This is a genomic window from Mesorhizobium norvegicum, assembly GCF_004919685.1.
In the GTDB taxonomy this organism is placed as follows: Bacteria; Pseudomonadota; Alphaproteobacteria; order Rhizobiales; family Rhizobiaceae; genus Mesorhizobium; species Mesorhizobium norvegicum.
This window is the reverse complement of record NZ_SMYZ01000021.1, coordinates 110,388-165,746: the sequence shown is the minus strand read 5'-3', so window position 1 is coordinate 165,746 and position 55,359 is coordinate 110,388. Positions and strand designations below refer to the sequence as shown.

The 55,359-nt window shown below is 63.5% G+C and carries 55 protein-coding genes and 1 pseudogene (2 of these 56 running past the window's edge); 21 read left to right on the top strand and 35 right to left on the bottom strand.

The annotated features are described in order from the left end of the window. The 3 genes from FCU66_RS08695 to FCU66_RS08685 form a co-directional block, all read right to left on the bottom strand. Nucleotides 1-708 carry the 5' portion of an EamA family transporter gene (locus FCU66_RS08695; protein WP_136616686.1) on the bottom strand. 138 nt of this gene lie to the left of the window's left edge, so only the first 708 of its 846 coding nucleotides appear in the window; the start codon lies at nucleotides 706-708; the stop codon falls past the left edge of the window. A 7-nt stretch (nucleotides 709-715) separates the two neighbouring features. Next, nucleotides 716-1,618, bottom strand: a complete 903-nt coding sequence (locus FCU66_RS08690; protein WP_136616685.1) for an endonuclease/exonuclease/phosphatase family protein — start codon at nucleotides 1,616-1,618, stop codon at nucleotides 716-718. A gap of 88 nt (nucleotides 1,619-1,706) precedes the next feature. Next, nucleotides 1,707-3,260, bottom strand: a complete 1,554-nt coding sequence (locus FCU66_RS08685; protein ID WP_136616684.1) for a cation:proton antiporter — start codon at nucleotides 3,258-3,260, stop codon at nucleotides 1,707-1,709. A gap of 125 nt (nucleotides 3,261-3,385) precedes the next feature. On the opposite strand from FCU66_RS08685, the gene FCU66_RS08680 reads away from it, so the two are divergent. Further along, on the top strand, nucleotides 3,386-4,012 hold the full coding sequence (locus FCU66_RS08680) for a glutathione S-transferase family protein (RefSeq protein ID WP_136616683.1): 627 nt from the start codon (nucleotides 3,386-3,388) through the stop codon (nucleotides 4,010-4,012). Nucleotides 4,013-4,029: 17 nt separating this feature from the next. Here FCU66_RS08680 and FCU66_RS08675 read toward each other — a convergent pair whose 3' ends face one another. The 9 genes from FCU66_RS08675 to FCU66_RS08635 all read right to left on the bottom strand — a co-directional run bounded on the left by FCU66_RS08675 (nucleotide 4,030) and on the right by FCU66_RS08635 (nucleotide 14,903). Further along, nucleotides 4,030-5,094 carry an ABC transporter ATP-binding protein gene (locus FCU66_RS08675; protein WP_136616682.1) on the bottom strand — a complete coding sequence of 355 codons (1,065 nt, stop codon included), beginning with the start codon at nucleotides 5,092-5,094 and terminating at the stop codon, nucleotides 4,030-4,032. An 11-nt stretch (nucleotides 5,095-5,105) separates the two neighbouring features. Further along, the gene (locus tag FCU66_RS08670; protein ID WP_136616681.1) at nucleotides 5,106-5,897 is read right to left on the bottom strand and encodes an ABC transporter permease; all 792 of its coding nucleotides are present in this window, start codon (nucleotides 5,895-5,897) and stop codon (nucleotides 5,106-5,108) included. Next, nucleotides 5,894-6,808 (bottom strand): ABC transporter permease, encoded by a 915-nt coding sequence (locus FCU66_RS08665; RefSeq protein WP_136616680.1) that lies wholly within the window; start codon nucleotides 6,806-6,808, stop codon nucleotides 5,894-5,896. The genes FCU66_RS08670 and FCU66_RS08665 overlap by 4 nt, the downstream gene beginning before the upstream one ends. A gap of 65 nt (nucleotides 6,809-6,873) precedes the next feature. Beyond that, nucleotides 6,874-7,980 (bottom strand): ABC transporter substrate-binding protein, encoded by a 1,107-nt coding sequence (locus FCU66_RS08660; RefSeq protein WP_136616679.1) that lies wholly within the window; start codon nucleotides 7,978-7,980, stop codon nucleotides 6,874-6,876. A gap of 242 nt (nucleotides 7,981-8,222) precedes the next feature. Further along, nucleotides 8,223-9,395, bottom strand: coding sequence for an iron-containing alcohol dehydrogenase (locus FCU66_RS08655; RefSeq protein WP_136616678.1), 1,173 nt, complete (start codon nucleotides 9,393-9,395; stop codon nucleotides 8,223-8,225). Between the two features lie 17 nt (nucleotides 9,396-9,412). Beyond that, the gene (locus FCU66_RS08650) at nucleotides 9,413-10,801 is read right to left on the bottom strand and encodes an aldehyde dehydrogenase family protein (RefSeq protein ID WP_136616677.1); all 1,389 of its coding nucleotides are present in this window, start codon (nucleotides 10,799-10,801) and stop codon (nucleotides 9,413-9,415) included. 244 nt (nucleotides 10,802-11,045) lie between these two features. Continuing rightward, nucleotides 11,046-12,416, bottom strand: a complete 1,371-nt coding sequence (locus FCU66_RS08645) for a glutamine synthetase family protein (RefSeq protein WP_136616676.1) — start codon at nucleotides 12,414-12,416, stop codon at nucleotides 11,046-11,048. 84 nt (nucleotides 12,417-12,500) lie between these two features. Further along, nucleotides 12,501-14,063, bottom strand: a complete 1,563-nt coding sequence (locus FCU66_RS08640) for an amino acid permease (protein ID WP_136616675.1) — start codon at nucleotides 14,061-14,063, stop codon at nucleotides 12,501-12,503. Between the two features lie 21 nt (nucleotides 14,064-14,084). Next, nucleotides 14,085-14,903 (bottom strand): N-formylglutamate amidohydrolase, encoded by an 819-nt coding sequence (locus FCU66_RS08635; protein WP_136616674.1) that lies wholly within the window; start codon nucleotides 14,901-14,903, stop codon nucleotides 14,085-14,087. A gap of 143 nt (nucleotides 14,904-15,046) precedes the next feature. On the opposite strand from FCU66_RS08635, the gene FCU66_RS08630 reads away from it, so the two are divergent. The 3 genes from FCU66_RS08630 to FCU66_RS08620 all read left to right on the top strand — a co-directional run bounded on the left by FCU66_RS08630 (nucleotide 15,047) and on the right by FCU66_RS08620 (nucleotide 20,360). Further along, complete coding sequence (locus FCU66_RS08630; protein WP_128303149.1) at nucleotides 15,047-15,874, top strand: MurR/RpiR family transcriptional regulator; 828 nt, start codon at nucleotides 15,047-15,049, stop codon at nucleotides 15,872-15,874. 194 nt (nucleotides 15,875-16,068) lie between these two features. Then, on the top strand, nucleotides 16,069-17,232 hold the full coding sequence (locus FCU66_RS08625) for an efflux RND transporter periplasmic adaptor subunit (protein ID WP_136616673.1): 1,164 nt from the start codon (nucleotides 16,069-16,071) through the stop codon (nucleotides 17,230-17,232). Further along, nucleotides 17,229-20,360 carry an efflux RND transporter permease subunit gene (locus tag FCU66_RS08620; protein WP_136616672.1) on the top strand — a complete coding sequence of 1,044 codons (3,132 nt, stop codon included), beginning with the start codon at nucleotides 17,229-17,231 and terminating at the stop codon, nucleotides 20,358-20,360. Before FCU66_RS08625 ends, FCU66_RS08620 begins: the two co-directional genes overlap by 4 nt. Before the next feature lie 67 nt (nucleotides 20,361-20,427). On the opposite strand, the gene FCU66_RS08615 is transcribed toward FCU66_RS08620, so the two are convergent. From FCU66_RS08615 to FCU66_RS08600, 4 genes are read right to left on the bottom strand one after another with little or no spacing between them, the layout of a single operon-like run. Then, nucleotides 20,428-20,838, bottom strand: a complete 411-nt coding sequence (locus FCU66_RS08615; protein ID WP_136616671.1) for a GtrA family protein — start codon at nucleotides 20,836-20,838, stop codon at nucleotides 20,428-20,430. After that, complete coding sequence (locus FCU66_RS08610) at nucleotides 20,835-21,656, bottom strand: ChbG/HpnK family deacetylase (RefSeq protein WP_136616670.1); 822 nt, start codon at nucleotides 21,654-21,656, stop codon at nucleotides 20,835-20,837. The genes FCU66_RS08615 and FCU66_RS08610 overlap by 4 nt, the downstream gene beginning before the upstream one ends. Continuing rightward, nucleotides 21,653-22,642: a glycosyltransferase family 2 protein gene (locus FCU66_RS08605; RefSeq protein ID WP_136616669.1), complete on the bottom strand. Its 990-nt coding sequence runs from the start codon at nucleotides 22,640-22,642 to the stop codon at nucleotides 21,653-21,655. The genes FCU66_RS08610 and FCU66_RS08605 overlap by 4 nt, the downstream gene beginning before the upstream one ends. Then, nucleotides 22,635-23,798, bottom strand: coding sequence for a glycosyltransferase family 87 protein (locus FCU66_RS08600; protein WP_136616668.1), 1,164 nt, complete (start codon nucleotides 23,796-23,798; stop codon nucleotides 22,635-22,637). The genes FCU66_RS08605 and FCU66_RS08600 overlap by 8 nt, the downstream gene beginning before the upstream one ends. Here FCU66_RS08600 and FCU66_RS08595 point away from each other — a divergent pair. After that, complete coding sequence (locus FCU66_RS08595) at nucleotides 23,785-24,006, top strand: hypothetical protein (protein WP_136616667.1); 222 nt, start codon at nucleotides 23,785-23,787, stop codon at nucleotides 24,004-24,006. The genes FCU66_RS08600 and FCU66_RS08595 overlap by 14 nt on opposite strands. Here FCU66_RS08595 and FCU66_RS08590 read toward each other — a convergent pair. Continuing rightward, entirely contained in the window at nucleotides 23,996-24,283 is a 288-nt protein-coding gene (locus FCU66_RS08590; protein WP_425462844.1) for an autotransporter domain-containing protein, read from the bottom strand. The genes FCU66_RS08595 and FCU66_RS08590 overlap by 11 nt on opposite strands. On the opposite strand from FCU66_RS08590, the gene FCU66_RS08585 reads away from it, so the two are divergent. Next, nucleotides 24,282-24,542 carry a helix-turn-helix transcriptional regulator gene (locus FCU66_RS08585; RefSeq protein ID WP_246093833.1) on the top strand — a complete coding sequence of 87 codons (261 nt, stop codon included), beginning with the start codon at nucleotides 24,282-24,284 and terminating at the stop codon, nucleotides 24,540-24,542. The two genes, FCU66_RS08590 and FCU66_RS08585, sit on opposite strands and share 2 nt — an antisense overlap. A 195-nt stretch (nucleotides 24,543-24,737) precedes the next feature. On the opposite strand, the gene FCU66_RS08580 is transcribed toward FCU66_RS08585, so the two are convergent. Further along, nucleotides 24,738-25,775, bottom strand: a complete 1,038-nt coding sequence (locus FCU66_RS08580; protein ID WP_136616666.1) for a zinc-binding dehydrogenase — start codon at nucleotides 25,773-25,775, stop codon at nucleotides 24,738-24,740. Between the two features lie 53 nt (nucleotides 25,776-25,828). After that, entirely contained in the window at nucleotides 25,829-27,070 is a 1,242-nt protein-coding gene (locus FCU66_RS08575) for an acyl-CoA dehydrogenase family protein (protein WP_136616665.1), read from the bottom strand. Between the two features lie 115 nt (nucleotides 27,071-27,185). On the opposite strand from FCU66_RS08575, the gene FCU66_RS08570 reads away from it, so the two are divergent. From FCU66_RS08570 to FCU66_RS08545, 6 genes are all read left to right on the top strand, one after another. Continuing rightward, on the top strand, nucleotides 27,186-28,001 hold the full coding sequence (locus tag FCU66_RS08570; RefSeq protein WP_136616664.1) for an SDR family oxidoreductase: 816 nt from the start codon (nucleotides 27,186-27,188) through the stop codon (nucleotides 27,999-28,001). 39 nt (nucleotides 28,002-28,040) lie between these two features. Continuing rightward, nucleotides 28,041-28,526: a MaoC family dehydratase gene (locus FCU66_RS08565; protein ID WP_263495443.1), complete on the top strand. Its 486-nt coding sequence runs from the start codon at nucleotides 28,041-28,043 to the stop codon at nucleotides 28,524-28,526. Continuing rightward, nucleotides 28,523-29,557 carry a phosphotransferase family protein gene (locus tag FCU66_RS08560; RefSeq protein ID WP_136616663.1) on the top strand — a complete coding sequence of 345 codons (1,035 nt, stop codon included), beginning with the start codon at nucleotides 28,523-28,525 and terminating at the stop codon, nucleotides 29,555-29,557. Before FCU66_RS08565 ends, FCU66_RS08560 begins: the two co-directional genes overlap by 4 nt. Further along, nucleotides 29,557-30,333 (top strand): SDR family NAD(P)-dependent oxidoreductase, encoded by a 777-nt coding sequence (locus FCU66_RS08555; RefSeq protein WP_136616662.1) that lies wholly within the window; start codon nucleotides 29,557-29,559, stop codon nucleotides 30,331-30,333. The genes FCU66_RS08560 and FCU66_RS08555 overlap by 1 nt, the downstream gene beginning before the upstream one ends. An 88-nt stretch (nucleotides 30,334-30,421) precedes the next feature. Further along, on the top strand, nucleotides 30,422-31,066 hold the full coding sequence (locus FCU66_RS08550) for a TetR/AcrR family transcriptional regulator (RefSeq protein ID WP_136616661.1): 645 nt from the start codon (nucleotides 30,422-30,424) through the stop codon (nucleotides 31,064-31,066). A 185-nt stretch (nucleotides 31,067-31,251) separates the two neighbouring features. Continuing rightward, on the top strand, nucleotides 31,252-31,500 hold the full coding sequence (locus tag FCU66_RS08545; protein WP_136616660.1) for a DUF680 domain-containing protein: 249 nt from the start codon (nucleotides 31,252-31,254) through the stop codon (nucleotides 31,498-31,500). A 42-nt stretch (nucleotides 31,501-31,542) separates the two neighbouring features. On the opposite strand, the gene FCU66_RS08540 is transcribed toward FCU66_RS08545, so the two are convergent. The 8 genes from FCU66_RS08540 to FCU66_RS08505 form a co-directional block, all read right to left on the bottom strand. After that, nucleotides 31,543-32,592: a Gfo/Idh/MocA family protein gene (locus FCU66_RS08540; RefSeq protein WP_136616659.1), complete on the bottom strand. Its 1,050-nt coding sequence runs from the start codon at nucleotides 32,590-32,592 to the stop codon at nucleotides 31,543-31,545. A gap of 47 nt (nucleotides 32,593-32,639) precedes the next feature. After that, the gene (locus FCU66_RS08535) at nucleotides 32,640-33,425 is read right to left on the bottom strand and encodes a ThuA domain-containing protein (RefSeq protein WP_136616658.1); all 786 of its coding nucleotides are present in this window, start codon (nucleotides 33,423-33,425) and stop codon (nucleotides 32,640-32,642) included. A gap of 76 nt (nucleotides 33,426-33,501) precedes the next feature. Further along, nucleotides 33,502-33,729, bottom strand: coding sequence for a hypothetical protein (locus FCU66_RS08530; protein WP_136616657.1), 228 nt, complete (start codon nucleotides 33,727-33,729; stop codon nucleotides 33,502-33,504). 59 nt (nucleotides 33,730-33,788) lie between these two features. Continuing rightward, nucleotides 33,789-34,373, bottom strand: coding sequence for a sarcosine oxidase subunit gamma (locus FCU66_RS08525; RefSeq protein WP_136616656.1), 585 nt, complete (start codon nucleotides 34,371-34,373; stop codon nucleotides 33,789-33,791). Beyond that, nucleotides 34,366-37,359, bottom strand: a complete 2,994-nt coding sequence (locus FCU66_RS08520; protein WP_136616655.1) for a sarcosine oxidase subunit alpha — start codon at nucleotides 37,357-37,359, stop codon at nucleotides 34,366-34,368. The genes FCU66_RS08525 and FCU66_RS08520 overlap by 8 nt, the downstream gene beginning before the upstream one ends. Then, a complete protein-coding gene (locus tag FCU66_RS08515) occupies nucleotides 37,356-37,652 on the bottom strand; it encodes a sarcosine oxidase subunit delta (protein WP_136616654.1) in 297 nt (98 codons plus the stop codon). The genes FCU66_RS08520 and FCU66_RS08515 overlap by 4 nt, the downstream gene beginning before the upstream one ends. Before the next feature lie 12 nt (nucleotides 37,653-37,664). Then, nucleotides 37,665-38,105, bottom strand: coding sequence for a hypothetical protein (locus tag FCU66_RS08510; RefSeq protein WP_136616653.1), 441 nt, complete (start codon nucleotides 38,103-38,105; stop codon nucleotides 37,665-37,667). After that, nucleotides 38,105-39,358, bottom strand: a complete 1,254-nt coding sequence (locus tag FCU66_RS08505; protein WP_136616652.1) for a sarcosine oxidase subunit beta — start codon at nucleotides 39,356-39,358, stop codon at nucleotides 38,105-38,107. Before FCU66_RS08505 ends, FCU66_RS08510 begins: the two co-directional genes overlap by 1 nt. A 201-nt stretch (nucleotides 39,359-39,559) precedes the next feature. Between FCU66_RS08505 and FCU66_RS08500 the strand changes: the two genes are divergently transcribed. The 8 genes and pseudogenes from FCU66_RS08500 to FCU66_RS08465 all read left to right on the top strand — a co-directional run bounded on the left by FCU66_RS08500 (nucleotide 39,560) and on the right by FCU66_RS08465 (nucleotide 45,629). Continuing rightward, the gene (locus FCU66_RS08500; protein ID WP_136616651.1) at nucleotides 39,560-39,928 is read left to right on the top strand and encodes a DUF2568 domain-containing protein; all 369 of its coding nucleotides are present in this window, start codon (nucleotides 39,560-39,562) and stop codon (nucleotides 39,926-39,928) included. A 107-nt stretch (nucleotides 39,929-40,035) separates the two neighbouring features. Beyond that, nucleotides 40,036-40,793, top strand: a pseudogene (locus FCU66_RS08495) (SDR family oxidoreductase). A gap of 129 nt (nucleotides 40,794-40,922) precedes the next feature. Further along, nucleotides 40,923-41,309, top strand: coding sequence for an SET domain-containing protein (locus FCU66_RS08490; RefSeq protein WP_136616650.1), 387 nt, complete (start codon nucleotides 40,923-40,925; stop codon nucleotides 41,307-41,309). Between the two features lie 179 nt (nucleotides 41,310-41,488). Continuing rightward, nucleotides 41,489-41,767: a 30S ribosomal protein S21 gene (gene rpsU / locus FCU66_RS08485; RefSeq protein ID WP_023671138.1), complete on the top strand. Its 279-nt coding sequence runs from the start codon at nucleotides 41,489-41,491 to the stop codon at nucleotides 41,765-41,767. Nucleotides 41,768-41,908: 141 nt separating this feature from the next. Beyond that, the gene (locus FCU66_RS08480) at nucleotides 41,909-42,760 is read left to right on the top strand and encodes a tetratricopeptide repeat protein (RefSeq protein WP_136616649.1); all 852 of its coding nucleotides are present in this window, start codon (nucleotides 41,909-41,911) and stop codon (nucleotides 42,758-42,760) included. A gap of 176 nt (nucleotides 42,761-42,936) precedes the next feature. Further along, entirely contained in the window at nucleotides 42,937-43,413 is a 477-nt protein-coding gene (locus FCU66_RS08475) for a DUF992 domain-containing protein (protein WP_136616648.1), read from the top strand. A gap of 96 nt (nucleotides 43,414-43,509) precedes the next feature. Beyond that, the gene (locus FCU66_RS08470; RefSeq protein WP_136616647.1) at nucleotides 43,510-43,992 is read left to right on the top strand and encodes a DUF992 domain-containing protein; all 483 of its coding nucleotides are present in this window, start codon (nucleotides 43,510-43,512) and stop codon (nucleotides 43,990-43,992) included. 200 nt (nucleotides 43,993-44,192) lie between these two features. After that, on the top strand, nucleotides 44,193-45,629 hold the full coding sequence (locus FCU66_RS08465) for an MFS transporter (protein ID WP_136616646.1): 1,437 nt from the start codon (nucleotides 44,193-44,195) through the stop codon (nucleotides 45,627-45,629). 14 nt (nucleotides 45,630-45,643) lie between these two features. Here the strand turns inward: FCU66_RS08465 and FCU66_RS08460 are convergent, their stop codons facing one another. Together FCU66_RS08460 and FCU66_RS08455 are read right to left on the bottom strand one after the other, a co-directional pair. Continuing rightward, the gene (locus FCU66_RS08460) at nucleotides 45,644-46,357 is read right to left on the bottom strand and encodes a haloacid dehalogenase type II (protein ID WP_206077106.1); all 714 of its coding nucleotides are present in this window, start codon (nucleotides 46,355-46,357) and stop codon (nucleotides 45,644-45,646) included. A gap of 28 nt (nucleotides 46,358-46,385) precedes the next feature. Next, entirely contained in the window at nucleotides 46,386-47,147 is a 762-nt protein-coding gene (locus FCU66_RS08455) for a class II aldolase/adducin family protein (RefSeq protein WP_136616645.1), read from the bottom strand. A 131-nt stretch (nucleotides 47,148-47,278) separates the two neighbouring features. On the opposite strand from FCU66_RS08455, the gene FCU66_RS08450 reads away from it, so the two are divergent. Further along, on the top strand, nucleotides 47,279-48,166 hold the full coding sequence (locus FCU66_RS08450; RefSeq protein ID WP_168991763.1) for a LysR substrate-binding domain-containing protein: 888 nt from the start codon (nucleotides 47,279-47,281) through the stop codon (nucleotides 48,164-48,166). Nucleotides 48,167-48,251: 85 nt separating this feature from the next. Here FCU66_RS08450 and FCU66_RS08445 read toward each other — a convergent pair whose 3' ends face one another. From FCU66_RS08445 to kdpA, 6 genes are all read right to left on the bottom strand, one after another. Continuing rightward, on the bottom strand, nucleotides 48,252-48,944 hold the full coding sequence (locus FCU66_RS08445) for a response regulator transcription factor (RefSeq protein ID WP_136616643.1): 693 nt from the start codon (nucleotides 48,942-48,944) through the stop codon (nucleotides 48,252-48,254). Next, nucleotides 48,941-51,670, bottom strand: a complete 2,730-nt coding sequence (locus FCU66_RS08440; protein ID WP_136625402.1) for a sensor histidine kinase — start codon at nucleotides 51,668-51,670, stop codon at nucleotides 48,941-48,943. Before FCU66_RS08440 ends, FCU66_RS08445 begins: the two co-directional genes overlap by 4 nt. Nucleotides 51,671-51,724: 54 nt before the next feature. After that, the gene (kdpC, locus tag FCU66_RS08435) at nucleotides 51,725-52,291 is read right to left on the bottom strand and encodes a potassium-transporting ATPase subunit KdpC (protein ID WP_136618590.1); all 567 of its coding nucleotides are present in this window, start codon (nucleotides 52,289-52,291) and stop codon (nucleotides 51,725-51,727) included. A gap of 74 nt (nucleotides 52,292-52,365) precedes the next feature. Continuing rightward, nucleotides 52,366-54,459 carry a potassium-transporting ATPase subunit KdpB gene (gene kdpB, locus FCU66_RS08430; protein WP_136618589.1) on the bottom strand — a complete coding sequence of 698 codons (2,094 nt, stop codon included), beginning with the start codon at nucleotides 54,457-54,459 and terminating at the stop codon, nucleotides 52,366-52,368. Then, the gene (locus FCU66_RS08425) at nucleotides 54,456-54,671 is read right to left on the bottom strand and encodes a hypothetical protein (RefSeq protein WP_136618588.1); all 216 of its coding nucleotides are present in this window, start codon (nucleotides 54,669-54,671) and stop codon (nucleotides 54,456-54,458) included. Before FCU66_RS08425 ends, kdpB begins: the two co-directional genes overlap by 4 nt. Before the next feature lie 7 nt (nucleotides 54,672-54,678). Next, nucleotides 54,679-55,359, bottom strand: the 3' portion of a protein-coding gene (gene kdpA / locus FCU66_RS08420; protein ID WP_136618587.1) for a potassium-transporting ATPase subunit KdpA. 1,023 nt of this gene lie beyond the right edge of the window; only the last 681 of its 1,704 coding nucleotides appear in the window; its start codon lies off the right edge, out of view — the gene reads right to left on this strand; it ends in the stop codon at nucleotides 54,679-54,681.

Genomic DNA, 55,359 nt, shown 5'->3' with positions numbered 1-55,359 from the left:
TGAGGCGATCGGCGCGTTGGTCATCGCCCACATCACGATCCAGTAGGCCGCACCGCTGAGCACGCCGGTGAACAGCCCCGTCTTCCAGTCGCGCGCCAGCACCGGCAGCGCCTTCGGCCCACGGAAGATGAGGCACAGCACCAAGGCGCCAAAAGCGTCGCAGATGAACAGCCAGGCGGCATAGCTCTGCGCCGTGGCGGCCAGCCGCGCGCCGCTGCCGTCGGACAGCGTGTAGCTGGCGATGAAGATCGAGGTGCCCAGCGCAAAGCCGACCGCGCGCAGGTTCAGCTTTTCCAGATGCGCGCCGCCGCGAAACGACATCACCAGCGTGCCGGCCGACAGCAGAAAAATGCCGAGAATGGCGAACGGCCCCGGTATCTCGGCAACGACGAACATGCCGCCAAAGGCCGCCAGCAGCGGTGCGGTGCCGCGCGCCAGCGGATAGGTCTGGGCGAAGTCGCCGGCCTTGTAGGCGCCGATCAAGAAGGTCCGGTAGCCCATGTGGAAAATGACCGAGGCGATGATGTAGGGCCACACTTCCGCCTTCGGCACTTCGACGAAGGGCAGCACCACCAGTGCTGCGGCGCCCATGCCGAGCGTCATCAGCGTGATCGACAGGAAGCGGTCGAGATGGACCTTGACCAGCGCGTTCCAGATCGCGTGCATGGCGGCGGCGGCAAGCACTGCGAAGAAGACGAAAAGTGTCATGCGCGGCTCATGGGGCGATGCCGGGCGTTTCGAGATCGATGTCAACCCGCAGCGGGAAATGGTCCGAGGCAATCTCACCGATGTCGGCACTGATCGAGCGCACGCGCCCGGCAAACATACCACCGACGAAGCAATGATCGAGCCGGCGTTTTGTAACCTTGCCGTCGATGGTCTTCACATGGGTGTGGAAATCCGCGGCCGGCTCGCTGGCGACAGCGGCGGCATCAACGAAGCCGTCAAGGTAGGCCGCGCCGCGATGGTAGGGCGTGCTGCCGACGATGCGGCGGTATTCGGCACTGCCCGGCTCCATGTTGAAATCACCCATCCAGATCGCCGCCAGCGGGTTTTCCGGCTCCGCTTCGCCGCTGGTCCAATTGCGCGTGGGCTCGTCGTCGACACCGCTCCACGGCCCGCCATCGGACGGTGCCCGGCGGTGCTCGGCCATGAGATAGTCGATCTGCTCCAGCCGCTCCTCGACCGCGATATGAGCGAGATGCAGCGATAACACCCGCACCGGGCCGGCCGGCGTGCGGATCATGCATTCGAGCGCCGCATTGCGCGTGTTGAGCGGCCGCAGCGTGCGGCGCATCGGCAGCGCATGCAGCCGGGACCAGACGATCGGCAGCTTCGACAGCACCATGGTGCCGAACTGGCGGCGCCGGTTGACCAGACGACCGTCGCGCTGCTCGCTGGCATCCATGTCGAAGGCTGGGCCATAGACCCAGTGATAGTCCGGCAGCAGGCTGGAAAGCTGCTCCGGCTGGTCGTCGAAATTGCTGCGCTGCCAGTGTCGTTCGACTTCCTGCAAAGCAATGATATCAGCGCCGGCAACGATCCGCGCTGCACGCGAAAGATCGTAGCGGCCGTCGCCGCCGAACCCGTACTGGATGTTGTAGCTGACCAGCTTCATTGCTTATCCGGCTCAATTTTGTGATGGCAGTAGCCGTTCGGCGATAGCGTTGCAATGTACCGAGCGAGCGACGGGGATGGGCCAGCGGTCAGGAGGTCGTCAGCGGCTGGAAACTTCCAGCCGGCGATGCCGCCAGTTCCGCCCAGTCGATCTCTTCCTCCAGCCGGTGATAGGCCTCGTCACCGATCGTGCCGTTGCGGCGCAGTTCCTCCAGCGTGTCGCGCTGGCGGTTGATGGCATAGAGGCGCAGCCGGTCATATTCGGTCGCCGCCTGTGCGTCGTCCGGATTTTCCGCGACCAGGCGCTGGGCCTCGTATTGCTCGCGCACAACAGCTGCCGCCGCGGACGTCTTGCGGCTCAACACATCGAGCGCGGCCTGCATGATGGCAACGCGCGCCTGCGCCACCTCGTTGTCGACGGTTCTGTCGGGATCGAAGTTGAGTATCCGCAGCAAAGGCTTCAGGGTCATGCCTTGCAGCACCAGCGTGCCCAGAACCACCGCGAAGGCGGCAAGCACGATCGGATCGCGGCCGGGAAAATTGGCCGGCAGGGCAATGGCCACCACCAGCGTCACCAGCCCCCGCATGCCGCACCAACCGACCAGCACGGCGCCGCCAAACGTCGGCACATCTCGCCTCCTCTCTTCGCTGCCGAAGCGGGCAAACCATCTTATGATCGCAACGTAACTCGCCACCCAGACGAGGCGCGCCACGATGACGACGGCCAGCACCGTCGCGGCGAAGAGAAAGGCTTCGCCTTGCCCTTCTCCGGAGAGCCGGCCGACGATCGACCGTGCCTGCAGGCCCATCAGCACGAAAGCCAGCACATTGAGCACGAAGACGGCCGTCTCCCAGACCGAATAGGTGCTGACGCGGCGTCTCGCCGACATGCGGCGCGGCGCCCTGCGCGCGATGGTCATGGCGTAGACGACGATGGTGATGATGGCCGAAAGGCCGAGCCTGTCGGCCAGGATCCAGACGCCGAAAGTGCCTGCGAATTGCACCACCGTGCTGCTCGCCGCATCCTCGATCCGGGTGAGCGTCATGAGCGAGAAGCGGCCAAACAGATAACCCGCAACCAGGCTGCCTATGGTTGACAACAAGATCGTCGGAATGGCGTTGCTCAGCATAATCGAGCCGAGCGCTGCCGAAACCGCCAGCCGATAGATCAGCAGTGCCGTGGCATCGTTGAGCAGGCTCTCGCCCTGCAGGATGGCGGTGATGCGGTGCGGCACCTTGAATTGTCCGAGCACAGCAGATGCCGCCACCGCATCCGGAGGTGCTACGATGGCGCCGAGCGCGATCGCCGCCGCGATCGGCAGACCGGCCATCTTCCAGCCAACGAACGCAACCACCACAGTGGTGAAGACAACGGCGCCAAGCGCCAGCAGTGCCAGCGACAGCCGGTAGCGCTTCAGGTCGCGCAACGAGGTGTCATAGGCGGCGTCGAGAAGCACCGGAGCGATGAACAGGGCAAGCGCCAGTTCCGGATCGATCTCGATCATTGGCGCGCCAGGCACGAACGCAATCCCGACCCCGGCCAAAGCCAGCAGCGACGGATAGGGGATCTCCAGCCGTCGCGACAGCGCCGTCAGCGCGACGGCAGTCAAAAGCAGGACAAGGGTGAGTTCAAAAAGAGCCATGTGGCTTTAGATCCGTGAGACGGGATTGCCGGCGCAGACATCCATGCAGGATGCGGCGGATTGGCCATCAAACTCAAGCCCTCTGGCAGTACGCCTCAAACAGGCTCCTGCCGTACAAGACCGATATGATCCTCATCGGCCAATATGACTCCCCCTTCGTTCGCCGCGTCGGCATCGCGCTGACGCTCTACGGGATATCCTACGAACATCATCCCTGGTCGGCCTTCGGCGATGCCGACAAGATCCGGTCTTACAACCCGCTGACACGGGTGCCGACGTTGGTGCTCGACAATGACGAGGTGCTGATCGAGAGCCATTTGATGCTCGACTATCTGGACAGCCTCGTTCCGGCCGACCAACGGATGTTTCCGACGACCGAACCGGCCCGCCATCAGGCGTTGAAGGTCTCGGCCCTGGCCACCGGGCTCGGTGACAAGGCGGTCAGCCTGTTTTACGAGATGCGCTTGCACGAGAAAGTCTCGGATCTCTGGATCGGACGCTGCCGCACACAAATCGCAACCGTCCTTGCCGCGCTTGAAGCTGACCGTCAGGGAAGGTCGACGCCCTATTGGTTCGGCGACCGCATCAGCCATGCCGACATCGCGGTTGCCGCGGTGCTCCGCTTCATCGACGAGGCGCATCCAGAGCTGGTTTCGCTCACGGACTTCCCAGCGCTCAGCGCGCATTCTGAGCGGATGGAAGCACTGCCGGTCTTTCAAACGGTCTCACAACCGTTCATCGCGCCCGCCTAAGCGAGCGCTGTCGCTGCCTAGTGCAGCACCAGCATGTCATCCGACGAGAACGAAATCTCGGCCTTTTCACCGACCGCGGGGGGCGGGGTTGCCGGGCTGTTGAACGTGTCGAGCGAGACCATGTTGCCGCCGATGCCGACGCGAACCCGGATGACCGAACCGAGGAAGTGCACCTCGGAGATCTCGCCGGAAAGGCTGGAGTCGCGGCCGGGCTGGCGGCCAAGCGAAATCGCCTCCGGCCGCAGCGCCAGTGACAACGTATCACCGGACTTCGAGCCGTTGAGCTTGCCCTTCAGCGAGACCTGTTCGGAATTGACCCGCACCGTGCCAGCAGCGGCATCGGTGACGGTGCCTTCCAGCACGTTCAGCGTGCCGACGAAATTGGCGACGAACTTGGTTGCCGGGCGGTTGTAGATCTCGAACGGCGTGCCGACCTGCTCGGCCTTGCCGCCATACATGACTGCGATGCGGTCCGAGATCGACAGCGCTTCTTCCTGGTCGTGCGTCACGAAGATGGTGGTGATGCCGAGCTTCTTCTGGATCGAGCGGATTTCCTCGCGCAACGACACGCGCACCTTGGCGTCGAGCGCCGACAGCGGCTCGTCGAGCAGCAGCAGCTTCGGCTTCGGTGCGATGGCGCGGGCCAGCGCGATGCGCTGCTGCTGGCCGCCCGAGAGCTGGTAGGGATAGCGATCCGCCATCTGCGGCAGCTTGATGATGCCAAGCATCTCGGCGACACGAGCATCGATGTCCGCCCTGGGCATGCCTGCGACCTTCAGGCCGAAGCCGATATTCTGCGCCACGGTCAGGTTCGGAAACAGCGCATAGGCCTGGAACACCATGCCGACATTGCGCTGGTTGGGCTTCAGCCTCGTAATGTCCTTGCCGCCGACGACGATCGTGCCGGCGCTCGGCTCCTCGAAGCCCGCCACCATGCGCAGCACGGTGGTCTTGCCGCAACCGGACGGGCCGAGGAAGGAGACGAATTCGCCGCGCTCGACGTCGAGATTGAAATCCTCCACGACCGTGGTGGCGCCGAAGGATTTTCGAACGTGCTGGATGGAGAGGAACGGATCGGCCATGGCTTTGACTTTCAGTTCGGACGGTTCGCCGATCTCGGCGCGAAGCGGGACAGGATCTGGATCAGCGACATGCAGCCCCAGGTGATGGCGAAGGCGATGATGGCAAGTGCCGCCGGCTCATAGGCGCGGTTGGCGCCAATATTCTGCAGATACGGGCCGAAAGCAGGCCGGTTGAGCAGGCTCGCCATGGTGAACTCGCCAATGACAATGGCGAAGGTGAGGAAGGCGCCCGAGAGCACCGCGATCAGCACATTGGGCAGGATGACACGGGTGATGATCGTCCCCCAACCAGCCCCGAGGATCTGTGCCGCTTCCGTCAAGGTACGCACGTCGATGGTGCGAAGCCCGGTGTCGACGGCGCGATACATATAGGGCAGCGCCAGTGTCGCATAGCCGATGACCAGCAAGGCATTGGTGCCTGTGTCGGTCGCCAGGAACGGCAGCGGCGAATTCGACCCGTACATTCTGATGTAGCCGAAGACGATGACGATGGCCGGGATGACCAGCGGCAGCAGCGTAATGAACTCGACGATCGGCCGCAACTGCGGCAGGCGAAGCCGGATCCAGTAGGCAGCCGGCACCACGATCAGCACACCGAGAATGATGGTGAAGACGGCGGCAAGCACCGAATAGCCGAACGTCGCCTGGAAGCGGGCATCGCCGAGCACGACCTTGTAGGCGTCGAAGGAGTACTCGCCACGCCGCATGCGCATGGAAAACTCCACGGTCGCGATCAGCGGAATGAAGAAATAGGCCGCGCCAAGCGCGAAAACGACCCAGGCCCAGAACTTTCCCGACTTCATTTCAGCCACCTCTCGGAACGGGTCCGGAACCAGATGTAGAAGACATTGGCCAGGCCGGTGATGAAGATCATGCCGAAGGCGATCGCATAGCCGAGATGGGCATTGTGCAGCACATCACCGCGGATCTGCGCATAGAGCAGGATCGGCACGATATTGAGCGACGAGCCGGTCAACGCATAGGCGGTGGCGATGGCGCCGAAGGCGTTGGCGAACAAGAGGATGACGGTGCCGAGGAAGCTCGGCCAGATCACCGGGATGACCACCATGCGCCAGTATTGCGCCATGGTCGCACCAAGCGTTGCGGCGGCCTCGCCCCATTCCTTCTTCAGACCATCGATTGCCGGCACGATGATCACCACCATCAGCGGAATCTGGAAGTAGACATAGGTCAGCGTCAGCCCCCAGAACGAAAGGATGTTGAAGCCGTGAGCGTAGATGTTGAGGCCGAACAAGGTGTTCAGGATCACCGTGGCAAGGCCCAGCCGGCCGAGCGTTGCGATAAAGGCGAAGGCCAGCGGCACGCCGGCGAAATTGGAAGCAACGCCGGAGAAGGTCAGCGTCGCCGAGCGTATCCACTCCGGCAGGCCGCCGCGCACGATGGCGATGGCGATGGCGAGACCCGCGAAGGCGCCGATCAGCGATGAGGCGAGGCTGACCTTGATCGAAATCCAGTAGGCGGCAACGATCGACGGCTGCGCCAGCGCGGCAATATTTTCGAAGGTGAATTCACCCGCATCATTCTGGAATGCGCCCAGCATCAGATAGAGCGTCGGCAGGATCAGGAACATGATGGCGAAGATGAAGAAAGGCGCGACACCAAGCCACTGCGTCGGCAGCCTCATGCTGCGTGCCTCGGCGGGAGGCGCGGTCTTCCCGGTAACAGCATGGTCGGACATTGAGATATCGGTCATGCGCCGGCTACCGTCTTCGAGAGAAAGACCGGGCGGCCGTGAAGCCGCCCGGTGGATTTCAAGTCTTACTTGACGTTGGCGCCGACAACGGCGTCCCAGTTCTTGGTGATGGCTTCCTTGGCTTTGCCCTGCTCGTCGAGCGTCGGGAACACCGCAGCCGCATAGGACTCAGCCGGCGGCAGCTTGGCCAGGACGTCAGCCGGGATCTTGCCGTTCTTGGCGAGATCGTTGAAGCGGATCGGGTGGCAATAACCCTTCAGCCAGGCGACCTGGCCTTCGTCCGAGTAGAGGTATTCCAGCCAGAGCTTGGCGGCGTTCGGATGCGGCGCGTAAGCGCTGATCGCCTGCACGTAGACACCGGCGACGACACCGGTCTTCGGCACGACGACGTCGACGGGCGGGTTGCCCTTCAGCGTGTCGCGGCCGGCGAGCGCGTTGTAGTCCCAGGTGATCAGGATCGGGGTCTGGCCCTGGGCAAGCGTCGCGGCCTTGCCGATGACCGGCACGAAATTGCCGGCGGCGTTGAGCTTCTTGAAGAAGTCGAGGCCAGCGGTACCGGCGGCTTCACCAGCGGCGGCGCCCGACGACAGGCCGGCGGCATAAACGCCCTGGATGGCCTGGTTCGAAGCGCGCGGATCACCGGCGAGTGCGACCGTGTTGGCGAATTCCGGCTTCAGAAGATCGGCCCAGTCGGCCGGAGCTTCCTTGACGATGTCCTTGTTCACCTGGAAGGACAGCACGCCGTAATAGTCGCCAGTCCAATAGCCTTCCGCATCCTTGGCGCTGTCGGGGATCGAGTCCCAGGTCGACACCTTGTAAGGCTGGATCAGACCATCCTTCTTAGCGGACGGGCCGAAGGACAGGCCGACGTCGATGACGTCGGGCGCCTGCGGGCCCTTGTTGTCCTTGTTGGCCTTGATCGCCTCGACCTCGTCGCCGGAACCGGCATCGGGATTGAGTTCGTTGATGGTGATTTCCGGATACTTCGCCTTGAAGCCGGCGATGACGTCGCCGTAGCCGCACCAGTCATGCGGCAGCGCGATGGTTGTGAGCTGGCCTTCTGCCTTCGCGGCCTTGACGAGATCGTCCAGCGAAGCCGCGGACGAAATCACCGACGACACCATCAGGGTCGCGGCCGAAAGGGAAAGCACTTTCCCCGTGAATTTGAACATGTGTTCTCTCCGTTGAACTGACGCCGTTGGACGCCTGCGATCCGGTATCGTTTTCATGTGACAGCCAGATGAAAGCTTTATGAAACCGGCTGCTCGCAGTGCGAAAAAGTAAACTCTTTTTAACCTGATGTAGCAATCGCCTCGCGATTCTTTTTCCGGCTAACTAGTTTGTGCCTTGCCCGTCGCCCCTCCCCTTGTTTTTGTAGCCCCTTTTCAGATCAATTCCCTGCGCGGAAAACGCCTCAGATCGTGCCGGCGATGGCGTTTTCGAGCAAGGTCAGCGCCGCCTTCTTGGTCAGCTTGACCGGGTTGCCGCCAGCGGTCGGATCGACCACCGCCATGTCGGCGATCAGCGCCTTGCACTTCTTGTCCATGTCGAGCCCCTTGATCAGGCCCGGCAGGGTGTGCGGCACCTTCAATTCCTTGCGCAACTTGATGATCGCCTTGGCGAAGCCGTCGAAGCCGCCCTTGATGCCGCAATAGGCGGCGAGCCGGCCAATACGCTCCTCGATGGAGTCCCGGTTGAAGGCCAGCACATAAGGCATGAACACCGCATTGGTCATGCCGTGATGGGTGTCGTAGAGCGCGCCGACCGGATGCGACAGCGAATGGATGGCGCCGAGCCCTTTCTGGAAGGCGGTGGCGCCCATGGCGGCGGCGCTCATCATATGGGCGCGCGCGACGAGGTCCTTGCCGTTGGCATAGGCCTTCGGCAGGTTCTCGAAGACCAGCCTCACACCTTCGACAGCGATGCCGTCGGCCATCGGATGATAGCCCGGCGCGCAATAGGCTTCGAGACAGTGGGCAAGCGCATCCATGCCGGTGCCGGCGGTGATGAAGCCGGGCATGCCGACCGACAGTTCCGGATCCGCAATGACGATGGCCGGCAACAATTTGGGATGGAAGATGACCTTCTTGGTATGCGTCGCCTCGTTGGTGATGACGCCGGCGCGGCCGACTTCCGATCCGGTGCCGGCGGTGGTCGGCACCGCAATGATCGGCGCGATGGCATCCGAATTGGCACGCGTCCACCAATCGTCGACATCCTCGAAGTCCCACACCGGCCGCGTCTGCCCGGCCTGGAAGGCGATCAGCTTGCCGAGATCGAGCGCCGAGCCGCCTCCGAAGGCGATGACGCCATCATGCTTGCCCTTCTTGAACACGGCGATGCCGGCGGTGAGGTTGGATTCGACCGGGTTCGGCCTGACCTCGGAGAAGACGCCGTAGGGAACCTTGGCGTCGTCGAGGATCTTCAGTGTCGAGGCGACGACCGGCAGTTTCGCCAAGCCAGGATCGGTGACGAACAGCGGCCTCTTGATGCCGGTGGCCGCCAGCACCTCAGGCAATTCCTTGATGCGCCCGGCGCCGAAGCGGACGGTGGTGGGGTAGTTCCATTTGGAGATCAGCTTGGACATTTTTGTCTTTCAATAAATCAGATGGCTTCGCGCAGATGGAATGATTTCGGCCTGGTCAGATTGTCGTAGCCGATGGCCGACAAGCCCGCGCCCTTGCCGGTGTCCTTGACACCGGTCCAGACCAAGGCCGGGTCGAGGTAGTCGCAGCGGTTCATGAACACCGTGCCGGTCTCGACGCGGTTGCCGATCGCCACCGCATGCTCGGTATCGCGCGTCCAGATCGAAGCGGTCAGTCCGTAGGGGCTGTCGTTCATCAGAGCGATCGCCTCTTCGTCGTTGCGCACCTTCATGATGCCGACGATCGGGCCAAAGCTTTCCTCGCGCATGACGCTCATCTGATGATCGACATTGGTCAGCACTTCCGGTGCCAGATAGGGCGAACCGGCCTTGTCGTTAGCCACCTTCATGTTGATGTGCGCCTTGGCACCCTTGCGCAGTGCCTCGGCCTTCTGTTCGCGGATCAGGTCGGCGAAACGCGCCTGCGCCATCGGCCCCATCGTCGTTGCCTGGTCCAGCGGATTGCCGACGACGTAGTTCTTGGTCTCGGCGATGAAGCCCTCGACGAATTCGTCATAGACCTTTTCGTGCACGTAGACACGTTCGATACCGCAGCAGCACTGGCCGGAATTGTAGAAGGCGCCGTCGACCAGATTGGCGACGGCATGATCCATCTTGGCGTCGGGCAGCACATAGGCCGGATCCTTGCCGCCAAGCTCGAGGCCGAGCGTCATGAAGGTGCCCGCCGCCGCCTTTTCGATGGCGCGGCCGCCGCCGACCGAACCGGTGAAGTTGACATGGTCGATCTTGCCCGAGCCGAGCAGTTTTTCGGTCTGGGCGTGGTTCAGCACGACATTCTGGAACACGCCCTTGGGCAGGCCCACTCTGTCGAAAGCCTGCTGAAAGCGCTCGCCGACCAGCAGCGTCTGCGCCGCATGCTTGAGGATGACGGTGTTGCCGGCCATCAGCGCTGGCACGATGGTGTTGACGGCGGTGAGATAGGGATAATTCCACGGCGCGATCACCATGACGACGCCGAGCGGGTCCTTCTTCACGTAACGACGGAAGCCGTCCTTCGGATTGGAGGCCGGCACCGCCTTGAGCGCCTGCTCGGCGATCTCGACCATGTAGGTGGTGCGTTCCTTGACGCCGCCGAACTCGCCGCCATAGCGCACCGGACGCCCCATCTGCCAGGCTATCTCCGGCACGATCTCGTCGGTCATCGCGACCAACGCTTCCAGCATGGCCAACATGTACTTGCCGCGCTCGACGACAGGCGTCTCAGCCCACTTCTCTTGCGCCGCCTTGGCACGCTCGACCGCGGCATTGATCGCCTGATCTGTTGCGATCGGCCGCTCGGCATAGATCGAGCCATCGATGGGGGATATGAGTTTGACCGTTTCGGTCATTTTTTAAGTCCTTTGTCTGCTAGTTTCTCGGCTCGACGCCAATCTTTTTTCGCTTGTCGGCCCTCATTTCGAGCAGGCCGAAATTCACGGCACTTTACCCTCCCCCTTGTGGGGAGGGTCGGAGAGAAAACGTCGCGAAGCGTCGTTTGCTCTTCGGGGTGGGGGGTAAGGCGCTGGAGCTTCTCACCTCCCAACCCCGATCCGCTTCGCGGAACGACCCCCGCCACAAGGAGGAAGGTAAGCTTTAATACCGCTCGAACCCTCTATGCAGTTCCCAATCCGTGATGCGGCGGTCGTATTCGAACTGCTCCCACTTTGCGGTGTGGACATAGTGTTCGAGCACGTCCTCGCCGAGCGCCTGCTTGAGCATCTTCGACTTCGCCAGCGTCTCGGTGGCATCGCGCAGCGTCTTCGGGATCTCCGGCAGGCGCGATGCCTGATAGGCATCGCCGACAAACGGCTTCTGCAATTCCAGCTTCTCGTCGATGCCGGCAAGGCCGGCGGCGATCAGCGCTGCGAAAGCAAGATACGGGTTCAAGTCGGCGCCGCCGATGCGGCATTCCATGCGGATGCCCTTGGTGCCCTCGCCGCACAGGCGGAAGCCGGCGGTGCGGTTGTCCTCGCTCCACATGATCTTGGTCGGCGCAAAGGTGCCGGCCTGGAAGCGCTTGTAGGAGTTGATGTAGGGCGCCAGGAACCAGGTGAATTCCTTGGCGTATTTCAACTGCCCGGCAGCCCATTGCTGGCCGAGCGTCGACAGCGTCCAGTCCGCCTTTTTGTCGAAGAACAGCGGCGTCTTGCCGTCGGCGCTCCACAGCGAATTGTGGATGTGGCTGGAATTGCCGGCGAACCCGTAATTGTACTTGGACATGAACGAAATCGCCTTGCCCTCGGACTCGGCGATTTCCTTGGCGCCGTTCTTCAGGATGACGTGGCGGTCGGCCATGTCGAGCGCCTCGGCATAGCGCACATTGATCTCTTCCTGGCCCGGACCCCACTCGCCCTTGGAATTCTCGATCGGGATGCCGGCCGCTTCCATCTCGTTGCGAAGCCGGCGCATGACGCCCTCTTCCTTGGTGGTGATGCCGATCTGGTAGTCGCCGATATAGGGCGATGCGGTGTCGAGACCCTGCCAGTGCTTCTTGCGGGCGGAATCGTAGGTCTCGTTGAACAGATAGAATTCGAGCTCGGAAGCGAAATAGCCGATATAGCCGCGCTCCGTCAGCCGCTTGACCTGCTTCTTGAGGATGGCACGCGGTGAGTGCGGCAGGTCGTCATGGGTGTGGTGGTCGAGCACGTCGCAGATCACGAGTGCGGTTTTTTCCAGCCAGGGAATACGCCGCAGCGTGGCGAGATCCGGCTTCATGACGAAATCGCCATAGCCCTTCGACCAGCTCGCCGCCTTGTAGCCGGGCACCGGCTCCATATCGATGTCGGCGGCCAGCAGATAGTTGCAGCCATGCGTTTCGTCATGCGCGGAATCGACGAAGTATTGCGCCAGGAAGCGCTTTCCCGCCAGCCGGCCCTGCATGTCGACGATGCAGGCCAGCACCGTGTCGATCTCGCCGCTGGAGACCGCTTTCTTCAACTGATCGAACGAGAAATTTCCGGCCATTCCTTTGGCACTCCAGCGCTGGGCGATTGAGGGTAAACGAAACCATGGCCGGCAACATGCCGGCCATGGCCATGGTAGGGAGCGTCAGTGGCCGGTCTCGCCTATGGCCACCTCGGCGGCCGCGATTGCGGCCTGGCGCTTGGCAATCTGGTCGCCGATCGGCGGACCCTGGAAGCGACGGTTCTCGAAACCGAACCAAAGCACGGCGGTCAGCACGATGAAGCCTATGGTGATGTAAAGCACCTTGTCGTTCGGCGGCTGGATGGCGATGTAGAAGATGATCACCATGCCGACAACTGACAGCGCGCAAAACAGCTTGAACAGCCCGGCGCCGAGATTCCACGGTCCCGGATTCGGCCATTTCGCCGTTCCGAAAGCCAGCATGCCGAGCACGATCGGAATGGTGAACGACAGGAACAGGAACACCAGCGTCGAATTGACGACGATAGTGTAGATGTTGGTGCCGCCGATCGAGATGAACTGGGCAAGAAAGACATAGATGATCTCAAGGATCGCAGCGGTCCAGATAGCGTTGACCGGCGTGCGCCAGGTCGGATTGACCCTCGCGAGAGCCGCCGAGCCAACGGGCATGCCGCCGTCGCGAGAGAAGGCAAACAGCATGCGCGAGGCCGACGTCACGGTGGCCAAGCCGCAGAGGAATTGCGAGATCAGGATTGCCAGATAAAGCAGTTCCTTCAGCCAAGCCGGCAGGATCGCGTCCATGGTCAAAAAGAACACGCTCCAGCCCTGCTTGGCGCCGGCCGCCAGATCCGGAATGGCCAGAACAATCGCGCACAACATGACCCAACCGATGAGCGAGGACCAAAGCACGGACGAAACGATCGCCCGCGGAACCGAGTGCGCTGCCTTCACCGTTTCTTCCGACGTGTGCGCCGACGCGTCATAGCCGGTGATGGTATAGACGGGCAGGAGCAGGCAGAGCAGGAACAGGTAGCTCATGGAATCGGTCTGCGGGAAAACACCGCCACCAGCATCACCCGAGTAGTTGGTGAAGGTCCAAAGCCGCGTGATGTCGATCGCCGGCGCAAACACCAGGCAAGCCACGATCAGGACCGCCGTTGCTCCGAGAATCAGGAAGCCGGAAGCGTCCGTCAGCATAGCCGTCAGCTTGATACCGAAATGGTTGAACAGCGCCTGCAGCACGGTGATGAAGGCGACGAACCCGACGATCTCACCAGGAGTGCCGGTGATGCCAAACCAGCTGCCGAACGTTCCGACAAAGAAGAAGGCGGTGCCGATATTGATCGCGCCGAGCACAGTGATCAGGCCAAACAGGTTGAGCCAGGCCGTCAGCCAGCCGGTGAAGCGGTTGCCGAGGATCGACGACCAATGATAGAGGCCGCCGGCAGTCGGAAATGCCGAGGCGATCTGCGCCATGGCAAGGGCGAAGAAGCCCGATACGCAGCAGCCGACGATCCAGCCGATGCCCGCGCCCGCGCCACCGATCGACGACGTCGCCTGCGCGAAGGAATTGATGCCGCCCGACAGGATGCAGATGATCGAGAACGAGATCGCGAAATTCGAGAAGCGGCTCATGCTTCTCGACAGTTCCTGGGCATAGCCCATTCCGTGGAGAACCTTGAGGTCCTCCTTCTTGTCAACTTCAGTATAACCCGGTGCTGCCATTTTGGTGTCCCCTGTTGGTTCTTAGCTGGCCGATTGAACTGACTTTCCGACTGAATGCGATCTGGTGTGTCCGGCCTCCTCTGGCTCCAGATCCGAAAAAATGCCCGTGAGCAGATCCGCCCATTTCCGCTGCCCGGTCTCGCCGGAGATTTCATCGTTGCGGATTTCGATCATCGCGCAGGGCAAGCCGCGCGAGCGCGCATGCCGTTCCAGCGTGAAATAGACGCGATCGGCCGGCGAATAGGGCTCGTTGACGCCGACGGTGACGCCGGCAAGCCGCTTCAGCGCCGATATCAGCGGTGCCGCCAATCGGCGATCCTCGTCATGGATGATGCCGATATGCCAGGGCCGGTTGCGGCCCTTGTAGACCGGCGTGAAGGAATGCACCGAAACCAGGCGGGTCGCCTGTCCACGCGCCAGCCTGTCGTCGACAACATGCTCGATGGCGGCATGAAACGGCTGCCACGACAGGGCGACACGGGCCGCGCGCTGCTTTTCCGACAGGCCGGTATTGCCCGGTATGGCCGTTGTCTCACTGACCGGCGGTACCAGGTCGGGCGCGTCGAGCGGCCGGTTGCAGTCGACGACGAGACGCGAAATGCGGGTTTCGACCAGCGTCGCGTCGAGCGCCTGCGCCATGCGGCGGGCAACCGGCAGCGCGCCTGGATCCCAGGCGATGTGACGGGACAGATCCTCGGCGGCAAGGCCGAGCGTGCCGAATTCGGCGGGCAGGAAGTTCGAGGCGTGATCGCAGGTCAGCACGAAAGGGCTCGATCCGCCGGGGTTCGTCACCCTCACGGTATCAGACGATGCAAGGCTGGCGGGCCGTGCTTTCTCCATAGTCTGCCGTCCCCGGGGAGCGCTGTATCGTATGTTACGTATTTTGCCTCATTGCGTCCCTGTGGATGATTTCATACAGTTTGTCCGGCTTTGTCAAATGCGATTTCGGAAAAGACCATCGACCGAGCCAGGGTGGGGAAAAGATGATTTCCAACATTGCCGAACTGATCGCCGACCGCATCGGCACGATGCCGGCCAGCGAACGGCGCGCGGCCCAGACGCTGATCGCTTCCTATCCAATGATCGGCCTGAAGACGGTGGCCGAATTCTCGGCCGCGGCCGGCGTTTCCTCGCCGACGATCCTGCGTTTCGTTGCCCGGCTCGGCTTCCAGAACTATCCGGAATTCCAGTCGAGCCTGCAGGACGAACTGGCGGCGCAATTGCAATCGCCGGCGACAAGGACGCTCAACCCGCCCTCGCCCGGCGGCGGCACGGTGTCGCCGATGCTGGAAGCAACGCTCGACAATATGCGCGAGACGTTCAGGCACCTGTCCGACAAGCAGCTTGCCGACATTGCCGCCCGGCTCGCCGACCGGCGCGGCAAGACCTTCCTGATCGGCGGCCGCTTCACCGATCCGCTGGCGCGCTACATGGCCGCCCACCTCGCCGTCATCCAGCCCGATGTCTTTCACCTCGCCGGCCAGGAAAGCATGTGGCGCGACCGGCTGATCGACATGGGCAAACGCGATGTGCTGGTGATCTTCGACATCAGGCGCTACCAGGACAGCCTCGTCCGCTTCGCCGAGAAGGCGCATCAGCGCGGCGTGCAGATCGTCCTGTTCACCGACCAGTGGCTGTCGCCGATCGCCCGGTTTGCTCGCCATGTCATCGCCGGGCGAACCGCGGTGCCGTCGGCATGGGACTCTTCGGCTGCCTTGTTCGTCGTCGCCGAAACGCTGATCGGCGCCGTTACTCGCCAGCTGGAAGCAGAGGGCGCTAAACGCATCCGCGAGATGGAAAGTCTGCGTTAGTGCATGTAGCGACGATCCCAAACGTTACGCATATTTTCTCAAATGTTACATATATTTAATGTGCGCGGCCCCTGGAGAGTTGTCATAAAGACGCGATATCGAGGTGGCTTCTTTGCCTTACAATAGCCTCGCTGCGTCTGCTTCATTTCGGGAAACCGGTAGACGGAAGGATTGTTTTACCAACCGGAGTGCCGATGGCCGCCTGGAAACAGATACTTGTCGCGCTTGTGGTGCTGGTTGTGGCGGCAGCCGCCTGGCTGCGCTTTTATCCGGGCGCGCCGGATGTGCTGGCACGCTGGGGAATAGACTGGGTTTATGCGGCAGCGCCCCCTGCTGAAATCGGTGGGGCCAACGCGAAGCAGGCAAACGGCCGCAGCGGCGGCAACCAGCGGGTGAACGTGGTCGCCCTGGCGGCCACTTCGGCTGTTGTCAACGACCGCCTGCAGGCGATCGGCACCGGCCGTGCCAACGCTTCGGTGACCGTCAATCCCTACAGTTCCGGCCGCCTCGCCGAACTGCTGGTCGAATCCGGCGGCCATGTCGACAAGGGACAGATCCTCGCGACCCTCGATTCCGAGACCGAAGTGATCTCCCAGGACCGGGCCAAGCTCGCCTTGCAGGATGCGCAATCCAAGCTCGACCGCGTCAAGTCGCTGCGTGCCTCCAACGCCGCGACACCGGTCGCCGTGGCCGATGCAGAAGTGGTGTTGGCGGGCGCCAAGCTGGCACTTCAGGATGCGGAGCTTGCGCTGCAGCGCCGATCGATTCTGGCGCCGATCGCCGGCACCGTCGGCATCCTGCCGATCTCCGCCGGCAACTATGTCACCAACCAGTCGGCGATCGCCACGCTTGACGATCGCTCCAGCATTCTGGTCGATTTCCTGGTGCCGGAGCGTTTCGCCGCTGCCGTCAAGGTCGGTGCGCAATTGACGGCGACGCCGATCGCCAATCCCAGCAATGCCTATACCGGCACGGTTTCGGCCATCGACAATCACATCGACGAAAAGAGCCGCACCCTTCTGGTCAAGGCCAAGATCGCCAATCCGGCCGATTCCCTGCGCGCCGGCATGTCGTTCGGCATCACCATGAAATTCCCGGGGCAGACCTATCCGGCCGTCAGCCCGCTGGCGATCCTCTGGGGGTCGGACGGCGCCTATGTCTGGCAGATCGAGGACGGCAAGGCCAGGCGGGTCCCGGTGCGCATCATCCAGCGCAACACCGAGACCGTGCTGATCGACGCCGAGATCGACAGCGGCGACATGGTGGTCACCGAAGGCACCCAGAGCGTCAGCGAGGGCGGCGCGGTCCGCCTTGCCGGTGAAGAGCAGCGCGCCGCGGACGCAGCCGAAGGCTCATGACCGGAACCATCAACGCCGCCAGCGATACCGGCTTCACCGCACTGTTCATCCGCAGGCCGGTCATGGCCTTCGTGCTGAATACCCTCATTGCCGTCGCCGGCCTCGCCGCCTTCTACGGCGTCGAAATCCGCGAACTGCCTGACGTCGATCGTGCGGTCGTCACTGTTTCCACCGCCTTCGAAGGGGCGGCTGCCGAAACCGTCGACCGCGAACTGACCGACACGATCGAGGGCGCTGTCGCCCGGGTCTCCGGCGTCAAGTCGATCTCGTCTTCTTCCTCATTCGGTTCGAGCCGCGTCACCATCGAGTTCAACGATGGTGTCGACCTCAATGTCGCCGCCTCGGACGTGCGTGATGCCGTCGGCCGCGTCGCCAACCAGATGCCGGACACCGCCGATCCGCCGCGCATCGTCAAGGCCGATGCCAATTCCGATGCGGTGATGCGACTGGCGGTGACCTCGGACAACATGTCGATCCAGGACATGACCGTGGTGGTCCAGGATCAGATCGAGGACGAGCTGGCCGCCGTGCCCGGCGTTGCCGACGTCCAGGTGTATGGCGACCGCGACAAGATCTTCCGCATCGACGTCGACCAGAACAAGCTGGCCAGCCTCGGCTTCACCGTTGCCGACCTCAGGGCGGCGCTTGCCTCTGTCGCCTTCGATTCACCGGCTGGTTCGATCACCACGACCAACCAGGATCTGATCGTCCGCACCACCGCCGACGTCACCACGCCGGAAGAGTTCGAAAACATCATCGTCGGCGGCACGACGCGCATCCGCGACGTCGCCACCGTCACGCTCGGCCCCGATGTCGGCCAGACCACGCTGCGTTCGGATGGCAAGACCGGCATTGGCATCGGCATCATCCGCCAGGCGGAATCGAACACGCTGGACATCTCGACCGGCGTCCAGGCCGCCGTCGCCAAGCTGCAGGAAAACCTGCCCAAGGGCATGTCGATCAAGATCACCAGCGACGATGCGGTCTTCGTCAAGGGCGCGGTGCACGAAGTCGAGATCGCGCTCGGCCTGTCGGTGACCATGGTGCTGATCGTCATCTATGTGTTTCTGCTCGACTGGCGCGCAACGCTGATCCCCGGCCTGTCGATGCCGGTCGCCATGATCGGCACCATCGCCGCCATCTATCTGGCCGGCTTCTCGGTCAACATCCTGACGCTGCTCGCTCTGGTGCTGGCGACAGGGCTGGTCGTCGACGACGCCATCGTCGTGCTCGAAAACATCGTGCGACGACGCAACGAAGGCATGGGACCGCGCGCGGCCGCCGTGCTCGGCGCGCAGGAAGTGTTTTTCGCCGTCATTGCCACCACCTTGACGCTCGTCGCCGTCTTCGTGCCGATCTCGTTCCTGCCCGGCCAGACCGGCGGCCTGTTCCGCGAATTCGGCTTCGTGCTTGCCATGTCGGTGCTTTTGTCCTGCGTGGTGGCACTCACACTGTGTCCGATGCTCGCTTCGCGCATGCTGACCAGCGCATCCCTCCACCACGAAGGCGGTGATGGCATCGGCGCCCGCGTCGGTGGCGCGCTCAATACGGCCTACAGGCGCGGCCTGCACGCCTGCCTCGACGCGCCATGGATCGTGCTTCTGGTCGCGGTGCTGTTTGCCGGCACCGCCTTCACGCTGTTCGGCACCATCCGCCAGGAACTGACGCCGACCGAGGACCGCGCCGCCGTGCTGTTGCGCATCAGCGCCCTACAAGGTGTCAGCCTCGACTACACCACCCAGCAGATGCAGAAGATCGAGAAACTGATCCAGCCGATGCGCGATTCCGGCGAGATCCGCAGCACTTTCGAGAATGCCGGCCAGAACGGCTCCTACAACTCCGGCTTCATGGTGATGACGCTGGCACCATGGAATGAGCGCAGCCGCAGCCAGCAGGAGATCATGGCCGAGATCAGCCGGCTGACCAGGCAGGTGCCGAGCGTGCGCATCTTCCCGGTGCAGCCCAACAGCCTCGGCATCCGTGGCGCCGGCAACGGCCTGCAGTTCGCGCTGGTCGGCAATGACCGCAAGGCGCTTGGCGACGCAGCCGTGAAGATCATCGCCGAGATGCAGAAGGACCCGCGCTTCCAGACCCCGCGCCTGTCGATCGACTCGACGCAGCCGCAGCTGGCGGTGGCCATCGACCGCGAGCGCGCCTCCGACCTCGGCATCGACATTACCGGGCTGGCCAACACCCTGCAGGCCATGCTCGACGGCAACGATGTCGTCGACGTCTACATCGCCGACCGCAGCTATGGGGTGAAGCTGGTCTCGACCACCAATCCGATCAACGATCCGACGGATCTGGAAAACATCTTCCTGAAAACGGCCGACGGACGCTTCGTGCCGATGTCGACCATCGCCACGCTGACCGAGCGTGCCGTGCCGCCATCGCTGTCGCGCGAACAGCAGCAGCCGTCGGTGGCCATCACCTCCAACCTCAGCGGCGACTTCGCGCTCGGCGATGCGCTCACCCGAGCCGAGGAGATCGCCACGCCGCTGCTGCCGCCAGGCAGCCGCATCCTGCCGCTGGCCGAGGCCGCGACGCTGGGCGAGACCAACAGCGCCATGGTCACCATCTTCGGCTTCGCCCTGGTTATCATCCTTTTGGTGCTGGCCGCCCAGTTCGAGAGCTTCGTCAGCGCCGTCATCATCATGGCGACGGTGCCGCTCGGTCTCGCCTGCGCGATCTTCGCGCTGCTTCTCAGCGGCACCAGCCTCAACGCCTACAGCCAGATCGGCCTGGTGCTGCTGGTCGGCGTCATGGCCAAGAACGGCATTCTGATCGTCGAATTCGCCAACCAGTTGCGCGACCGCGGGCTTGGCGTGCGCGAGGCGATCGAGCAGGCCTCGATCATCCGCGTGCGGCCGGTGATGATGACGATGATCTGCACCGTGCTCGGCGGCTTGCCGCTGGTTCTGGCGAGCGGCGCCGGTGCCGAGGCGCGCGTGGCACTTGGCTGGGTCATCGTCGGCGGACTGGGGCTGGCCACAGTCTCGACACTGTTCCTGACGCCCGTCGCCTATCTCCTGCTTGGCCGCTTCGTCACGCCGAAGACGCATGAGGAAGCGCGGCTGAAGCGCGAGCTCGAGGAAGCCGCCTACACCAATGTAGAGCCGGCGGAGTAGAGAGAAATTCCAGGAAAAGTGTGTAGCGGTTTTCCGTCCGGAATTTCGTAAGATAAAATAGTTCCGCCTATCTCAAGAACCGGCCTTCGATCGACCAGCGCGCGGCGAGGAAATTCAGCACCGCCGCCACTACGACACCGCCGATCTTTGCCGGCCACACCCCGGCGATACCGGCGAACAGCGCGATCGAAAGGCTGGAGACGCCGAGCGAAATCAGCCCCCCAAGCGAGGCGAAGCGAAGGAACGCGTCATGCAGCCGGATGGCTCGATTGCGCTCGAACGACCAGAAGCCGTTCGCCGCGAACGAGAAGGTGACAGCGATGAACCAGGCAGCGATGTTGGCGGGCAGCGGCGAAACCCCGAGCTTGAGCAGCAGGAAGAAGCTGGCAAGGTCGATGGCTGTGTTGGCAAGTCCGACAATGGCAAAGCGGACGATCTTGTTGCCGGTCGAACGCTGGGGCCGCTCGGCGCCGCTCATCCCTTGCCATCCATGATTGCGACACCGGCGCGGGCCAGGCTGGCGCCGAACGCGTCCGATGCCAAGGCCGCGAATTCGACCTCGCGCACGCCTTGCATCGTGTCGCGCGCGCGCAGCGTCTCTTCGACACGACCGGGGTGGCACATGAACAGCCCGCGTTCCGGCAATGCCTCGACGGCGGCCTGCAGCACGGAAGCGAATTTTTCGGGTTGCCGCCAATCATAGATGCCGGTGAGCGGCTCGAAAAGGGTGAAGCCGGCGCGCTGCATCGACCGGTTGAAGCCGGCGGCGAGCGCCGCAATCGCGGCGACTTTCGGCGCCGAGGCGAATTGGCCCGCAAGTGCCGGGGCGCCGCGCAGCGTCGGCCTGTCGCTTCCTTCGCCAAGGCGCGCGCACAGCCATGTGCGCACGACGGGAAGGAAATGCACATGCTGGTGCCCATCGACGAAATCAGGCCGGCGGCCCAGCGCTTCGACGAAGCGGCTGTACTGGGCGTCGAGCTCGGCATGGACATCGCGATCGTCGATGCGGCCGCGCAGAACAGGCAAGGCCAGCGAGCGGAGCGGCGGCAGCCGGCCTTCCGGCGCCAGGCTCGACCGGCCGGTGACCGCCGGCTGGTCGGTCAAGGTAAGATGCAGCCCGATCGCGACACGGCCGCACAGAGGTTTTATGCGCGCCGCCTCATCAGCCCATTCCGGAAAGCCGGTCATGCAGCTGGTGCCTGTCAGCCGCCCGCGATCGAGCAGGTCGAGAATCGCGGCGGAAACGCCGGGCGCCAGGCCGTAGTCGTCGGCGATCAGGCGGATGCGCCGCGTCATCTGTTCGAAGCGCCCGGCTCCGGCCGGTCGGCGGGGGCCTCGCTGCGCACGACATCGCGCACGATATAGACCGGCCGATCCTTGCTCTCTGAGAGCGTGACCCAGACATATTCGCCGATCAGGCCAAGCAGGGTCAGGTTGAGGCCGCCGAGCAGGACGACGGCGACCAGCAGGCTGGGGTAGCCCGGAACGGCAATGCCGTAGAAGATCACCTCGAAGAACACCTTCGCGCCGTAGACCACGCCGGCCAATGCCGCGAGCAGCCCGCTGAGGCTGATCAGCCTGAGCGGAATGACGGAGAACGAGGTGAAACCCTCCAGCGAGAAGGCGATCAGGTTGAGCCGGCTCCACTTCGACGTGCCGCTGGCGCGGCCTTCCGGCGAATAGGGCAACGCCTTCTGGCGAAAGCCGGCCCAGGCAAACAGGCCCTTGTTGAAGCGACGCTTGTCGCGCAGGCTGGTCAGCGCGCGCGCCACGGCGCCGCGCATGACTCGAAAGTCGCCGGCATTTTCGGGAATGTCGAAACGCTGGCTGCTGTTGATCAGGCTGTAGAAAAGCCGGGCCAGCTGACTGCGCCGCCAGCTCGCCTCACGGCGGTCGTTCTGCGCATAGACGACGTCGATGTCCGAATGGTCCACCAGCTCGGCGATCAGCTTCAGGCTGATGTCCAAGGAATGCTGGAGGTCGGCGTCCATGATCAGCACCATGTCGCCGCGCGACTGGTCGAGGCCGGCGAGCACAGCGACTTCCTTGCCGAAATTGCGGCTGAGGCGGACGATCTCCCACGACCCCGTCAGCGCCTGCGAAAACCGCCCGGCGCCATCGTCACGGCTGCCGTCATCGACGAGGATCTTGTGCACGGTCATGCCGAAGCGCTGTGCCACGGCCGCTTCGAGTTCGCCGAGCAGGCGGGCGAAGGCCGATGCCGATGGCGCCTCGTTGAAGAACGGCGCGACGATATCGAGTGTCGGCCGCAACTCAGCCATTTGCGATCCCCGCATTCACCACCTTATCCCGTGCCCTGGCCCAAAACCACCAGATCAGCGAGCCGGCGATGAACGTAACCGCGATCGGCCGGAACCAGGGGTAGAGGAAATCGTGCACATGGCGCTCGACGCCGCTCAGCCCGGTCACGAACAACGCCGTGGACAACACCGAGGCGAGGGCGCCGCCGCGTTCCTCGCGCCAAAGCAGGGCGATGGCAAGACCGGCTGGTACGGCAATCATCGCATAGGTGTTGGGCTCGACGCGCGGATTGAAGACGCACATGTAGAAGGTGGCCGTCAGGAAGATCGCCAATCCCGCAGTTCCACGCTCGAGCTTGCGGTCGAACCAGATGACGGCTGAAAGCGTAAGCAGAGCCATGACCATGCGCACGATCGTTGCACCGAATTCCGGAATCGGCAGCCCTATCCTGGTGAATGGCGCCGTGAAATCGGTGGGCACGAAATGGCTGGTGTTGTCGACCGCCATAGACGTCAGCATCTGGGCGAAGACACGATACTGATCGTTGAGATAGCCGGCGGGAGCGAAAGCGTAAGGCAGCGCGAGCACGAACAGGACCGCCAGCACCAGCACCGGTATCAGCCGGGGCCGCAGCGCTCCTGCCAGGAGCAGCATGATAATCGCGGTCGGCTTAGCGATAATGGCAAGCGAAGCCCAGAAGAACGTTTCCGCCCGCCGCCCTTCCAGCGCCGATAATGTGAGAAGCCAGCAGGCACCGGTCAGCAGGATCGTCGCCTGGCCGTTGCGGATCGCCCCCGCTGCCATCGGCAGAGCGAGGAAGAGACCGAACGAAAGCAGCCAGGTCAACTCCCCGCCGCCAAGCTTGCGCACCTGCCGCATGGCGGCGTAGGTCAGCACCGCGAAGCCAAGCGTGTGCCACACCACGCCGCCCAGGTACGGGCCGAGTTTGACTATTGGGATATAGAGCGCGGCAAAGGCCGGCGCGTAGAGATACCCCATCTCGGACTGGGTGTCGTAGAGTGGCAGACCGGCCAGAAGCGCCTCGCTGCCGTCTATATAGGCCTTCCATACCGTCCGCGTGTGAGGCGACCACAGGACCAGGGCGAGAACGATCAGGAACGCTCCGATCCACAGGCCAAACCCCAAACGGTCGAAAACCGGCTTGGAAATCATCATCAAGGCATCCCACACCACCCCGGAACTGGCTCATTCCAGCATTGTCCCGGCATTCGATGGCGGCGGCATATCACGGACAAAGCAGCGTGGCATAGGGGGATTAACAGGCGCGGAACCTCCACCATCAGCCAATAGCTGCGTCATTGTCGATCCCACGCCCTTTCGGGTGTCGCCCTTTTTCAGCAATCCCGAAGCCGTCAGAACTTGATGCCGAGATCGACCTTGGCGCCCTGGTCGACACCGCCGCCGCCGAACTGGCCGGTATAGGACAGACCGAGCGTGGCATTGGCCGACATGTTGAGGTCGAGACCGGCCTCGATGATCGCTGCATCCCTGGCGATCGGCACGCCGGCAATGGTGAAGGCGTCGCCTCCGGCGAAGGCGAAGCTGGAGGTCGGCGTGACATCGCCGAAAGCGTGTCGCCACCCCAGCATGCCGCGCGCTGTGGCGTTCATGCCGCCCAGTGAAAAGTCGGTCGTGATCATGATCACCGAAGTCGCCCGGCGCATTCCAGATGGCTTTGAAACGCACATCCGCAGCCTGTTCGGCTTGACATTGGCCGAGGCCCGGCTCGCCACGGCATTGGCGTCAGGCTTGTCGCTGAAAGAGGCCACGGTAAGTTCCAGGATTACCGTGAAAACCGGCCGCGGCTATCTTGAACGGATTTTTGCCAAGACCGAAACCCATCAGCAGAGCGAACTGGTTGCACTTCTCAAAAGCACGGAACCGCTCAGCGGGCGATAGTGCCTCCGCACAGAGGATTTGACCCTTGACCGAGCCCGAACGGAATCGTCGACGGGCACTGCTGCCTGCCCAGAGCAATTCCAGGAAAAGTGTGAAACGGTTTTCCCGGGAAAAGCGCATAGCGCTTTCCCTTGGGAATCGCGTCAAATCAAAGAGACAGAGCGGTTCGGCGTTTCCGTCAAACGATGAACCGCTCTAAGGCCGGATGAACACCTTGCCGTTGGGCTTGACCAGTTCGGCCGGCAGCCGCGCCATGGCCTCGGCGAGCGGCACCACCGCCGTCGCGTCGGTCGACCAGCGCCCGTCGGAAAACCGCTTCTGCGCTTCCAGGATCGCCGTGCCGCGGCGATCGCGGAACTGGCGCATCCACTCGCTCAGCCAGAAACCTTCGATATGCTTGTGCTGGAAGATCAGCTGGCCGGGCTCGCGGATAACAGTGGCTTCGGGATCGAGCCGCCCGTAGATGATCCAGCGCGAGCGCTTCGGCATGGCGTCGAAGATGGCGGAGGCCAGCGGCCCGGTCACCGCGTCCAGGAAGATGCGCGGCTGCTCGGCCTTCATCACCTCGCGCAGCGCCGCCTTGAAATCCGGCGCCTTTTCATTGAGGACGTGCGCCGCGCCAAGCTCTTTCAGCAAAGCGATCTGGTCGTCGCGGCGTACGGTGACGATTGGCCGGAAACCCTCTTCCCTGGCCAGGCCGATGATCAGCTTGCAGAGCTGGCTGGCGCCGGCGGTCATGACGAAGGCCTTTTCTCCTTCCTGTTTGACGATGTCGAACATGGCGAGCGCGGTGAGCGGGTTGACGATCATCGCCGCGCCATCCTCGTCGCGGACGGTGTCAAGCAGCGGGATGCAGGCAGCAGCCTCGGCAACGGCATAGTCGGCCCACGAGCCCCAGTTGGTGACGCCGGTGGCAAAGGCGACACGCTTGCCGATCAGGCTTTTGGGATAGGTCTCGTCGCCGCTGGCGACGACAGTGCCGACGCCCTCGAAGCCGGCCGGCTGGCCCTTGACGCGCGGCTGGCCGTACTGGCCCTTGATAAAGGCGACATCGGACGGGTTGATCGAGGCGAGGCTGACCTTGATCAGAACCTGCGTCGGTCCGGGTGTCGGCACCGCGATGCTGCCCGGCTCGAGATAGGGCTCCATCGCCTCCAGCACACTGCCGCTGGGCGTCCTGGTGTAGCCATCGCCGACCAGCAACAGCGCCTTCATTTCGGAGGGAATCGTCATCGGAACACTCCTTGCTTGGACCTGCCGGCGTCGCCGGATGGCGGTGCCGGTGCTCAGACCTTTTCCTGCGTGTATTTCTTCAGCTCGGTACGCGCCACCTGACGGCGATGCACGGCGTCAGGCCCGTCGGCAAGGCGCAATGTCCGCAGATGCGTCCACGAACGCGCCAGCGGCGTGTCCTGGCTGATGCCTTGCGCGCCGAACATCTGCACCGCCTCGTCGGTGACCTTGAGCGCAACGCGCGGCGCGATCACCTTGATCTGGCTGATCCAGGGAGCCGCGGCCCGCGCATCGCCCTGGTCGATCATCCACGCCGCCTTGAGGCAGAGCAGGCGGGCCATCTCGATCTCCATGCGGCATTCGGCGATGATGTCGAAATTGGCGCCGAGCTTTGCCAGGGGCTGGCCGAAGGCCTCGCGGCGCACGGAACGCTGGCACAGCATCTCCAGCGCCATCTCGGCCTGGCCGATGGCGCGCATGCAGTGATGGATGCGGCCGGGGCCGAGCCGCCCTTGCGCGATCTCGAACCCCCTGCCTTCGCCGAGGATCAGGTTCGACGCCGGGATCCGCACATTGTCGAAGCGAAGGTGCATGTGGCCATGCGGCGCATCGTCATCGCCATAGACCTGCATGGCCCGCACCTTGGTCACGCCTTTCGTGTCGGAAGGCACCAGGATCATGGAATGGCGGCGGTGCTGCGGCTCTTCATCGCCGCCAGTCCGGACCATGACGATGTAGATGGCGCAGCGCGGATCGCCGGCACCCGATGCCCACCATTTCTCGCCGTTGAGCACATAGTCGTCGCCCTGACGTTCGCAGCGCATGGCAATGTTGGTGGCGTCGGACGAGGCGACATCCGGCTCGGTCATCAGATAGGCCGAGCGGATCTTGCCCTCGAGCAGCGGTTCCAGCCATTCTTTCTTGTGGTCGGCCGAGCCGTACCGCTCCAGCACCTCCATGTTGCCGGTGTCGGGCGCCGAGCAGTTGAAGGTCTCGGCGCCGAGATGCGCCTTGCCCATCTCCTCGGCCAGATAGGCGTATTCGACGGTGGAAAGGCCATAGCCGCGTTCCGAGCCGGTCAGCCAGAAATTCCACAGGCCGCGCTCTCTTGCGGTCTTCTTCAGCCCCTCGAGGATCTCGCTCTGGCGCGCGCTATAGACCCAGCGGTCGCCTTCCTTGCCCACCTCGCCCAGAAACTCCCTGTCGAGCGGCATGATTTCGTCGCGCACCATGGCCGCGACGCGCGCATGGATCGGCTTCAGCCGCTCGGTCATGCCGAGATTCATCTCCGTCATCGGTCGCTAACCCTTCATACACGCCAGGCATTTTGTCAGTGGCAAGGATGACCGTACTTCGGATAGCCTTGTCAACGCGAACTGTTTGCCCGCATGCCGAGCGCTGAGGATTGTGATGAGCTATCTCGACGAGCTGTTTTCGGTGGCCGGCAAGACGGCGCTGGTGACGGGTGCCGCGACCGGCATCGGCCGCATGGCGGCGACCGCGCTGGTGCAGGCCGGCGCCAGCGTGATGATCGCGTCGCGCAAGGGCGAAGATTGCGTCAAGGTCGCGGCTGAGTTGAACGAGATTGGTGCACCGGGCCGGGCGGAAGGCTTTGCCGGCGATGTCTCCAGCGAAGCCGGCATTGCCGCACTCGTCGCCGAGGTCAAAGCGCGAACCGGGAAACTCAATATTCTCATCAACAACGCCGGCGTCTCCTGGGGCGCGCCATTGGAGAGCTTTCCCTATTCAGCATGGGCCAAGGTGCTCGGCGTCAACGTCACCGCGGTCTTCCATCTGACCCGCGAACTGCTGCCGCTGCTCGACGCCGCCGCCAGCGACGCCGATCCGGCCAGGGTGATCAACCTGGGTTCGGTGATGGGTACACAACCGCTGGCCGACGACGCCTATTCCTACACCGCCTCGAAGGCCGCGGTTCATCATCTGACGCGCACGCTGGCGCTCGAGTTCGCTGCCCGCCGCATCACCGTCAACGCTTTCGCCCCCGGCCCCTTCCAGAGCCGCATGACGGCGTTTGCCACCGGCACGCAAGAACAGGCCAGACATGTCGGCAACCATGTTCCGATCGGCCGTATCGGCGCACCGGATGACATTGCCGGCGCAACGCTCTATTTGTGCAGCCGTGCAGGCAGCTATGTCACCGGCGCCATCCTGCCGATCGACGGCGGACAGTCGGTGCAGCATGGGCTGACGCTGTTCAAGGAATGACATTTTCCGGCCACAGAAGCCGGAGGTGAACTGGAGGACATGAGCGTGGAACCGATCAGTCTCGATGTGCTTCTGGCCAACGTTGGCAAGGAGGTTGGCGTGTCGCCGTGGCGGGTGGTCACGCAACGCATGATCGACCAGTTCGCCGATGCCACCGACGACCACCAGTTCATCCACTGCGACCCTGAGCGCGCCATGCGCGAGACGCCGTTCGGCGGCACCATCGCGCACGGCTTCCTGTCGCTGTCGCTGTTGTCGGCTATGACGTTCGAGACCATGCCGCCACTGGAAAACAGCAAGATGGGCGTCAACCACGGCTTCGATTCGCTGCGCTTCCTGGCGCCGGTGAAGACCGGCGCGCGCATCCGCACCCGTTTCGTGCTGGCCGACGTCAAGGTTCGGCCGTCGGGCTGGGTGCAGACGGCGCATGACGTGACGATCGAGATCGAGGGCTCGAAGAAACCGGCGCTGACCGCCCGCTGGCTGACGCTGACCCTGATCGAACGCCAGCCCGAGACGGCATGAGCGATCCGAACGTTCTCGACCAGGCAGCGCTTGCGCCTTACCTCGAGGCGAACATACCGGGCTTTTCCGGGCTTGCTGCAGTCGAAAAATTCAAATCCGGCCAATCGAACCCGACCTATCTCATGACAGCGGCAAGCGGCCGTTATGTGCTGCGCGCCAAGCCGCCGGGGCAGTTGCTGAAATCGGCGCATCAGGTCGATCGCGAATTCAGGGTGATGAGCGCGCTTGCCGGCACCGCCGTGCCTGTGCCTGACATGCTGCATCTGTCGGCGGAGGACTCGCCGATCGGCCGCATGTTCTACGTGATGGATTTCCTCGACGGCCGCATTTTCTGGGACCCGGCGCTGCCGGAGGCAGGCGACAACGAAGAACGCGCCGCCATCTACGATGCCATGAACGACACCCTCGCCGCCCTGCACGATGTCGACGTCGAGGCCGTCGGGCTTGGCGATTTCGGCCGGCCGGGCAATTATTTCGAGCGCCAGCTGGCGCGCTGGACCAGCCAGTACCGCGCCTCGGAGACCGGCACGGTCGCCGACATGGACCGGCTGATTGCCTGGCTGGAAACGCATATGCCCGCAGATGACGGCCGCGTCTCGCTGGTGCATGGCGACTACCGGCTGGACAATCTGATCTTCGCGCCGGACCGGCCAAAGGTTCTGGCGGTGCTCGACTGGGAACTGTCGACATCAGGCCACCCCTTCGCCGATATCGCCTATCAGTGCATGCAATGGCGGCTGCCGCACGCGTCGGGTTTTCGCGGCCTGGGCGGTGTCGACCGTTCCGCACTCGGCCTGCCCTCCGAGGAGGACTACGTCGCCAGCTACTGCCGGCGGCGCGGGCTCTCCGGTATCGGCAACTGGACGTTCTTCCTCGCCTTTTCCTTCTTCCGGCTGGCTGCAATCTGCCAGGGCGTCTTCAAGCGGGCGCTGGACGGCAACGCCTCCAATCCGGAAAAAGCCAGGACCTATGGCGAGGCGGTAAAGCTGCTTTCGCATCTCGCCGCAAAACTGATCGACAAGGAGGCGTGATGGGCCGCTTTGACGGCGCAACGGTGCTGATCACGGGTGCTGCCGGCGGGCTCGGCCGAGGTGCGGCGAAAGGCTTTGCCGCTGAAGGCGCAAAGCTGGTGCTGTCGGACATCGACGAAAAGGCGCTGGCGGATCTTGCAGGCACGCTGCCGGTCGAAACGGCAATCCTCGCCGGCAACATATCAGACGAAAGCCTGTCGGAGGCGCTGGTCAGGCTGGCGGTCGAGACATTCGGCCGGCTGGATATCGCCGTCAACAATGCCGGCATCGTCCAGAGCTTCGTGCGTCTGCCGCAGGTCGAATCCGACGAGGCCCGCCGCGTCCTGGAGGTCGATCTGCTCGGCGTGTTCTATGCCATGAAGCACCAGATCCCGCAGATGGAACGGCAGTTCAAGGCGGACGGCAAGGGCGGCGCCATCGTCAACATCGCCTCGGTCGCCGGGCTGGTCGGCGCGCCAAAACTTTCGGTTTATGCGGCCGCCAAGCATGGCGTCGTCGGGCTGACAAAATCGGCGGCGGCCGAATACGCGACCAAGGGTGTGCGGATCAACGCGATCTGCCCCGCCCACACAAGGACGGCGATGGTGGACGGCTTCGTGCGCGTCTCCGGGGCGCCGGAAGAAGAGGCGTTGGCCGAGCTGACGCGTGGCGTGCCGATGAAGCGGGTGGCCGAAGTCGACGAAATCACCACCGCCATCCTGTTCGCCGCCGACCCCGCCAATTCCTTCATGACCGGCCATGCTCTGGCCGTCGACGGCGGCGTCGGCGCGATCTGACACCTGCCGTTTGGGAACTTCCCGCGCCCTTGTCCGTTTTCGTACAGCGTATATAATTTAGCCAGGCACCAACAAAAGGCACGAGATCTTGCCGCCGAGCGTCCAGACACGCCGTGAGAAACAAAAGGCCGAACAGCGCTCCGAGCTGGTCGCGGCCGCCCATAAGCTTGTCCAGGAAGAGGGCTATGAGGGCCTGACCATCCGCAAATTGGCCAAGCGGGTCGGTTATGCCCCGATGTCGGTCTATTCCTACTTCGCCGACAAGCAGGACATCCTGTTTGCGCTGGCGGAAGATGCGTTCGAGACGCTTGCCCGACGCATCGAGGAGCATTCGTCCGACGATCCGATCGAGGCCTTGCAGGCGGTCATGACCGAATATGCCGCCTTCGGCCTTGGCAATCCCAACGAATACCGGACTGTCTTCATGACCGAAAAGACCAAGCTGCCGGAAGGCAGAAGCTACGAGGACATGGAAGAGGGCAACCCGGCTATGAAAGCGCTGATCAGCCGGGTCGAGGCCTGCGTCGCCGCCGGCAAATTGCAAGGCGACCCGCGCGCCATCGCCACCATGCTGTGGGCGGTCGGCCACGGCACGATCTCGCTGCTCATCACCTTTCCGTTCTACCCCTTCGGAGATCCGCAGGCTTTCGTGAAGCGGATGTGCGATTTCACGCTCGCCACGCTCAGCACGCAAAACGTGCCACCGCTGACCGAGACACCGGTCAACTGCTGAACGCCAGTTCCTTTCGTTTCCATATTTTCTCTCTACCCCAGCCAAAGCGGGGCGAATTTCTTGGTTAACAAAAAATTTACCGTACGCGTACGGGTTTGACTTGAACTTCGCGATCGGCGGGCGTATCTGTACAGTGTATCGTACATGTACGAGAAAAAATCACCCGTCGAAAACGGAGACTGACAATGAAAAAGACCCTTCTCACCCTCGCCGCCGTGCTGGCACTGTCTGGCTCGGCCTTCGCCGCCAACACCACCCACCCGGTCAAGCATGCGCCGGCTGCAACCTGCGTCGACACCAAGACCAACGTGAAGCTCGATTGCGCTTCGACCGGCTCGGTCGAGAAGAAGGGCGCCACGGAAAACACCGCTGAAGGCAAGGGCCCGCGGCTCGGCATCGACATCAATCCTTGGATCGTGCCGAGCTCGTTCTGAGGACATCACTTCTGGCCGGCACAAGCCGGCCAGGTGGGCATTTCAGCCGACCGAAATCGGCAGTTTAGCCGCTGAACTCTCGAAGGCCGCGTCGATTAGCTTCTGCATATCGGCGGCGCGCCGGAACGACGGATCGCCGTTCCGGCCTGAATCCAGTGCATCGGCAAAGCGCCGGGCGTTGCGCTTGACACTAGGCAGCGCCAGTGTCTGCCAGCGCTGCAGATCGACATCCCCACCCAGGCAGGTGGACAGGTTCGATACCTTGCCGTCGGTCTCGACCTTGATGGCGCCTTTGGTGCCGTGCAGGGCCAGCGACAGATCATTGGTATGGCCGGTCATGTAGCGGCTCGCCACGATCGTGGCGAGAGCGCCCGAATTGAGCCGCGCTGTCATCGCCACGCTGTCATTGGCATCCAGCACATAGTCGCCGATGCGCTCGCCCTCGGCCTTCGGAAACGTCACCAGATCGGCATGCAGGCTGACAATATCCTGATCGGCTCCATAGGTGGCGAAGTCCAGGATATGAATGCCGACATCGCCGAGCACGCCGGTCGAACCGTGCCGGCTCGACAAGCGCCACAGCCATTTGTCCTCGACCCGCCAGTCGCCCCACGATTGGCTGACCAGCCAGCTTTGCCGGTAGCTCGCCTCGACATGGCGCAGCTCGCCGATCTCGCCGGCCTGAACCATGCGCCGTGCCTCCTGGATCGCCGGTGAGTTGCGATAGGTCAGGTTGACCATGTTGACCACCCCGGCTGCCTCGGCCGCTTGCGTCATTGCCAGCGCGTCGGCGTGGTTCGGCGCCAGCGGCTTTTCGCAAAACACATGCTTTCCCGCAGCAAGCAGCGCCAGCGTCGTCGCCATATGCGCACCATCCGGCGTCGCGTTGATGGCGGCATCGAACTGACCCCAGGCGATCGCCGCTTCCAGGCTCTCGAAGAAATCGCCGATCTTGCTGACGGCGGCGAACGCCGCCGCGCGGCCGGGCACCTGGTCGACGCAAGCGACGATGCTGCAGCCCGGGATTTCTGCAAACTCCTCGACATGATGCCCGGCGATGCCGCCGGTGCCGAGCAGAAGAATTCGATGCATCAACTCAAGCCCCCGATGAACTCAGCCCCAATCAGCTCAGGCCCCAATCAGCTCAAGCCCTTGTCGCCATCGGCATGCAGGCGCAGCCCCTTCTGGACGATCTTCTCCTTGGCCGCATCTGTCGGCACGTTCGGCGCATTGGTGATGCCGGACCATGCCGGCGCCGGATTGTGCGCCCAGTGCACGGCGTTGCGCAGCACCTGCTGCACGCCCTCATTGTGATAGATCGGATAGGTCTCGTGGCCCGGCGAGAAATAGAAGATCCTGCCCGCGCCACGCTGATAGGTCAGCCCGGACCGGAACACCTCGCCGCCCTCGTACCAGGAGACGAACACCGTCTCGAGCGGCTCCGGCACGGCGAAGGGCTCGCCATACATTTCGGTCTCGCCGATCTCCAGGCACTCGCCGATGCCTTGCGCGATCGGGTGGCCGCGGTTGATCGCCCAGACGCGCTCGCGTTCGCCAGCCTCCCGCCATTTCAGCGAACAGGGCGTGCCCATCAGCCGCTTGAAAATCTTCGAGTAGTGGCCTGAATGGAGCACGATCAGGCCCATGCCTTCCCACACACGCTTCTGCACCCGCTCGACGATCTCGTCCTTGACCTCGCCATGCGCCGCGTGGCCCCACCACAAAAGCACGTCGGTGGCCGCCAGCCGCTTCTCGCTCAAGCCATGTTCAGGTTCCTGCAAGGTGGCGGTGGTCGCCTCGATGCCCTTGTCCTGGTTGAGCGCCGCGGCAATGGTGCCATGCATCCCCAAGGGATAGAGGTCGCGCACGGCGGCATTGGTCTGCTCGTGGACATTCTCGCCCCAAACGATCGCTTTTGTCGGCATTTTCATCTCCCAAAGCGCTTTAAATAGCATGTCCAATGGGATTGAGAAGGTCCGATCCGATCTGGTCCGATGGAAACTACGTCTTGCGCTTCTTGCGCCCGGGCACAGTCTTGGCCTGGCCCGGCTTCGCCGGAGCGCCGGAGATGGACGATCCGGTGATCGACACCGGATCGCTGGCCGGGAACGTGTCTTCGAGGCCTTCCTCGAGTTCCTCTTCGGCGCTCGACGCTTCGTGTCGCTCATGTTCGAGCGAACGGACGGCCGATGTCTTTTTGACCGGCGACTTCGGCGAATTCGACGGCATCGGCATTCTCCCTCGGCGTGCGGATGCAGAACGAGCGTGCCCTGCAAAACGTTCCGAGTTCAGACCGCCGCGTCCCGCGATCCCTCGGACAGGAAAGTAAAGACATAGTCCGAGAAGGAACGCCAGCATTCAACACGGAAGGCGTCCGCCGCCGTGCGCAGCAGCACGATCTCCGTCTTGCCCAGGATGGTGCGCGACGCCGCGCCCACCGGGAAGGCGTCGAGCGACAAATCCTGCGGACAACCCGCATTGATCGTCGCCGCTGCCCCGGCGCCAGTCACGGCGATCGCGATGTTGCGATGCGAGATGCCGACCGCCGAGTGCAGCGACGTGACTTTGGCGCAATCGGCGAGCGGATCATTGCCGGCCTCGTCGATGACCAGCCATTCGTCAGGGCCGAGCCACAAGGCGGTGCGCCCGCCCTTCGAGGCAGACGTTTTCGGCTTGTTCGGCAAGGTCACGCCGAGCGCCTTCGAAAGCGCTGCAACCGAAGCCTCCGGCGCACGCAATGACATGCGCTCGGCCGGCGGCAGCACCTCGACCTTGGCGCTGGTCGCGGCGGTGCTGCGACCAGCCAGCGCCGGACGGCGTTCAATCGAAGGCGATGCAGCCGGAGCCGTCTTCCTTGCAGCGGCCTTAGCCATTGAGGCGCCCTCCCGTCTCGTCGAAGAACACCATGCCGGTAACCTCCACTTCGATCACCCCGTTCGGCATCGGCACATAGAGCGTGTCGCCCATGCGATCGCGGCCGCCGGCGACCAGCGCCAGCGCGATCGAGCGGCCGCAATTTTCCGACCAGTAGCTCGAAGTGACATGGCCGATCATCTTCATCGGGATCGCCTGCTTCGGATCCTCGACGATCTGCGCGCCTTCTTCCAGCACCACCTTGGGATCCTTGGTCTTGAGGCCGACCAGCTGCTTGCGGCCCTTGGCGACCAGATCCGGCCGCGCCATGCCGCGGATGCCGACGAAATCGGCCTTCTTCTTGCCGACCGCCCAGTCGAGACCGGCATCGTTCGGCGTCACCGTGCCGTCAGTGTCTTGACCGACGATGATGTAGCCCTTTTCGGCGCGTAGCACATGCATCGCCTCGGTGCCGTAGGCGGCAGCGCCATGCTTCTGGCCTTCGGCCCACAGCGCTTCCCAGACGGCCTGGCCGTAATCGGCCGGCACGTTGACCTCGAAGCCGCGCTCGCCGGTGAACGACATGCGGAACAGCCTGGTCGGCACGCCGCAGATCTTGCCTTCGCGCACCGACATGTGCGGCAGCGCCTCGTCGGACATGTCGATGCCTTCGACCAGGGGTTCGATAATCTTCCGCGCGTTCGGCCCCTGCACGGCAATGACCGCCCACTGCTCGGTGATCGAGGTCAGCCAGACATTGAGATGCGGGAACTCGGTCTGGAGATAATCCTCCATGTGGTTCATCACGCGCGGCGCGCCGCCGGTCGTCGTCGTCACATGGAAACGGTCCGGCGCCAGCCTGCCGACGACGCCGTCATCATAGATGAAACCGTCTTCGCGCAGCATGATGCCATAGCGGCAGCGGCCGGGCTCCAGCTTCTCCCAGGGATTGGTGTAGAGCAGCTCCATGAACTTGGCCGCGTCCGGCCCGACCACTTCGATCTTGCCCAGCGTCGAGGCATCGAACAGGCCCGCCGTCTTGCGCACCGCGACGCATTCGCGGTCGACCGCAGCGTGCATGTCCTCGCCCGCCCTGGGGAAATACCAGGCGCGCTTCCACTGGCCGACATCCTCGAACACCGCCCCTTGCGCCTCGGCCCAGGGATGGATCGCCGTCTTGCGCGTCGGGTCGAACAGCGGCCCGCGCGCATGGCTGACGATCGCGCCAAACGTCACCGGCGTATAGGGCGCCCGGAACGTGGTCAGGCCGACTTCCGGGATCGGCTTGCCCAGCGTCTCGGCGGCAATCGCCAGGCCGTGCATGTTGGAGGTCTTGCCCTGGTCGGTCGCCATGCCGTTGGTGGTGAAGCGCTTGACGTGCTCGATCGAGCGCATGCCCTCATGCACCGCCTGGCGGATATCCTTGGCGGTGACGTCATTCTGGAAATCGACGAAAGCTTTCACCGTCGTGTCCGGCCCGGCGCCGGGAGCCGCACCCAGCATGCCGCGCGACCAGCTCTCCGAGGCATCGACCTTCGGCTTTGTACCCTTGGCGGTCTTGGCACCCGCATCCTTGGCCGCCTTGGCGCCAGCCGCATAGGCCTCGTCCACCGTCGCAGACAGCCCGTCGGTGCCGTTGCAGGCGCCGACCGAGACGCAGTCCTGCGCATAGGTGCCCGGCACGAAGCGCTTGGTCTCGTCGTTGAAGGCGACCTTGCCGCGCGATTGCGAGAACAGATGCACCGACGGCGTCCAGCCGGCCGACATCAGGATCGCATCGACCGGGATGGTGCGTTCGCCGCCACCATTCTTCGGCTGCACAGACATCGATGAGACCCGCAACTTACCGCCGGCGCGGATCACCGCGCGGCCGAAATTGACCTCGATGCCGAGCGCCCTCGCCTCGTCGATCACCGGTCCGGTCGGATTGTCGCGCAAATCGACGATCGCCGCCACGTTGACGCCGGCCTTCTTCAGGTCGATTGCCGCCGCGTAAGCGGAATCATTGGCGGTGTAGACGCCGACATTCCTGCCGACGGCGACGCCATAGTGGTTGAGATAGGTGCGTGCCGCACCCGCCAGCATGATGCCCGGCCGGTCGTTGTCGGCGAACACCATGTGCCGCTCGATCGCACCGGAGGCCAGCACCACGCGCTTGGCCCTCACCTGCCACAGCCGCTCGCGCGCCAGATCGTGGCCGGGGGTTTTTAGATGATCGCTGACACGCTCGACCAGCCCAACGAAATTCTGTGCGTAATAGCCGAACGCCGTCGTGCGCGAGAGCACGCGGACATTGTCCATGGCGGCGAGCTTCGCCACGGCACCTTGAGCCCAGGCAAAGCCGTCCTGGCCGTCGATCTTCGCACCGGTCTCGAAACGCAGGCTGCCGCCGAACTCGGCCTGCTCGTCGGCGAGGATGACCCGCACGCCCGTTTCGGCCGCTGCCAATGCTGCCGCGACGCCGGCGGCACCGCCACCCAGCACCAGCACGTCGCAATGCGCATAGCGCGACGAATAATGGTCGGGATCCGGCTGGTCCGGAGAGACACCAAGGCCGGCCGCGGCGCGGATCTTGGGTTCGTAGAGGCTCTTCCACGCCGCCTTCGGCCACATGAAGGTCTTGTAGTAGAAGCCAGCCGAAAACAGCGGCGACGCGATGTCGTTGACCGCACCAACGTCGAACGACAGCGACGGCCAGCGGTTTTGCGATTGCGCGTCAAGCCCGTCATACAGTTCCTGCACGGTGGCGCGTACGTTCGGCGTCTTGCGCGCCGCGTCGCGCTTGATCTCGACCAGCGCGTTGGGCTCTTCCGCACCCGCCGACAGGATGCCGCGCGGACGGTGATATTTGAACGAGCGGCCGACGAGATGGACGCCATTGGCGAGCAGCGCCGAGGCCAGCGTATCGCCCTCGATACCGGCATAGGACTGGCCGTCGAAGCTGAAACGCGCGGTCTTTGCCTGCTTGAAGCGGCCGGCGCCGGGAATGCGGAACGCGCCGCTCATTTGGCAACTCCCGGGAGCTTCGACGGCTTCGGCTCGCCGGCCTTGTAGGTCATGACGAACTTGTCGGTGACGGTGTCGCGCACGGCGTTGAAGAAGCGGGCGCAGCCATGCATGTGCCGCCAGCGCTCATAAATGATGCCCTTGGGATTCGAGCGGATGAAGAAGAACTTCTCGAAATCGTCGTCGGTCTCGCCAGCCATGTTGGCCGAGCGCGCGATATGCGCCTCGCCGGCGTTGCGGAACTCGAGTTCCGGGCGCTCTTCCTGGCAATAGGGGCAGCGGATGAGAAGCATTTTGGTTCGTTCCTACAATTCGCCGTGGCCGACGCGGGCGCCCGCCGGTTGATCGCAAAGCTTCTGTCCCAACGTCGCGAACGGCGCGACGAGCCGGATGCGCTCCTCCACGCTTGCGGCTGGGCGAAACAGGTCGCGATACGCCATGTTGCCGAGGGTCAGCTGCATCGGATCGGTGGTGACGATGACTTGACGTGGCTGGAATGTCTCGTCCTCGCCGAAATCGGAAGGCCTTTTCTCAAGGAATATGACCACCCTCTGACCGCCGCTCCAGACGCAAGCCAGCGTGCCTTCGTCAACCGAAAACGGCCAGTTGGCCTCGTCCCCGGCACGGCTGATCGGCTGCGTGCGCACTTCGTCCGCCGACGGAAAATGGAACATGCCCCGTTCCCCCGCCAGCACTTGTTCCCCCGCCAGCATCAGCGGCATCGCCACAGCCATCTGCGCCATCATCAGTGCGCCACCGCCGCCGCCGCCGCCTCGTCGATCAGGCGGCCGGTGCGGAAGCGCTCGATGGTGAAAGGCGCGTTGATCGGATGCGGATCATCCTTGGCGATGGTGTGGGCAAAGACATGGCCCGAGCCCGGCGTCGCCTTGAAGCCACCCGTTCCCCAGCCGCAATTGACATAGAGGCCGGGCACCGGCGTCTTGGCCAGGATCGGCGAACGGTCGGGCGTGACGTCGACGATGCCGCCCCACGAGCGCAGCATCTTCATGCGCGTGAAGATCGGGAACATCTCGCAGATGGCGTCGAGCGTGTGCTGCAATATGTGCAGGCCGCCGGTCTGCGAATAGGAGACATACTGGTCGGTGCCGGCGCCGATCACCAGCTCGCCCTTGTCGGACTGCGAGATGTAGGCGTGCACCGTGTTCGACATGACCACGCAGGGCACCACCGGCTTGACCGGCTCCGACACCAGCGCCTGCAGCGGATAGCTCTCCAGCGGCATGCGCACGCCGGCCATGTTCATGATGACCGAGGAATGGCCGGCGGCAACGACGCCGACCTTCTTGGCGCCGATGAAGCCGCGCGTCGTGTCGACGCCCATGACCGCGCCATTGGCCGCCCGCTTGACGCCGGTGACCTCGCAATTCTGGATGATATGCACGCCGCGCGCCGAGGCGCCGCGCGCATAGCCCCAGGCAACCGCATCATGGCGCGCCGTACCGCCTCGGCGCTGCAAGGCAGCGCCGACCACCGGATAGCGCGCGTCCTTGGAGGTGTTGAGCGGCGGGCAGAATTCCTTCGCCTGCTCCGGCGACAGCCATTCATTGTCGATGCCGTTCAGGCGGTTGGCGTGCACGTGGCGCTTCAGCACCTGGACGTCGTGCACATTGTGGGCGAGCATCATGACGCCGCGCGCCGAATACATGACGTTGTAGTTGAGTTCCTGGCTGAGCCCATCCCACAGCTTCAGCGCATGGTCGTAGATGCCGGCACTCTCGTCATAGAGATAGTTGGAACGGATGATGGTGGTGTTGCGGCCGGTGTTGCCGCCGCCGAGCCAGCCCTTTTCCAGCACCGCGACATTGGTGATGCCGTGCACCGTGGCAAGGTAATAGGCGGTGGCCAGGCCATGGCCGCCGGCGCCGACGATGATGACGTCGTATTCCTTCTTCGGCTCAGGCGAGGACCATTGTTCCTCCCAGCCCTTGTGGCCGCGCATGGCCTCGCGGGCGATGGCGAATACCGAATATTTCTTCAACGTCCTGGCCTCGCAAATAGCGGCCGGGCATTCATTCGGTCCCGGCGCGCGAGGTGTATCACTAGCGAAACCGGGCTTCCACCCTTGCGCTGTTTGCGACGGCGCTTGCCGTTTTGCGCCGCGACGAAAAAGACGCATGCGATCTGGCTGCCATGGCTGCGTTCAGTCACACTGCCTGCCGCGAGACTCGGGAGGACGAATATGGGTAACGCGTGGTGGAATATGACGTTGCGCTTCCTGCTGGAGCTTGCCGCCTTGCTTGGCCTCGGCATCGCGGGCTGGAGCCTCTCCGACGGATGGTGGCGCTGGGTTCTCGCCCTGGCCTTGCCGCTCATTGCCGCTGTGCTGTGGGGAACCTTCGCGGTACTCAACGACCCAAGCCGGTCGGGCCGCGCACCGATGCCTGTGCCCGGTGCGGTGCGGTTGGTGCTCGAACTGGTCATCTTGTTCGGCGGTGCTGCCGGATTCTATGTCGCCGGTTACACGATTACGGGCATCATCGTCGCCCTGCTCATCGTCATCAGCTACGCATTCTCGCTCGATCGGCTCGGTTGGCTGCTGAGGCAATAGCTCAGGGCGACGCGGTCTTCGCAGGTATCGGGTGGCTCTGACCCGCCCCATTTGCGACCAAGCATCCAATTGCCGGCAGAGCTGGCGCGAAGCAAAGGATGCAGAAAATGTTCGCACTCACCAACAAGGTCGCCATCGTCACCGGCGCCAGCTCCGGCATCGGCCGCGCCACCGCAAAACTCTTTGCCGAGGAAGGCGCCAAGGTCATCGTCGCCGCCCGTCGCCAGGCCGAGCTCGATGCGCTTGTCGCCGAAATCGCGGACGCCGACGGCACGGCGGTCGCGCTTGCCGGCGATGTCCGCGACGAAGCCTATGCAAAGGCCCTTGTCGATCTGGCGGTCGAAAAGTTCGGTGGACTTGACATCGCCTTCAACAATGCCGGCGCCGTCGGCCAGATGGGCTCGATTTCAGAGCTGTCGCTGGAAGGCTGGCGCGAGACGCTCGACACCAACCTCACCAGCGCCTTTCTCGGTGCGAAATACCAGGTGCCGGCGATGATCGAGCGCGGCGGCGGTTCGCTGATCTTCACCTCCACCTTCGTCGGCCACACCATCGGCATGCCGGGCATGACCAGCTATGCCGCGAGCAAGGCAGGCCTGATCGGGCTGACGCAGGTGCTTGCCGTCGAATACGGCCCGAAAGGCGTTCGGGTCAACGCGCTGCTGCCCGGTGGCACCGACACGCCGGCTGCAACCTTCAAGACTCCGGAATCACGGGCTTTCGTCGAAGGTTTGCATGCATTGAAGCGCGTCGCTGTGCCCGAGGAGATCGCCCGCTCGGCGCTCTATCTGCCTCCGACGCCTCGAGCTTCACCACAGGAACGGCGCTGCTGGCCGATGGCGGCGTGTCGATCAACCGGACGTGATGGATTTTTCGCGGCCAAGATGCATGTTCATAGCCGCAAGGCAGACGGCCGGTCTTGCTTTTTCGCCGCGATTTGGCGATGCCGTTTCCTGTCGAAACGGGTCTTCTTGCCAAAACCGGTCCTGCAAACATGATGCTGATCAGAACCTATGTGGCTGCGAGCGCGATCGAGGGCGTTGGCGTGTTCGCCGCCGAGCCGATCAGGAAAGGCGCTTCGATCTGGCGGCTCGATCCCGATTTCGACCGGCTGATCCCGATGGCCAAATACGAGGCAGCACCCTCGCATCTCAGGGAACTGCTCGACCGCTATGCCTATCCAAGCCCGGACCGGCCGGGCTTCATGGTCTATGAAGTCGACAATGGGCGCTTCATGAACCATGCCGGCAATCCAAACACGGATTTTTCACAGTATGGCGGAGCCACCGCGACCCGCGACATCGCCGCGGGCGAGGAGATCACCTGCGACTACGGCGAGTTCTTCGAGGATTTCGAGCGGCTTCACCTCGCCACGGCCTAGTCGGCCCCTTGATCTCCAGGCAAACCGACTGCGGTTTGGCCCTCCAAGTGCATTTCGACTGTGGACAGCGCGGCATGATTCTGCTATCAGCCGCCCCAATTCGTGGTGTAAACCGCCGCGGAGGCTAGTGGCTATGGCCGCTTGCCTGTTGATATCAAACCCGAAAGACAGGATTGCCCGTGCAGGTACTCGTCCGCGACAATAACGTTGATCAGGCGCTTCGCGCTCTCAAGAAGAAGATGCAGCGCGAAGGCATTTTCCGCGAAATGAAGATGCGCGGTCACTACGAGAAGCCGTCCGAAAAGCGCGCCCGTGAGAAGGCTGAAGCCGTCCGCCGCGCCCGCAAGCTGGCCCGCAAGCGCGCCCAGCGCGAAGGCCTGCTGCCGATGACGCCGCGCCCGGTTGCTGCTGGCGCTGCCGGTGGTCCAGGTGGCGCTCCGCGTCCGCCGCGGTTCTAACGCCAATTTTTCGTCCTTTTCGAAGGATATCAGAGGTGGCGCGATGCGGAATCGCCGCCACCTTTTTGTTTTGATTGTGACCCGGCCCGGAGGGGGGAACCGGACCCGAGCGACGCGGCTTGAAGTGAGGACAGGGCAGACATGAACGCAACAAGCGTGGAGCGCGGGACCGCATTGCGTGGTTTCGCCCTGACAGCGGCTCTGCTCTCCGGACTGGCACTTGCCGGTTGCCAAACGGCCGGCCCGACCGGTGAATTCAACAACATCGACAAGGCGCAAGGGTCGAGCGAGAACATCTCCTCGCTGTCGGCGGTCATCCAGCGCAATCCCCAGGATCCCGAAGGCTACAATGTGCGCGGCTCGGCCTATGGCCGTGGCGGCCAGTACCAGGCGGCGCTCAAGGACTTCAACCAAGCCATCCAGCTCAACCCGAATTTCTTCCAGGCCTATTCGAACCGCGCGCTCATCCAGCGCTTCCTCGGCAATCAGACGGCCGCGCTCGAGGACTACAACCGTTCGATCCAGATCAACGGCAATTATGACGCCGCCTATATCGGCCGCGGCAATCTCTACCGCAAGGCGGGTCGCACACAGGACGCCTTCAACGACTTCCAGAAGGCGATCCAGCTCGACACGACCGACGCGCGCGCCTACCACAATCGCGGCCTGATCTATCAGAGCCAGGGCCAGCACAAGTTCGCCATCGAGGATTTCTCGACCGCCATCTCGCTGGCGCCGGACGCCGCCGAGCCCTACAACGGCCGCGGCCTTTCCTATCTGGCCACGAACGACGAAGACAACGCCTTTGCCGACTTCAACATGGCGATCAAGCTCGACGGCAAGAACGCCGAGGCCTGGGCCAATCAGGCGCTGATCTACGAGCGCCGCGGCGACAAGGTCAAGGCGGGGAAATCCTACCGCGAAGCCGTGCACCTTGATCCGACCTACCAGCCGGCCAAGGATGGCCTCGCCCGCGTCAGCGGTGGATCTTAGGCGCAAATCACAGCACTGCCCTCTGTGCGCCCGACGCCGCAAACCCGCCCATCCGGCAACCCCGCGTTAACCCCGGCAGCAAGGTGCCGACCCGCGCCTTGTTCGCGCCAAGTTTTCGGTGGAACGGTCTGGCCACTCCAGCCGTTATTCCAGGCAATTTGCGAAAGGACCCTCCCATGATCAAGAAACTCGCCTGCGCCGCTGCCCTCGCCACGACGGTCTTCGCTGTTGCCCCGGCCAGCGCCGGCAAGCTGCAGCTCGGCACGCTCGACTGCACCATTGACGGTGGCACCGCCTACATCGTCGCCTCCAACAAGGGCGTGTCCTGCACCTTCCGCCCCCACCATCACGGACCGTCGGAGAGCTACACGGGCGTCATCTCCAAGATCGGCCTCGATGTCGGCCAGACACATCAGGGCCAGCTGGTCTGGGCCGTGCTGGCCGCGACCCGCGGTAGTGACGGGGGCGATCTCGCCGGCAGCTATTACGGCGTCAACGCCGAGGCGAGCGTCGTGACCGGCGGCGGCGCCAACCTGCTGGTTGGCGGCCTGGACAGCGCCTTCATGCTGGAGCCGCTCAGCGTCCAGGCGCAGACCGGTGTCAACCTTGCCGTGGCTGTGACCTCGCTCCAGCTCATCCACTCGTTCAAGTAAATGCATGGAGCCATGCGCTCCATGCCCCCTCACCCTGCGGCGCGGAACCAGATAGGATGGTTCCGCGCCGTTTGTTTTATGTTTGAGGGGACCGTCATGCCGAAGACAGCCTTTGCCGCTGCCGTGATCGCCACTGTGTTTGCCGGGGCGGCGCAGGCGCAGGACCAAGGCATAGAGCTCGGCACGCTCGATTGCGCCATCGGCGGCGGCACCGGCTTCATCTTCGGCTCGAGCAAGGATCTGAGCTGCACCTTCAACCCCGCCGACAAGAGCTTCGCACCGGAAGCCTATTTCGGCGCCGTCAACAAATACGGCCTCGATATCGGCACGACGAAGCAGACGGTCATGCAGTGGATCGTGCTGACGCCGCTGAAGAACATCTATGCGCCGGGCGCGCTGGCCGGAGACTACATCGGCGCCAGCGCGGAGGTGACGGCCGCCGTCGGCGCCGGCGCCAATCTGCTGGTCGGCGGCTCCTCGCAGGCCTTCACCTTGCAGCCACTCAGCCTGCAGACGCAGACTGGTATGAATCTCGCGATCGGCGTCAGCCAGTTCCAGTTGCGCAGCACCGAGAACTGATCGCACCACCGGACCGCAAAAATCCCGAAAAATTCGCTTGAGCTCAATCGCGGTTGAGGTTTTACAAGCCTGCCCCGAACGCAACAACGCCTTGATGCGGCGCGCAATCCGGCGCCGTCGATGCACATGGTCCTGCCGGAAACCCGTGCTGGCTTCTGGCGTCCTGCGCTGGCGTCGAGATATGCAAGGCAGGGGTGGAAATGACCGAAATCAGCACAAACAGGGTCGACTGGCGCGCATTGTGGGCAAGCGGCGACCTGGCGCGCTTCTGCTTCATCAGCCTCGGCATCCTGCTGCACGCCACCAACGAAACGATGGTGGCAACAGTGATGCCGGCCATGGTCGGCGAACTGGCCGGCGTGCAGCTCGTCGGCTGGTCGCTGGCGATCTATGAACTTGGCGCCATCGTTGCCGGCGCGGCGGCCGGACGGCTGGTGAGCTATGTCCCCCTGCGCACCAACATGGTGGTCGCCGCGCTGCTTTACGCAGCCGGAGCGCTGATCTGCGCCACCTCTCCTTCCATGCAGCTGTTCCTCGCCGGCCGCCTGATCGAGGGGCTTGGCGGCGGCGCGCTGGTGTCGCTGGCCTTCGTCTCGGTCGAGCGGCTGTTCTCGCGCGCCATCTGGCCGCAGCTTTTCGGCATCATGTCGGCAATCTGGGGCGTAGCCGCCTTCAGTGGACCGTTGCTCGGCGCGATCATGACCGAGTTGTTGTCATGGCGCTGGGCCTTCGGCATCTTCACCTTCGGCGGCACCGCCATGGCGTTGGCAAGCTTCATCGTGCTCAACACGCCGCAGGCAACGAAACCCAGGACGAGCACAGGCAAGGCGCCGCCCTTCCCGTTCGCGGCCCTTGGCTGCCTTGCCGTCGCCGTGGTGCTGATCGCCTCGGCCGGCGTCGACATCGCCTTGCTGCGCTCCTCGCTGCTGATGGCCCTCGGCCTCGTCGGCCTGGTGCTGTTCTTCACCATCGATGCCCTGAAGCCGCCCTCTCGGCTGTTCCCGGCGCGGCTGTTCTCATGGCGCACGCCGGTCGGTGCCGGCATGACCATGGTTGCCGCCTTTTCGGTGGCGACCTGTTCCTTCGGCGTCTACGGGCCGCTGCTGCTGACCAGCCTGCACGACATTCCGCTGCTGACCACCGGCTACATCATTGCCGCCGAATCGATCGCCTGGTCGATCCTGTCCATCCTCGTCGCCAACGCGCCGCCGCAGCGCGAGCGGCTGATCATCGTCGGCGGCGCGGTGATGATCGCGGCCGGCATCGCCGGCTTTGCCTATACGATACCGCTGGGCTCCATCCCGCTGATCCTGGTGTGTGCCTTGTTGCAGGGCGGCGGCTTCGGCATCGCCTGGCCCTTCCTGACGCGTGTCATCGTCGCCTCCGCGCCGGAGGGCGAGCAGACCATCGCCTCGGCGGCGGTGCCGACCATGCAGCGCATCGGCTATGCCGTGGGTGCCGCACTTGCCGGCATCGTCGCCAATGCCAGCGGCTTTTCGCAAGGTTTGGACCATGACGCGGCGGCGAATGTCGCGTCGTGGCTGTTTCTCGCCTTCGTGCCGCTCGGCATTGTCGGCTGCCTGGCGGCCTTGCGGGTATCCATGCCCCTTGGTCAGCCGCGGGAAGCTATCGGCTAAAAGCAACTGCGTGGCTATTGGAGCATGTCGGCGAGTTCCAGCAGATCCTTCGCTTTGTAATCCCAGCCATCCTGAGCTCTCTGATTACCCACCCTGGAAGGATCTTCGGCATTGGCGCGAATAATGTAGGCGGTCTTCAATCCGCAACGGCGGGCCGCTTCCAGGTCGTAGTCATGCGCCGCTACCAGCATGGCATTCCCCGGCTGAACCTCGAGAAGTTCGCACGCCCGCAGGTAGACCTGCGGCATGGGCTTGTAAGCTTGAGACATATCGGCGCCGGCAATAAAATCCCATGGCAGATTGTTGTATTTTGACAGGTTCACCAGAAGCCGGGCGTGTCCATCTGACAATGGCGCAACGATGAAACGCGACTTCAAGCGAGAAAGACCTTCGGCCAGGTCCGGCCAGGCCTTCAGGCGATGCCATGACAGATTGAGGTGTTCAAGCTCTTCCGGTGGTACTGAGGCCGGGGCCAAACCAAATTCTTCGAAGCTGGCAACGAGATTTTCTCTGTTTACCTGATCGAGCGAAACGAATGATCGCTTGCCGGTCCGAATCGGGTCGACTGAAGCGTCGTAGCGTCCCACCCATGCATCTGCAAAATCAGCAGGGTCAATGTGGCCAAGGTCGTGGCGTTTCAAAAACTCTCCCACCTCGACCGTGATGCTGCCACGCCAGTCGACCATCGTCCCCAGGACGTCGAAAAACAGAACTTCAATATTACGCACGTTCTCTCCTTGAGCCACGAGTCTTGGGCTAGTCGCGATACGAGGGGTCGGTTTTGTCCAATTGCCGCTTGAGGTAGTCGAAGTGCGCGAATGCCTGATCATTGTAGGGAAGCCAGCCATCGGCCGTCTTCTGTGCAAGGTCATCGGACATGACGTTCAGCGGCTGGCCAGTTGAATATGCGAGCACGAGGATCTTGGCCGCGCGCTCGACGAAATACAGGTCTTCAAACGCCTCGGCGACCGTTCGTCCCGTGACGGTCACACCATGGTTGCCCATGATGATGACTCGCTTGCTGCCGAAAGCAGCCGCCAAGCGCTGCCCTTCGGCAGCATCGTCAGCCATGCCGCCGAACCCAAGATCGATACCGAACTGGCCAAAGAAACGAGCCGTATTTTGGTCGATGGGCTTGATGCCGGGGTCTTTGAGACCGGCCAGCGCCGTCGTGTATGGGGGATGGCAATGCAGCATGACCCGGACTTCCGGCCGCCTGCCGTGGACGGAGCCGTGGATCGTCCACGCGGAGGGATCTGGAGCATCAGGTCGAGCCATCACCCCGCTGTCATCCGCATTCAGAACCAAGAGATCGCTCGCCCGAATCTCTCCGAAGTGCCGCCAGCGAGGGTTCATGAGGAATTTCTTCCCGTCGGCGGAAAGTGCGGCACTGAAATGATTTCCCACCGATTCATGCCAATCGAATTGAGCTGCCAGACGAAAGGCCGCAGCAAGATCCACCCGCAGCGACTGCGTTTCGTCCGCAGTCAGTTCGGATCGGCGGGAATGGGCGTTCATGAACTCTCTCTGGTTAAGGTGTGCTTATGTTGTGACCGCCAGCCGGCTGTCGTTGGTTGCAACAATTGCGCTATCGGATTACGTTTGGAAGAGCTGAAAGTCTAATCTGACATAAGCGAGAGGTTATGATATTGCGCCGACATCTCCCTCCCCTCCGGCTTCTGACGGCATTTGAAACCGTGGTGCGTGCAGGCGGCGTCCAGAGCGCGGCGGCGGAGTTGAATGTCACGCAGCCCGCCGTCAGCCAAGCACTTCGGAATCTCGAGGACCATATCGGCACGAAACTGCTCGATCGACGGATGCGTCCTGCTGCGTTGACAGACGCGGGCCGGGTTCTGCTTCACGCAGTTTCGGACGGAATGGACCGGATCGAGAGCGCAATCGGAAAAATTAGAGCCTTGGAGCGAAACGAACAGAACGTCGTTACGATCGCTTGCACTGTCTGTACTGGCACATATTGGCTAATGCCGCGCTTGGCGACGTTCTACGCTCGGCACCCTGACATTGTCGTACGAGTTGTACCAACATCCGGCAGCCCGCGGTTTACGCCCGAAGCCGACCTGTTGATTCGTTATGGGGCCGGCGACTGGCTAGATGGCAACTGCGAACGGCTTTTCGATGAGCGCCTGATCCCCGTCTGCAGCCCAAAGGCCGTTGAACATGTTGGCTCTGGAAATTTTGCGGAAGCGACCCTGCTCCACGTTGAAACCGACGAGGAATTTTCTCCCGGCTGGGACGAATACTTCGACGCGATCGGTCTACCGCACGACCGGCAAGGGGATCTCTCGTTTGGCAACCATGTTCAAGCGACCCAGGCTGCGTTAGCGGGGATGGGAGTGATGCTCGGATGGATTGCGAATACCGGTGACCTCGTCCGGGAGGAGCGGTTGGTGATCTTCCGTAATCAGCCGATCATACCTGGCGGCGCCTACTACTTGATGAGTCCGCTGCGGAGTCCAAGCAAGCCGGCATCTGAGCTATTGGCGTCCCACCTGCGGACGTGCGTGGCGGCCTCTTAGATACGTCATGCATCATTTTCGGACGGGTGAGCTGCTCCCGCCAGGCTTATCGTATTCACGCCCGTGCCAAGATCTATTAGCCCGCTCACTCGACCTCGCGCAGGCGATAGCCGACGCCGGTCTCGGTGGTGATATAACGCGGCTGGTCGGGGCTCTTCTCGATCTTCTGCCTGAGCTGCCGGACATAGACCCTGAGATACTGCACGTCGGTCGAATCGCCCCAGACCTGCTTCAAAAGGAAATGGTGGGTCAGCACCTTGCCGGCGTACTGCACGAGGATGCGCAGGATGTCATATTCCTTCGGCGAGAGCTTTACCTCCTTGCCCTCGACCTTGACGATGCGTTTGACCAGATCGACCGACAGGTCGCCGGTGTGGAACACCGGTTTTTCGCCCTGTTGCTGGAACTTGTGCCGCAGCGCCACGCGGATGCGTGCGACCAGTTCGTTCATCCCGAACGGCTTGGTGACATAGTCGTCGGCGCCGAGTTCCAGGGCCTGGACGATGCCGGCCTCGTCGGTACGGCTGGACAGGATGACCACCGGAATGTCGAGGCCATCGTCGCGCCATTTGCGCAACAGCTCATGGCCGCTCATGCCGGGCAGGCCGAGGTCGAGCAGGACGAGGTCCGGCTTCTCCGCCTCCATCAGCTCGATCGCCACCCTGGCGTTCGGCGCCTCGCTGATCGCGTAACCCTGGCTGCCGAGCCCGACGCGCAGCAGCTTGCGGATCGGCGGCTCGTCATCGACGACCAGTATCCTGACGTTCGAGTTTGTCATGCCAAGTCACCCACATCGTCCGTATTCGAGGCGTCGAAACTGGGCGGGTTCGTCGGCTTCGGCATCTTGATGGTGAACACCGCGCCCGAACGATCTGTGCGGTTTGCCGCCGTGATCGTGCCACCCATCGCCTCGATGAAGCCGCGGCAGATCGACAGGCCGAGCCCGGTGCCGGCGCGGACCTGATCGCGCTTGCGCACCCGGTAGAACGTATCGAAAATCCGCTCCAGATCGCCAGGGGGAATGCCCGGCCCTTCATCCATGATCTGCAGGATGACGGAACCATTGTCGGTCCAGCCCTGCACGCGGATCGTCGAGCCGGCTGGTGCATATTTCGCCGCATTGTCGAGGAGATTGAACAGCGCCTGCTCGAACAGGACGGGATCGACCTTCAGCATCGGCAAATCCGAGGGGATGTCTGTCTCGGTCTTGTGCTCGCCGATGATTTTCCTGGCCCGCTGCAGGGCAGAGCCGACGATGTCGCCGACATAGTGGAAGGCGTAGTTCGGCTCCATTGCGCCCGACTCGATTTTGGTCATGTCCAGCAGATTGGCGATGAAGCGGTTCAATCGCTCGGATTCATCGAGCACGGTCGTCAGCAGCTCTGCCCGGTCCTGTTCGGGAAGTGCCGGTGCGAATTCCCTCAGCGTGCCGGCCGCGCCCATGATGGCGGCGAGCGGCGTCTTCAAATCATGCGAGATGGAGGTAAGTAGCGCCGAGCGCAGCCGGTCCGCCTCGGCGGCGAGCTTGGCGCGATCGACATCGGCGACCAGTTGGATACGCTCGATGGCGACAGCTGCCTGATCGGCCAGCGCATCGAGCAGGCGCTGCTGCTCGGGCGTCAGCAGCGGCCCCTGCTTGTCATTGTCGAGGCCGACGACACCGATTGCTGTGCGCCCTGTCCGTAAGGGAAGATAGAGGCGCTTGGCGCCGGGAAGCGTGTCGGCGCCGCGACCCGCGGCGCGGTTGTGTTCCCAGGCCCAGCGGGCGGCGGCGATGTCGGCTTCGGCCAGCGTGTCGTCGGGCGGATAGCCGGCCTTGACGGTGATCGTTCCGTCTTCCGGCAAAAGCAGCACCACCCGCAGCTTCAGCATCGAGGCGATCTGGAAGGCGGTGGCCCAGAGGACGTCGTCGAGCGTGCCGGCGCCGGCGAGCTTCTTTGAAAAAAGGTAGATGTCCTCCGTGGCCCGCGCCCGTGAACGGGCGGCGACCGCCTGGCGCTGCACGCGCGCCGTCAGATTGCTGGCAATGACGGCGACAACCAGGAAGACACCGAGCGCAACAATGCTCTCCGGATCCCGGATGGTCAGCGTGTAGCGCGGTTCCAGGAAGAAATAGTTGAAGGCAAGGGCGCTGACGAAACAGGCATACAGAGCCGGCCAGAGACCACCGGTTACCGCCGACGCCAGCACCCCGATGAGAAGGATGATCGCCAGATTGCGAACGTCGAGAAACTGGTCGAGAAGAACGGCGAAGGCGAGCGAGCCCATGACAAAGGCCGTGGCCTTGAGATAAGGCCAGATTTCGAACTGCCACTGCTCGTCCGCCGCCCTGACGCTCCTCGACGCCGTCTCGGTGCCACGTTCGTTTCCCGAAATGACATGAACGCTGATGTCGCCGGCATTGCGGATGAGATCATAGGTGAGCGAGCCTTCGATCAACTCGCGCCAGCGCGACCGGGTCGGCCTGCCGACCACGATATGGGTGAAATTGTTCGCCGTCGCATAACGCACGATGTCCTGCGCCACATTCTGACCCGGAATGGTGGTCACCTCGGCACCAAGCTGTTGGGCAAGGCGCAGGTTCGTTGCCAGCCGGTCCTTGTCCTCCTCGGGCATGCTGGCCGAGCGGGTGCTGTCGACGTGCAGCGCCGTCCACGGAGCACGCAGCCGGTCGGCCAGCCTGCGTGCATAGCGCACGCGCGCCGCTCCTCCCGGGCGCGCGTCGAGGCAGACGAGAACCCTTTCCCCGGCTGCCCACGGTCCGGGAATGGCGTGGGCCTGCATATGGATCAGCAACTGGTCGTCGACGCGCTGCGCGGTGCGGCGCAGCGCCAGCTCCCTGAGCGCCGTCAGATTGCCCGGCGAGAAATAGTTCTCGATCGCGCGCTGGGCGGTGTTGGGGAAATAGACCTTGCCTTCTTCGAGCCGCTTGATCAGGTCGTCGGGGGTGAGATCGATGATCTCGACATCGTCGGCCTGGTCGATGATGGAATCGGGAACCGTCTCGCGCACCCTGACCTTGGTGATCTGGGCGACGACATCGTTCAGGCTTTCGACATGTTGGATGTTGAGCGTCGTGTAGACGTCGATGCCTTGCGTCAGGATTTCCTGGACGTCGAGAAAGCGCTTGGGGTGGCGGCTGCCAGGCGCATTGGTGTGGGCGAGCTCGTCGACGAGAACCAGTGCCGGGCGCCGGGCTAGGATGGCGTCGATATCCATCTCGTCGAGGATGCGCCCCTTGTAGTCGACCTTGCGGCGGGGAATGACCTCATAGCCCTCGACCAGAGCCAGTGTCTCCTTGCGGCCATGCGTCTCGACGACGCCGATCACCACATCCACGCCGTCGGCCAGCCTGGCGCGGCCCGACATCAGCATTTCGTAGGTCTTGCCGACGCCAGGGGCGGCACCCAGGAATATCCGCAGACGGCCTCGCGCCTCCCGCTCGGCATGATCAAGCAGTGCGTCGGGAGAAGGTCTGGTGTCGTTGCTTCTGTCGTCCGGCATCAGGATCGATCATGGATGGCGCCGGGGATACTGTCGATCCCCGGCCCGCACCATTCACTGTTTCGCGGCGTCCAGCGCAAGGTTGAGACCGAGCACATTGACCACCGGCTCGCCCATGAAGCCGAGCTCCCTGCCCTCGACCTGGCTGTCGACAAGCGCCTTGATCTTGGCTTCGTCGATACCCCTGGCCTTGGCCACGCGGGCGACCTGGAAGTAGGCCGCTTCGGGACTGATATCGGGATCGAGGCCGCTGCCGGACGTCGTCACCAGGTCCATCGGAACAGGCTGGTTCGGGTTTTCCGCTTTCAACTTCTCGGCGTCGCCCTTGATGCGGTCGATCAGCTTGGGATTGGTCGGGCCGAGGTTGCTGCCGCTCGAGGCGGCGGCGTTGTAACCGTCGCCGGCAGCCGAGGGGCGACCGTGGAAATAACGGTCGCTGGCAAAGCCCTGGCCGATCAGCTCGGAGCCGATGACCTTGCCGTCCTTCTCGATCAGGCTGCCATTGGCCTGACGCGGGAACAGCGCCTGGGCGATGCCGGTCATGCCGATCGGGTAGATCAGGCCGGTCAGCACCGTGAAGAAGACGATCATGATGATCGCGGGTCTTATCTGGGTGAGCATGGACGTGTTCCTCAGAGCAATTCCAGGAAAAGTGTGGAGCGGTTTTCCCACAGGAATTGCGTTAAAACAAAGAGTTAAGCGAGGCCAAGCGCGATGACTATCATGTCGATCGCCTTGATGCCGACGAAGGGGACGATGATGCCGCCGAGGCCATAGACGAGCAGGTTGCGGCTGAGCAGTGCACCGGCGCCGATGGCGCGATATTTGACGCCTTTCAGCGACAGCGGGATCAGCGCGATGATGATCAGCGCGTTGAAGATGATGGCTGAGAGAATGGCGCTCTGCGGTGTCGCCAGATGCATGACGTTGAGTGCCTGCAACGGGCCGGTGGTCTGCCCCGGCGCGACGTAGAAGGCCGCGAACATCGCCGGGATGATGGCGAAATATTTGGCCACGTCGTTGGCGATGGAGAAGGTCGTCAGCGAGCCGCGCGTCATCAGCAGCGCCTTGCCGATCTCGACGATCTCGATCAGCTTGGTCGGATCGCTGTCGAGGTCGACCATGTTGCCGGCCTCGCGGGCGGCGACCGTGCCGGTGTTCATGGCGACACCGACATCGGCCTGGGCAAGGGCTGGCGCATCGTTGGTGCCGTCGCCGCACATGGCGACCAGCTTGCCCTTGGCCTGCTCGTCGCGGATCAGCTTCAGCTTGTCCTCGGGCGTCGCTTGGGCGAGGAAGTCGTCGACGCCGGCTTCCGCGGCAATGGCTGCCGCCGTCATCGGGTTGTCGCCGGTGATCATCACCGTGCGGATGCCCATCTTGCGCAGTTCGGCGAAGCGCTCCCTGATGCCGCCCTTGACGATGTCCTTGAGGTGGACGACGCCGAGCAGGCGCCCGTCGCGCTCGACCGCCAGCGGTGTGCCGCCCGATTTGGCGATCTCGTCGGCGATCGCCTGGAGATCCCTGACGGTATCGCTGCCGGGCCGCGTGGCGTGGGCTGCGACCGTCGACTGGCTGACATGGGCGAGCACGGAATCGACCGCGCCCTTGCGCACCGAGGAGCCGTCGATGTCGACGCCGCTCATGCGGGTCTGCGCGGTGAACGGCACGAAGGTGGCGTGCAGCATCGCCATATCGCGGGCACGGATGGCGTATTTCTCCTTGGCCAGCACGACGATCGAACGGCCTTCCGGCGTTTCGTCGGCGAGCGAGGCGAGTTGCGCAGCGTCAGCCAATTCCTGTTCGGTGACGCCCTTGACCGGGCGGAACTCGGTTGCCTGCCGGTTGCCGAGCGTGATCGTGCCGGTCTTGTCGAGCAGCAGCGTGTCGACGTCGCCGGCGGCCTCGACGGCGCGACCCGACATGGCCAGCACGTTGAAGCGCACCAGGCGGTCCATGCCGGCGATGCCGATGGCCGACAGCAGCGCGCCGATGGTGGTCGGGATCAGGGTCACGAACAGGGCGACCAGCACGGTCACCGAGATATAGCCGCCCGAATAGGAGGCGAAGCTCGGAATGGTTGCGGTGGCCAGAACGAAGATCAGCGTCATGCCGACGAGCAGGATGTTGAGCGCGATCTCGTTCGGCGTCTTCTGGCGCTCCGCGCCTTCGACCAGCGAGATCATGCGGTCGAGGAAGGTGTGGCCGGAAGCCGCCGTGATGCGCACGCGGATCCAGTCGGACAGCACCTGCGTGCCGCCGGTGACCGCCGAACGATCGCCGCCGGATTCGCGGATGACCGGCGCGGATTCGCCTGTTATCGCCGCCTCGTTGACCGAAGCGACGCCTTCGATCACTTCGCCGTCGGACGGGATGATGTCGCCGGCCTCGACCAGCACGGCATCGCCGACCTTGAGGCTGGTGCCGGGCACGAGTTTGTATTTGGTGCGGTCTTCACCGGTCAACAGCTTGGCCTGGGTTTCGGTGCGCGCCTTGCGCAGCGAATCCGCCTGCGCCTTGCCGCGGCCTTCGGCGACCGCTTCGGCGAAGTTGGCGAACAGCACGGTGAACCACAGCCAGATGATGATCTGCAGCGTGAAGCCGAGATTGCCGCCGCCGGTGACCAGGTCCTTGACGAACAGCACCGTGGTGAGCGACGACACGACAGCGACGACGAACATCACCGGGTTCCTGGCCAGCGTGCGTGGGTCGAGCTTGCGGAAGGCGCCGCCGATGGCGGGAAGCAAGATGCGGGCATCCATGATGACAGCTGATTTCGAGTGGCTCATTTTGAAGCTCCGGCTTCGGTGTTGTTGGACGGCACCGGATGATCGGATGCCGAAAAGAAATGCGGCGGCCCGTAGGCCAGCAACCAGAGGACGAGCATGACTGCCGCAAGGCCGAGAAACGTCGACAGGGTCGGGAAAGGAGGAGGTCTCTCCTCCTTCCCGTGATCGCCCCTGTCGCTGGTCTTGCGACGCATGGTGTTGAACCAGGACATGACGGCCTCAGAAGGTCTGCCCGTGGATCATTGCCAGGTGCTCGATGATCGGCCCGACGGCGAGCGCAGGGAAGAAGGTCAGACCACCGACGATGAGGATGACGCCGACGAGCAGCCCGACGAACAGCGGGCCATCGGTCGGGAAGGTGCCGGCGGAAGCCGGAACCGTCTTCTTCGCCACCAGCGAGCCGGCAAGGGCAAGCGCCGGGATGATGACCAGGAAGCGGCCCATCAGCATGCCGATGCCGATGGTGATGTTGTACCAGGGCGTGTTGCCGCTGAGGCCGCCAAAGGCCGAGCCGTTGTTCGCAGCGCCCGACGTATAGGCATAGAGAACCTCGGAGAAGCCGTGCGGGCCGGCATTGCCCATCGACGCCACGCCGGTCGGCAGCACGACCGCGATGGCCGTGAAGATCAGCATCGCCAGCGGCAGGCACAGGATGGCCAGCATCGCCATCTTGACCTCCTTGGCCTCGATCTTCTTGCCGAGATATTCGGGCGTGCGACCAACCATCAGGCCGGCGACGAAGACGGCAACGACGATGTACATCAGGATGCCGTAGAGACCGGCGCCGACACCGCCGACGATGACTTCGCCAAGCTGCATGTTGATGATCGGGATCATGCCGCCGAGCGCGGTGAACGAGCCGTGCATGGCGTTGACGGCGCCGCAGGAAGCGGCCGTGGT

Coding starts and splice junctions, on each gene's coding strand:
- FCU66_RS08510 (WP_136616653.1), bottom strand. CDS start 38,105: ATGATGGCGCAGATGGCTGTGGCGATGCCGCTGATGCTGGCGGGGGAA.
- FCU66_RS08690 (WP_136616685.1), bottom strand. CDS start 1,618: ATGAAGCTGGTCAGCTACAACATCCAGTACGGGTTCGGCGGCGACGGC.
- FCU66_RS08425 (WP_136618588.1), bottom strand. CDS start 54,671: ATGTCCTGGTTCAACACCATGCGTCGCAAGACCAGCGACAGGGGCGAT.
- FCU66_RS08560 (WP_136616663.1), top strand. CDS start 28,523: ATGAGCGATCCGAACGTTCTCGACCAGGCAGCGCTTGCGCCTTACCTC.
- FCU66_RS08445 (WP_136616643.1), bottom strand. CDS start 48,944: ATGACAAACTCGAACGTCAGGATACTGGTCGTCGATGACGAGCCGCCG.
- FCU66_RS08490 (WP_136616650.1), top strand. CDS start 40,923: ATGATGCTGATCAGAACCTATGTGGCTGCGAGCGCGATCGAGGGCGTT.
- FCU66_RS08465 (WP_136616646.1), top strand. CDS start 44,193: ATGACCGAAATCAGCACAAACAGGGTCGACTGGCGCGCATTGTGGGCA.
- FCU66_RS08675 (WP_136616682.1), bottom strand. CDS start 5,094: ATGGCCGATCCGTTCCTCTCCATCCAGCACGTTCGAAAATCCTTCGGC.
- FCU66_RS08615 (WP_136616671.1), bottom strand. CDS start 20,838: ATGAGCGGCGCCGAGCGGCCCCAGCGTTCGACCGGCAACAAGATCGTC.
- kdpB (WP_136618589.1), bottom strand. CDS start 54,459: ATGAGCCACTCGAAATCAGCTGTCATCATGGATGCCCGCATCTTGCTT.
- FCU66_RS08515 (WP_136616654.1), bottom strand. CDS start 37,652: ATGCTTCTCATCCGCTGCCCCTATTGCCAGGAAGAGCGCCCGGAACTC.
- FCU66_RS08540 (WP_136616659.1), bottom strand. CDS start 32,592: ATGCATCGAATTCTTCTGCTCGGCACCGGCGGCATCGCCGGGCATCAT.
- FCU66_RS08600 (WP_136616668.1), bottom strand. CDS start 23,798: ATGATGATTTCCAAGCCGGTTTTCGACCGTTTGGGGTTTGGCCTGTGG.
- FCU66_RS08590 (WP_425462844.1), bottom strand. CDS start 24,283: ATGATCACGACCGACTTTTCACTGGGCGGCATGAACGCCACAGCGCGC.
- FCU66_RS08440 (WP_136625402.1), bottom strand. CDS start 51,670: ATGCCGGACGACAGAAGCAACGACACCAGACCTTCTCCCGACGCACTG.
- FCU66_RS08475 (WP_136616648.1), top strand. CDS start 42,937: ATGATCAAGAAACTCGCCTGCGCCGCTGCCCTCGCCACGACGGTCTTC.
- FCU66_RS08555 (WP_136616662.1), top strand. CDS start 29,557: ATGGGCCGCTTTGACGGCGCAACGGTGCTGATCACGGGTGCTGCCGGC.
- FCU66_RS08535 (WP_136616658.1), bottom strand. CDS start 33,425: ATGCCGACAAAAGCGATCGTTTGGGGCGAGAATGTCCACGAGCAGACC.
- FCU66_RS08620 (WP_136616672.1), top strand. CDS start 17,229: ATGACCGGAACCATCAACGCCGCCAGCGATACCGGCTTCACCGCACTG.
- FCU66_RS08665 (WP_136616680.1), bottom strand. CDS start 6,808: ATGACCGATATCTCAATGTCCGACCATGCTGTTACCGGGAAGACCGCG.
- FCU66_RS08685 (WP_136616684.1), bottom strand. CDS start 3,260: ATGGCTCTTTTTGAACTCACCCTTGTCCTGCTTTTGACTGCCGTCGCG.
- FCU66_RS08470 (WP_136616647.1), top strand. CDS start 43,510: ATGCCGAAGACAGCCTTTGCCGCTGCCGTGATCGCCACTGTGTTTGCC.
- FCU66_RS08580 (WP_136616666.1), bottom strand. CDS start 25,775: ATGACGATTCCCTCCGAAATGAAGGCGCTGTTGCTGGTCGGCGATGGC.
- FCU66_RS08680 (WP_136616683.1), top strand. CDS start 3,386: ATGATCCTCATCGGCCAATATGACTCCCCCTTCGTTCGCCGCGTCGGC.
- kdpC (WP_136618590.1), bottom strand. CDS start 52,291: ATGCTCACCCAGATAAGACCCGCGATCATCATGATCGTCTTCTTCACG.
- FCU66_RS08640 (WP_136616675.1), bottom strand. CDS start 14,063: ATGGCAGCACCGGGTTATACTGAAGTTGACAAGAAGGAGGACCTCAAG.
- FCU66_RS08635 (WP_136616674.1), bottom strand. CDS start 14,903: ATGGAGAAAGCACGGCCCGCCAGCCTTGCATCGTCTGATACCGTGAGG.
- FCU66_RS08630 (WP_128303149.1), top strand. CDS start 15,047: ATGATTTCCAACATTGCCGAACTGATCGCCGACCGCATCGGCACGATG.
- FCU66_RS08565 (WP_263495443.1), top strand. CDS start 28,041: ATGAGCGTGGAACCGATCAGTCTCGATGTGCTTCTGGCCAACGTTGGC.
- FCU66_RS08545 (WP_136616660.1), top strand. CDS start 31,252: ATGAAAAAGACCCTTCTCACCCTCGCCGCCGTGCTGGCACTGTCTGGC.
- FCU66_RS08455 (WP_136616645.1), bottom strand. CDS start 47,147: ATGAACGCCCATTCCCGCCGATCCGAACTGACTGCGGACGAAACGCAG.
- FCU66_RS08520 (WP_136616655.1), bottom strand. CDS start 37,359: ATGAGCGGCGCGTTCCGCATTCCCGGCGCCGGCCGCTTCAAGCAGGCA.
- FCU66_RS08500 (WP_136616651.1), top strand. CDS start 39,560: ATGGGTAACGCGTGGTGGAATATGACGTTGCGCTTCCTGCTGGAGCTT.
- FCU66_RS08480 (WP_136616649.1), top strand. CDS start 41,909: ATGAACGCAACAAGCGTGGAGCGCGGGACCGCATTGCGTGGTTTCGCC.
- FCU66_RS08645 (WP_136616676.1), bottom strand. CDS start 12,416: ATGGCCGGAAATTTCTCGTTCGATCAGTTGAAGAAAGCGGTCTCCAGC.
- FCU66_RS08525 (WP_136616656.1), bottom strand. CDS start 34,373: ATGGCTAAGGCCGCTGCAAGGAAGACGGCTCCGGCTGCATCGCCTTCG.
- FCU66_RS08625 (WP_136616673.1), top strand. CDS start 16,069: ATGGCCGCCTGGAAACAGATACTTGTCGCGCTTGTGGTGCTGGTTGTG.
- FCU66_RS08575 (WP_136616665.1), bottom strand. CDS start 27,070: ATGACGGAGATGAATCTCGGCATGACCGAGCGGCTGAAGCCGATCCAT.
- FCU66_RS08530 (WP_136616657.1), bottom strand. CDS start 33,729: ATGCCGTCGAATTCGCCGAAGTCGCCGGTCAAAAAGACATCGGCCGTC.
- FCU66_RS08610 (WP_136616670.1), bottom strand. CDS start 21,656: ATGACGCGGCGCATCCGCCTGATCGCCGACGACTACGGCCTGGCGCCC.
- FCU66_RS08655 (WP_136616678.1), bottom strand. CDS start 9,395: ATGTCCAAGCTGATCTCCAAATGGAACTACCCCACCACCGTCCGCTTC.
- FCU66_RS08605 (WP_136616669.1), bottom strand. CDS start 22,642: ATGGCTGAGTTGCGGCCGACACTCGATATCGTCGCGCCGTTCTTCAAC.
- FCU66_RS08660 (WP_136616679.1), bottom strand. CDS start 7,980: ATGTTCAAATTCACGGGGAAAGTGCTTTCCCTTTCGGCCGCGACCCTG.
- FCU66_RS08670 (WP_136616681.1), bottom strand. CDS start 5,897: ATGAAGTCGGGAAAGTTCTGGGCCTGGGTCGTTTTCGCGCTTGGCGCG.
- FCU66_RS08650 (WP_136616677.1), bottom strand. CDS start 10,801: ATGACCGAAACGGTCAAACTCATATCCCCCATCGATGGCTCGATCTAT.
- FCU66_RS08570 (WP_136616664.1), top strand. CDS start 27,186: ATGAGCTATCTCGACGAGCTGTTTTCGGTGGCCGGCAAGACGGCGCTG.
- FCU66_RS08585 (WP_246093833.1), top strand. CDS start 24,282: ATGATCACCGAAGTCGCCCGGCGCATTCCAGATGGCTTTGAAACGCAC.